Origin of the sequence: Kitasatospora sp. NPDC056800, from assembly GCF_042789775.1 — a bacterium.
In the GTDB taxonomy this organism is placed as follows: Bacteria; Actinomycetota; Actinomycetes; order Streptomycetales; family Streptomycetaceae; genus Kitasatospora.
On sequence record NZ_JBHUAL010000045.1, the window covers coordinates 1 to 47,517 of the forward strand.

Annotated in this window: 40 protein-coding genes; 17 read left to right on the plus strand and 23 right to left on the minus strand. The window is 74.4% G+C overall.

The features are described 5' to 3' along the window. Nucleotides 1-121: 121 nt before the first annotated feature. From ACFRQN_RS13045 to ACFRQN_RS13055, 3 genes are all read right to left on the minus strand, one after another. The gene (locus ACFRQN_RS13045; RefSeq protein ID WP_074005339.1) at nucleotides 122-850 is read right to left on the minus strand and encodes a heparin lyase I family protein; all 729 of its coding nucleotides are present in this window, start codon (nucleotides 848-850) and stop codon (nucleotides 122-124) included. A 153-nt stretch (nucleotides 851-1,003) separates the two neighbouring features. Then, nucleotides 1,004-2,434 carry a uracil-xanthine permease family protein gene (locus tag ACFRQN_RS13050; protein WP_074005340.1) on the minus strand — a complete coding sequence of 477 codons (1,431 nt, stop codon included), beginning with the start codon at nucleotides 2,432-2,434 and terminating at the stop codon, nucleotides 1,004-1,006. Nucleotides 2,435-2,631: 197 nt separating this feature from the next. Next, nucleotides 2,632-4,125 (minus strand): helix-turn-helix domain-containing protein, encoded by a 1,494-nt coding sequence (locus ACFRQN_RS13055; protein ID WP_380740254.1) that lies wholly within the window; start codon nucleotides 4,123-4,125, stop codon nucleotides 2,632-2,634. Between the two features lie 181 nt (nucleotides 4,126-4,306). Here ACFRQN_RS13055 and ACFRQN_RS13060 point away from each other — a divergent pair, with 181 nt between their 5' ends. From ACFRQN_RS13060 to ACFRQN_RS13075, 4 genes are all read left to right on the plus strand, one after another. Continuing rightward, entirely contained in the window at nucleotides 4,307-5,059 is a 753-nt protein-coding gene (locus tag ACFRQN_RS13060; RefSeq protein WP_380740256.1) for a DUF4232 domain-containing protein, read from the plus strand. Between the two features lie 148 nt (nucleotides 5,060-5,207). Then, a complete protein-coding gene (locus ACFRQN_RS13065) occupies nucleotides 5,208-8,219 on the plus strand; it encodes a BTAD domain-containing putative transcriptional regulator (RefSeq protein WP_380740258.1) in 3,012 nt (1,003 codons plus the stop codon). Nucleotides 8,220-8,382: 163 nt separating this feature from the next. Then, entirely contained in the window at nucleotides 8,383-8,868 is a 486-nt protein-coding gene (locus ACFRQN_RS13070) for a hypothetical protein (protein WP_053112619.1), read from the plus strand. Then, nucleotides 8,865-9,167, plus strand: coding sequence for a hypothetical protein (locus tag ACFRQN_RS13075; protein ID WP_074005344.1), 303 nt, complete (start codon nucleotides 8,865-8,867; stop codon nucleotides 9,165-9,167). Before ACFRQN_RS13070 ends, ACFRQN_RS13075 begins: the two co-directional genes overlap by 4 nt. Nucleotides 9,168-9,264: 97 nt before the next feature. On the opposite strand, the gene ACFRQN_RS13080 is transcribed toward ACFRQN_RS13075, so the two are convergent. Beyond that, nucleotides 9,265-9,915 carry a CatB-related O-acetyltransferase gene (locus tag ACFRQN_RS13080; protein ID WP_075983691.1) on the minus strand — a complete coding sequence of 217 codons (651 nt, stop codon included), beginning with the start codon at nucleotides 9,913-9,915 and terminating at the stop codon, nucleotides 9,265-9,267. A 280-nt stretch (nucleotides 9,916-10,195) separates the two neighbouring features. Here ACFRQN_RS13080 and ACFRQN_RS13085 point away from each other — a divergent pair, with 280 nt between their 5' ends. Further along, complete coding sequence (locus ACFRQN_RS13085) at nucleotides 10,196-13,315, plus strand: phosphocholine-specific phospholipase C (RefSeq protein WP_380740261.1); 3,120 nt, start codon at nucleotides 10,196-10,198, stop codon at nucleotides 13,313-13,315. Between the two features lie 135 nt (nucleotides 13,316-13,450). Beyond that, a complete protein-coding gene (locus ACFRQN_RS13090; protein WP_380740264.1) occupies nucleotides 13,451-14,785 on the plus strand; it encodes a M14 family zinc carboxypeptidase in 1,335 nt (444 codons plus the stop codon). Here the strand turns inward: ACFRQN_RS13090 and ACFRQN_RS13095 are convergent. The 8 genes from ACFRQN_RS13095 to ACFRQN_RS13130 all read right to left on the minus strand — a co-directional run bounded on the left by ACFRQN_RS13095 (nucleotide 14,782) and on the right by ACFRQN_RS13130 (nucleotide 24,062). After that, the gene (locus ACFRQN_RS13095; protein ID WP_380740266.1) at nucleotides 14,782-17,016 is read right to left on the minus strand and encodes an MMPL family transporter; all 2,235 of its coding nucleotides are present in this window, start codon (nucleotides 17,014-17,016) and stop codon (nucleotides 14,782-14,784) included. The two genes, ACFRQN_RS13090 and ACFRQN_RS13095, sit on opposite strands and share 4 nt — an antisense overlap. A 229-nt stretch (nucleotides 17,017-17,245) precedes the next feature. Next, complete coding sequence (locus tag ACFRQN_RS13100) at nucleotides 17,246-19,234, minus strand: NHL repeat-containing protein (RefSeq protein ID WP_380740268.1); 1,989 nt, start codon at nucleotides 19,232-19,234, stop codon at nucleotides 17,246-17,248. Between the two features lie 144 nt (nucleotides 19,235-19,378). Next, on the minus strand, nucleotides 19,379-20,392 hold the full coding sequence (locus ACFRQN_RS13105; protein WP_380740270.1) for a TIGR03571 family LLM class oxidoreductase: 1,014 nt from the start codon (nucleotides 20,390-20,392) through the stop codon (nucleotides 19,379-19,381). A gap of 71 nt (nucleotides 20,393-20,463) precedes the next feature. After that, the gene (locus tag ACFRQN_RS13110; RefSeq protein ID WP_375876210.1) at nucleotides 20,464-21,300 is read right to left on the minus strand and encodes an aldo/keto reductase; all 837 of its coding nucleotides are present in this window, start codon (nucleotides 21,298-21,300) and stop codon (nucleotides 20,464-20,466) included. A gap of 12 nt (nucleotides 21,301-21,312) precedes the next feature. Next, entirely contained in the window at nucleotides 21,313-21,669 is a 357-nt protein-coding gene (locus tag ACFRQN_RS13115) for a nuclear transport factor 2 family protein (RefSeq protein ID WP_380740273.1), read from the minus strand. Next, complete coding sequence (locus ACFRQN_RS13120) at nucleotides 21,666-22,100, minus strand: heme-binding protein (protein ID WP_375876209.1); 435 nt, start codon at nucleotides 22,098-22,100, stop codon at nucleotides 21,666-21,668. Before ACFRQN_RS13120 ends, ACFRQN_RS13115 begins: the two co-directional genes overlap by 4 nt. A gap of 73 nt (nucleotides 22,101-22,173) precedes the next feature. Next, nucleotides 22,174-23,376, minus strand: a complete 1,203-nt coding sequence (locus ACFRQN_RS13125; RefSeq protein WP_049659333.1) for an MFS transporter — start codon at nucleotides 23,374-23,376, stop codon at nucleotides 22,174-22,176. A 218-nt stretch (nucleotides 23,377-23,594) separates the two neighbouring features. Continuing rightward, nucleotides 23,595-24,062, minus strand: coding sequence for a MarR family winged helix-turn-helix transcriptional regulator (locus ACFRQN_RS13130; RefSeq protein WP_049659084.1), 468 nt, complete (start codon nucleotides 24,060-24,062; stop codon nucleotides 23,595-23,597). Between the two features lie 327 nt (nucleotides 24,063-24,389). Here ACFRQN_RS13130 and ACFRQN_RS13135 point away from each other — a divergent pair, with 327 nt between their 5' ends. The 3 genes from ACFRQN_RS13135 (at nucleotide 24,390) to ACFRQN_RS13145 (ending at nucleotide 28,472) form a co-directional block, all read left to right on the plus strand. Then, a complete protein-coding gene (locus tag ACFRQN_RS13135; RefSeq protein ID WP_117485023.1) occupies nucleotides 24,390-24,980 on the plus strand; it encodes a lytic polysaccharide monooxygenase in 591 nt (196 codons plus the stop codon). 227 nt (nucleotides 24,981-25,207) lie between these two features. Further along, the gene (locus ACFRQN_RS13140; RefSeq protein WP_049659082.1) at nucleotides 25,208-26,305 is read left to right on the plus strand and encodes a hypothetical protein; all 1,098 of its coding nucleotides are present in this window, start codon (nucleotides 25,208-25,210) and stop codon (nucleotides 26,303-26,305) included. Between the two features lie 205 nt (nucleotides 26,306-26,510). Further along, nucleotides 26,511-28,472: a glycerophosphodiester phosphodiesterase gene (locus tag ACFRQN_RS13145; RefSeq protein ID WP_380740277.1), complete on the plus strand. Its 1,962-nt coding sequence runs from the start codon at nucleotides 26,511-26,513 to the stop codon at nucleotides 28,470-28,472. Nucleotides 28,473-28,631: 159 nt separating this feature from the next. Here ACFRQN_RS13145 and ACFRQN_RS13150 read toward each other — a convergent pair whose 3' ends face one another. After that, entirely contained in the window at nucleotides 28,632-30,935 is a 2,304-nt protein-coding gene (locus ACFRQN_RS13150; RefSeq protein WP_380740279.1) for an LPXTG cell wall anchor domain-containing protein, read from the minus strand. Between the two features lie 274 nt (nucleotides 30,936-31,209). Here ACFRQN_RS13150 and ACFRQN_RS13155 point away from each other — a divergent pair, with 274 nt between their 5' ends. Next, nucleotides 31,210-31,383 (plus strand): hypothetical protein, encoded by a 174-nt coding sequence (locus tag ACFRQN_RS13155; RefSeq protein WP_158077773.1) that lies wholly within the window; start codon nucleotides 31,210-31,212, stop codon nucleotides 31,381-31,383. Nucleotides 31,384-31,496: 113 nt separating this feature from the next. Here the strand turns inward: ACFRQN_RS13155 and ACFRQN_RS13160 are convergent, their stop codons facing one another. After that, nucleotides 31,497-34,343: an ATP-binding protein gene (locus ACFRQN_RS13160; protein ID WP_380740281.1), complete on the minus strand. Its 2,847-nt coding sequence runs from the start codon at nucleotides 34,341-34,343 to the stop codon at nucleotides 31,497-31,499. Nucleotides 34,344-34,684: 341 nt separating this feature from the next. On the opposite strand from ACFRQN_RS13160, the gene ACFRQN_RS13165 reads away from it, so the two are divergent. Next, entirely contained in the window at nucleotides 34,685-35,734 is a 1,050-nt protein-coding gene (locus tag ACFRQN_RS13165) for an alpha/beta fold hydrolase (RefSeq protein ID WP_380740283.1), read from the plus strand. 123 nt (nucleotides 35,735-35,857) lie between these two features. Here ACFRQN_RS13165 and ACFRQN_RS13170 read toward each other — a convergent pair whose 3' ends face one another. Further along, on the minus strand, nucleotides 35,858-36,457 hold the full coding sequence (locus ACFRQN_RS13170) for an RICIN domain-containing protein (RefSeq protein ID WP_380740285.1): 600 nt from the start codon (nucleotides 36,455-36,457) through the stop codon (nucleotides 35,858-35,860). A gap of 23 nt (nucleotides 36,458-36,480) precedes the next feature. After that, nucleotides 36,481-37,098: a ricin-type beta-trefoil lectin domain protein gene (locus ACFRQN_RS13175; RefSeq protein WP_380740287.1), complete on the minus strand. Its 618-nt coding sequence runs from the start codon at nucleotides 37,096-37,098 to the stop codon at nucleotides 36,481-36,483. Between the two features lie 114 nt (nucleotides 37,099-37,212). On the opposite strand from ACFRQN_RS13175, the gene ACFRQN_RS13180 reads away from it, so the two are divergent. Next, entirely contained in the window at nucleotides 37,213-38,193 is a 981-nt protein-coding gene (locus ACFRQN_RS13180) for a helix-turn-helix domain-containing protein (RefSeq protein WP_380740289.1), read from the plus strand. Nucleotides 38,194-38,290: 97 nt separating this feature from the next. Here ACFRQN_RS13180 and ACFRQN_RS13185 read toward each other — a convergent pair whose 3' ends face one another. From ACFRQN_RS13185 to ACFRQN_RS13200, 4 genes are all read right to left on the minus strand, one after another. Beyond that, entirely contained in the window at nucleotides 38,291-39,463 is a 1,173-nt protein-coding gene (locus ACFRQN_RS13185) for a methyltransferase domain-containing protein (RefSeq protein WP_380740291.1), read from the minus strand. Between the two features lie 3 nt (nucleotides 39,464-39,466). Continuing rightward, nucleotides 39,467-39,625, minus strand: a complete 159-nt coding sequence (locus ACFRQN_RS13190) for a hypothetical protein (protein WP_181970350.1) — start codon at nucleotides 39,623-39,625, stop codon at nucleotides 39,467-39,469. Between the two features lie 138 nt (nucleotides 39,626-39,763). Then, nucleotides 39,764-40,606, minus strand: a complete 843-nt coding sequence (locus ACFRQN_RS13195; protein WP_380740293.1) for a helix-turn-helix domain-containing protein — start codon at nucleotides 40,604-40,606, stop codon at nucleotides 39,764-39,766. Beyond that, entirely contained in the window at nucleotides 40,603-41,355 is a 753-nt protein-coding gene (locus ACFRQN_RS13200; protein ID WP_380740295.1) for a DUF6879 family protein, read from the minus strand. The genes ACFRQN_RS13195 and ACFRQN_RS13200 overlap by 4 nt, the downstream gene beginning before the upstream one ends. Before the next feature lie 193 nt (nucleotides 41,356-41,548). On the opposite strand from ACFRQN_RS13200, the gene ACFRQN_RS13205 reads away from it, so the two are divergent. Beyond that, nucleotides 41,549-42,394 carry a helix-turn-helix domain-containing protein gene (locus ACFRQN_RS13205; RefSeq protein WP_380740297.1) on the plus strand — a complete coding sequence of 282 codons (846 nt, stop codon included), beginning with the start codon at nucleotides 41,549-41,551 and terminating at the stop codon, nucleotides 42,392-42,394. Between the two features lie 119 nt (nucleotides 42,395-42,513). Here ACFRQN_RS13205 and ACFRQN_RS13210 read toward each other — a convergent pair whose 3' ends face one another. The 3 genes from ACFRQN_RS13210 to ACFRQN_RS13220 all read right to left on the minus strand — a co-directional run bounded on the left by ACFRQN_RS13210 (nucleotide 42,514) and on the right by ACFRQN_RS13220 (nucleotide 43,844). After that, on the minus strand, nucleotides 42,514-42,705 hold the full coding sequence (locus tag ACFRQN_RS13210) for a DUF397 domain-containing protein (protein WP_380740299.1): 192 nt from the start codon (nucleotides 42,703-42,705) through the stop codon (nucleotides 42,514-42,516). 91 nt (nucleotides 42,706-42,796) lie between these two features. After that, nucleotides 42,797-42,988 (minus strand): DUF397 domain-containing protein, encoded by a 192-nt coding sequence (locus ACFRQN_RS13215; protein ID WP_380740300.1) that lies wholly within the window; start codon nucleotides 42,986-42,988, stop codon nucleotides 42,797-42,799. Continuing rightward, nucleotides 42,981-43,844, minus strand: coding sequence for a helix-turn-helix domain-containing protein (locus tag ACFRQN_RS13220; RefSeq protein WP_380740302.1), 864 nt, complete (start codon nucleotides 43,842-43,844; stop codon nucleotides 42,981-42,983). Before ACFRQN_RS13220 ends, ACFRQN_RS13215 begins: the two co-directional genes overlap by 8 nt. Before the next feature lie 264 nt (nucleotides 43,845-44,108). On the opposite strand from ACFRQN_RS13220, the gene ACFRQN_RS13225 reads away from it, so the two are divergent. The 4 genes from ACFRQN_RS13225 (at nucleotide 44,109) to ACFRQN_RS13240 (ending at nucleotide 47,427) form a co-directional block, all read left to right on the plus strand. Continuing rightward, nucleotides 44,109-44,474 carry an ATP-binding protein gene (locus tag ACFRQN_RS13225; protein ID WP_117484996.1) on the plus strand — a complete coding sequence of 122 codons (366 nt, stop codon included), beginning with the start codon at nucleotides 44,109-44,111 and terminating at the stop codon, nucleotides 44,472-44,474. Further along, nucleotides 44,474-44,734 carry a hypothetical protein gene (locus tag ACFRQN_RS13230; RefSeq protein ID WP_375873987.1) on the plus strand — a complete coding sequence of 87 codons (261 nt, stop codon included), beginning with the start codon at nucleotides 44,474-44,476 and terminating at the stop codon, nucleotides 44,732-44,734. The genes ACFRQN_RS13225 and ACFRQN_RS13230 overlap by 1 nt, the downstream gene beginning before the upstream one ends. 960 nt (nucleotides 44,735-45,694) lie before the next feature. Continuing rightward, the gene (locus ACFRQN_RS13235) at nucleotides 45,695-46,255 is read left to right on the plus strand and encodes a hypothetical protein (RefSeq protein WP_380740304.1); all 561 of its coding nucleotides are present in this window, start codon (nucleotides 45,695-45,697) and stop codon (nucleotides 46,253-46,255) included. A 467-nt stretch (nucleotides 46,256-46,722) separates the two neighbouring features. Next, the gene (locus ACFRQN_RS13240; RefSeq protein WP_380740306.1) at nucleotides 46,723-47,427 is read left to right on the plus strand and encodes a DUF1062 domain-containing protein; all 705 of its coding nucleotides are present in this window, start codon (nucleotides 46,723-46,725) and stop codon (nucleotides 47,425-47,427) included. The last annotated feature ends 90 nt before the right edge of the window (nucleotides 47,428-47,517 follow it).

The following is a 47,517-nucleotide window of genomic DNA, read 5'->3' on the forward strand; positions in this document are numbered from 1 at the left end:
TTTTTGTTTCTCCCCCCCCGGGCGGGGCGGGGGGCGCCCCCCGGGGGGGGGGGGGGGGCCCCCCCCCCCCGCGGGCGGGGGCCCCCGCCCGCGGCCGGGCGCGCCCCCCCCCCACGGCTGTTCACGAGCCGGCGGTGGCCGCCTCCAGGGTGGTGGCCATCACCGGGCTGGTGAAGGTGTTCGTCGCGTCGCCCGTGGAGGGGTGGTACGAGCCCCACTTGAGGTAGTTGCGGTCGCCGTCCCAGGTGGTGCCCTTGAACGTGCCCGAGCCCGTGGTGAACGTCTGCTTCACGCCGTCGAACCAGAAGTCGATGGTGCCGTCCGTGCGGCCCAGGCGGATCTTCAGCGCGTACGAGTGCCAGGTGTTGTTGGTGGTCTGCGCGGTCCACAGGGAGTGCGCCACGTGGGCGGTGTCCCACTCCTGGAGGCGGACGCGCCCGTTGACGATGTCGATCTCGATCGGGTGGTTGGCGGTGTCGGTGCTCGGCGAGCACTTCAGCTGGAAGACGTACCGGCTGTTGGTGTCCTTGATGTCCACCTTGGACGACCAGCCCAGGTAGAAGGTGTCGCCCTCCTTCAGGTCCGGGCTGAGCGTCTCGCAGCGCTCCTCACCGGCGGCCTGGAAGGCCCGCCACACGCTGCCCTTCACGGAGTCCTTCACCACGCCGAAGTTGTTCGCCGCGCACTGGACGGCCTTGAACGAGGACGGGCCCGTGCTGGTGCTCGGCGTCCACAGGACCTTGCCCGCGGCGGCGGGGCTGCTGGCGGAGGCCTGGCCGCAGGTGAGCGCCAGCGTGGCGAGGGCGGCGGCCGCGGCGGCGGCCTTGCGGCGGTGCGTCAGAACGGACATGCCTCTCCCGGGGGGATGAGTGGCCGATACGAGCGAGCAGTGATTCGACCAGCAAACCGCCCCGCCCGACCAGACGAAACGGCCGACGGAAGGTCCTTTTCGGACACTTCCGCCGGCCGTCCTCCGGGGTGAACCCGGCCCCGCTCCCGTCCGTTACGGGGTGCGCGGTGCCCCGGTTCCCCCGGTGCCCCCGGCGCCCCCGGCGCCTTCCGCGTTCTCGTCGTACGAGGAGGTGCCCTCGTCCAGCAGCGGCTCCTGTGTCTTGAGGTGCGCCGGCGCCAGCGCCCGCAGCGCGTGGTAGCCGGTGATGACGACCAGCGTGCCGAGCGCGATGCCGCTGATGCTGAAGGTGTCGGTGAACTTCAGCGACACGTTGCCGATGCCGATGATGATGCCCGCCGCGGCCGGCACCAGGTTCAGCGGGTTGCGCAGGTCGACCTGGGCCCTGGTCCAGATCTGCGCGCCGAGCAGGCCGATCATGCCGTAGAGGATCACGGTGATGCCGCCGAGCACCCCGCCGGGGATCGCGGCGACGATCGCGCCGAACTTCGGGCACAGGCCGAACAGCAGGGCGAAGCCGGCGGCGCACCAGTAGGCGGCCGTCGAGTAGACCCGGGTGGCGGCCATGACGCCGATGTTCTCCGAGTACGTGGTGTTCGGCGGGCCGCCGACGGCGGTGGAGAGCATGGAGCCGATGCCGTCCGCCGAGATCGCGGTGCCGAGCTTGTCGTCCAGGTTGGAGCCGGTCATCTCGCCGACCGCCTTGACGTGCCCGGCGTTCTCGGCGACCAGCGCGATCACCACGGGCAGCGCCACCAGGATCGCCGACCACTGGAAGGACGGGCCGTGGAAGGTCGGCAGGCCGATCCAGTCCGCCTTGCCGACACCCGACAGGTCCAGGCGCCAGTGGTCGGTCATGTGCCCGCCGCCGTCCACCGAGTGGATCTTCCCGAAGACCCGGTCGAACAGCCAGGAGATCCCGTACCCGAACAGCAGCCCCAGGAAGATCGCCACCCGCGACCAGAAGCCGCGCAGGCACACCACGGCCAGACCGGTGAACAGCATCACCAGCAGCGCCGTCCACTGGTCCTGCGGCCAGTACGTCGAGGCGGTCACCGGGGCGAGGTTGAAGCCGATCAGCATGACCACCGCGCCGGTGACGATCGGCGGCATCGTGGCGTGGATGATCCGCGCCCCGAACCGCTGGACCGCCACCCCGACCAGGAACAGCACCACGCCCACCACGAACACCGCGCCGGTCACCGTCGCGCTGGTGCCGCCCTGCGCCCGGATCACCGCCGCCACGCCCACGAAGGACAGCGAGCAGCCCAGGTAGCTGGGCACCCGGCCCTTGGTGGCCAGCAGGAAGATCACGGTCGCCACGCCGGACATCATGATCGCGAGGTTCGGGTCGAGCCCCATCAGCACGGGCGCCACGAAGCTCGCCCCGAACATCGCCACCACGTGCTGGGCGCCCAGGCCTACCGTGCGGGGCCAGGAGAGCCGTTCGTCGGGACGGACCACCGCCCCCGGCGCGGGCGTACGCCCGTCGCCGTGCAGCTTCCAGCGCACGCCGAGATCCATGGTGTTTCGCTTTCTCTGTACTTCCGAGGAACTGTCCGCACCATTGTGGTGGCCGCCGGGTGCCCTGGCGATCACCCGGCCCGCGCGTGAGCTGCGCGGACGTGTGGTAACAGCCGTCGGAGTCGGTTCCTCCGCTTGGTCCCGGCCCGCCCGGCGCGGGCGGTTCGTCCGGTTCGCCGGGCTCGGCTTCCGAGGGCTCAGCGCGGCCGGCGCTCCCACTCGCTGCCGCCCAGCGGGTAGTCGTAGCCCGGCCGCCCGGTGGCCCCGCTGGTACGGAACGGCGTGTTGCCCGCGGCGACGCGCATCGTGCCCCTGCGCCCGCCGCTGGACCAGTCCAGGGTCAGCTCCCAGCGCACGTCGTGCGCCCGGGTGTGCGCGGTGACGTAGAAGACCTCGGGATCGGACTCGCTGACCTTGCGCGGGAAGGAGCGCTGCCCGCCCCGGGCGGTGACCGTCGGACTGCCGCTGTCCAGGTCGATGTCGAAGGAGGCGCTCTCCACCCCGCCGCCGCAGCCCACCCCCATCGCGTAGTCGTTCCAGGGGAGCGGCGCGCCCTTGGTCACGACCCGTACGTGCAGCGCCTCCAGGACGACCGTGTCCTTCCCGGTGCCCTGGACGGTCAGCGCGACCCGCTGCTCCCCGGAGGCGACGGCGCCGTACGCGGCGGCCCAGCGCGGCGCCTCCGGCTCGTTGGCGGGCGGGCCGACCTGCTGGGGCGGGCTGTCGACGAGGAAGTGCTGGTAGCACGGGTTCTCGTAGACGTAGGGGCGGGTCGCGATCCTCAGCGGCGCCGGGTCGGTGGTGGCGGTGGCGGTGGGCGAGGCGCTCGCGGAGACGCCCGGGCCGGCCTCACCGGCCCCGCCCGGGTCGGAGCTGGTGAGGCCGGAACCGGCCGCGGTGCCGGGAACGGAGTCGGAGGACGAGGGGGAGGCGGAGGGCGCCTGGCCCGCGCCGCCCGGGGAAGTGGACGCGGAGGCGCCCGGCGTCGAGGGCCCGGCACTGCCCGGCTGCCCGGTGTCGGTGGCGGCCGCCTCGGCGGCGCCGGCCGGGCGCTGGTCGGCGGCCGCCTCCGCGCTCCCACCGTTGGCCCCGTTCCCGTGCCCGCCGGAGGGGACGAGGCTGAACGCCACCGCCCCCAGCACGGCCGCCGCGGTGACGGCGGCCAGCAGCACTCGGCGCCGGCCCCGCCCCGGCGCGGGGCCCCCGGACGGCACGCCGACGGCGACCGGCTCGTCCTCCTCGCCGTCCGGCGGCCCGTCCGGCGCCGGTTCGGACGGCGCCGGCTCGGACGGCGCCGGGCCGGACGGCGCCGGGCCGGTGTCCGCCTCCCGTACGGGCTCCGGGACGGGAGCGGGTACGGCCGCAGGTACGGCGGCGGCGGCAGCAGCGGGAGCGGAAGCCCCCGCCTCCTGCCCCGGCCGGGCCCGGCGCGCCCCGTCGGCCAGGATCCAGCGCCGGTGCAGTTCCATCAGCTCCTGCGGCGTCGCCCGGCAGAGCCGCGCCAGGCGGTCCAGCGGCGCGAACTCGGGCGGCACCACGGCGCCGATGCAGTAGCGGTGCAGCGTCGAGGTGCTCAGGTGCAGGCGCTTGGCGAGCGTCCCGTAGCTGAGCCCCGAACGCTCCTTCAGTTCCCCCAGCAGTGCCGCGAGATCGTCCGCCGCCGGGCTCCCCGTCGCGTGCGGCATTCCCATCGTCCAACCCCCATGTCTCATCCCCGTGTTCCAGGGCCCCGGCATCCCCCCTGCTCAGGGCCCCTCCCAGTGTCCCAGCGTCCCTGACCGGCCGTCGACCGTGGCGGCTGGGACGGGCCACCGGGCAGGCTCCGGTCATCCAAGCACCACACCGAACGATCTTCGAAGAGGCCACGCCCACATGCTCGGCATCCGCACCGCCCGCACCTCCCGCACCCGCCTCCTGGCCGCCGTCGCGACCGCCGCGCTCGCCGCGCTCACCCTGACGGCGTGCAACGACGACGCGGGGGACGCGGGCGGCAAGGGGACCTCCGCGAACTCCCCGGCGCCCACCGCCCCGCCCGCCGCGAGCGCCCCCGCCCTGGCGGCCCCCGCCCCGGCCCCCGCACCCGCCACCGGTGCCCCCGCCGCGACCGGCGCCCCGGCCCAGACCGGCTCGCCCGCCTCCGCCAAGCCCTCCGCGAAGGCCCCCGCCGCCCCGAAGCCCCCGAGCCCCGCGGACGGCAAGGCCGTCACCTGCGAGGGTTCCGTCACCAAGACCGTCGCGGCCCCGCTGACCCGCCCGGTCAACCACCTGCTGCTGACCGTCACCAACACCGGCAGCGTCCCCTGCTACCTCTACGGCTACCCGGCCGTGCGCTTCGGCGAGGCCCAGTCGGTGCCGCCGGTCATCGAGGACTCCAAGCCGCAGGCCGTCGTCACGCTCAAGCCCGGCGAGTCCGGCTACGCCTCGGTGAACCTGTCCGCCACCGACGGCAGCGGCGGCCACGGCCACACCGAGACCTCGCTGGCCGTCTACTTCCACGGCCCCTCCGGCAACGAGAGCGTCGGCGCGGGAAGCAACCCTTCGCTGCCCGCCAAGGGTCTGTACATCGACGACTCGCTCAAGGTGGGCTACTGGCAGCAGTCCATGGACGACGCCGTCACCTCGTAGTCCCCGGACCATGCGGGGCGGCGGGGCCGGTGCCCGCCGCCCCGCCGCCCGCGGTGCGCCGCCCCGCCCGTTCGTGGGCGACGCTCCGCGACCGACGGATCGCGTGCTGTCATATGCTTGTCATATACATCTGATCCAAGGGGGGTGCGTGGAGTTCCGACTGCTGGGCTCGGTGGCCGTGGTGGCCGCGGACGGCCGCGAGCTTCCGGCCGGATCGGCCAAGCGCCGCAGCCTGCTGGCCATGCTCCTGCTGAACCCCGGAGCACCGGTCACCGTCGAACGGCTCACCGAGACCCTCTGGGACGAGGAACCGCCCCGGCACTCGCGCACCGTCATCCACAACCACGTCTCCGGGCTGCGCTCCCTGCTCACCGCCCACGACGCCCCCGCCGCCGGCGTCGAACTCGTCACCGACAACGGCGCCTACCGGCTGCGGACACCCGACCAGGCCGTGGACACCGTACGGTTCGACCGCCTGGTGGCCCGCGCCCGCTCCCTGGACGACGACGCCCGGGCCGCCGCCGACCTGCGCGAGGCACTCGCCCTGTGGCGGGGCCCCGCCCTGGCCGGCACCACCGCCGGCCTGCCGCTGCAGTCCGCCGCCCGGGCCCTGGAGGAACGGCGGCTGGCCGCCGTCGAGGACCTGGCCCGCGCCCACGGCCGGCTCGGCGACCACTGCGCGGCCGCCGGCCTGCTGCACACCGAGGCCACCGCCGACCCGCTGCGCGAACCGCTGGTCGCCCACCTCATGCACGCGCTCGGCCGCGCGGGGCGCCGCTCCGAGGCCCTCGACTGGTTCCACCGCACCCGCCGGGCCCTGGCCGAGGAACTCGGCATCGACCCCGGACCGGAACTCACCGACGCCTACGCCCGCCTGCTGCGCACCGACACCCCGCCGAGCCGCCCCGACGCCGCCCCGCGCCCCGCCCTGCCGCCGGGCCGCTCCGACCGGGTGCCGCCCGCCCGCCACCCGAGCGACCAGGAACCGCCGGACCGCCTGGCCTTCGACCGCCCGGCCTTCGACCCCGTGCCGCCCACGCGGGTCCCCACCGTCGGCGGCCTGGCCTCCGTCCCCGACCAGCGGCCCGCACCCGCACCCGTACCCGCGCTCGCACCGGCCACCGCCCGCCCCCCGGCAGCACCCGCCGCCACCGCCGCGCAGCACACCCCCTGGCCCTTCCCCCGCCGCCCGCGCGGCTTCGCCGGCCGGGAGGACGAACTGGCCGCGCTCGACCGGGCCACCGCCGCCCCCGGCGCCGTCGCCCTGCTCACCGGCGGCGCCGGCGTCGGCAAGACCACCCTCGCCCTGTCCTGGGCGCACCGCCGCCACCAGGACTTCCCCGACGGCCGGCTCTTCGTCGACCTGTGCGGCCACAGCCCGCTGCCCGAGCGCGACACCGCCGCCGTCCTGCGCGAACTGCTGCTCGCCCTGGGCCTGCCCGTCGAGCGGATGCCCGCCACCGCCGAGGCGATGGGCGCCCGCTACCGCGAACTGACCGCCGGGCGCCGGATGCTGATCGTCCTGGACAACGCCCGCCGCTCCGACCAGGTGCGCCCGCTGCTGCCCGACGGCGACGACTGCGTCACCCTGGTCACCAGCCGCGACCGGCTCGGCGGCCTGGTCGCCTCCGACGCCGCCCGCCCCGTGCCGCTCGCCGAACTCTCCTCCCCGCAGGCCGTCACCCTGCTCGCCGCGACCCTCGGCCCCGACCTGGTCGCCGCCGAACCCGAGGCCGCCGCCCGCCTGGCCGACCTGTGCGACGGCCTGCCGCTGGCCCTGCGGCTGGCCGCCGCCCGCCTGGCCACCGGCCCGGCCCGCGCGCTGGCCGCCCTCGCCGACGAACTCGCCGACGAGCAGGACCGCCTGGACCTCCTCGACGTCGAGGACACCAGCGTCGCCGCCGCGCTCGCCCTGACCGTCCAGCACCTGGGCGAACCCGCCCGCCGGACGTTCCGCAGCCTCGGCGCCCACACCGGCGCCACCCTCGACAGCCGCACCGCCGCCGCCCTGGCCGGCTGCCGCCCCGACGAGGCCGCCGCCGCCCTGGCCCAACTGGCCACCGCCCACCTGATCGTGCAGATCGGCCGGGACGCCTACACCCTGCACGACCTGGTCCGCCTCTACGCCCGCAGCCTGCCCGGCGACACCGACACCCAGGTGCTGCCCCGCCTGCTCGACCACCTGCTCAACACCCTCCTCACCGCCTGCGCCGCCGCCGAACCGGGCAGCGAACCGTGCTGCGCCCTGCCGCCCGGCACCCGCCGCCCCGCCGAGGTCCGCCCCTTCCCCGACCGGGCGAGCGCCCTCGCCTGGTACGCCGCCGAACGCGACACCCTGCGCGGCGCCGTCGAGGCGGCCGTCGCCGCCGGACTGCACGACCGCGCCTGGCGCCTGGTGCTGCTCCAGTGGCCGCTGATCGTCTGGCAGGTCCGGGACGGCTGGGCGCCGCTGCTCGAACACGGCCTGGCCGCCGCCGAGGCCGACCGCGACCCCGGCGCCCAGTCCCGCGCCCGGGCCCTGCTCGGCTGGGTCCTGCTGGAGGAGGGCCGCCCCGACCAGGCCCTCGACCACCTGGAACGCGCCCCCGACCTCGCCGCCCGGGCCGGCGACGGCTGCGCCCAGGCCGTCGCCCTGGTCAACCACGCCGTCGCGCTCGCCCGCCACGGCGACCACGCCGGCCGGTCCCGGGTGCACGGCCTGCTGCTGAAGGCCCTGTCCCTGGCCGAACGGGCCGGCCGCGCCGACCTCGTCGGCCTCGCCCGCCAGCACCTGGCCCACGAGTGCCTGGCCGCCGGCGCCCACGAGGAGGCCGCCCAGCACGCCGCCCGCGGCCTGGCCGTCGCCGAACCGCCCTTCCCGGTCACCCGCCGGGTGGTCCTGCAGACCCTCTACGGCCGCGCCCTGGCCGCCACCGGCCACCCCGAGGAGGCCGCCCGCCACCTCGGCGCCGCGCTGCGCACCGCCCGCGCGCACCAGTACGGGGAGGGCGAGGCGGAGGCGGGCGCCGCGCTGCGCGCCCTGTCGGACGGCGGCGCCGCCGTGGCCGGCGCCATCGCGCCCGCCGTCGCGCCGCCGGGCACCGCGGCGCCCGGCACGGCCGTGTCCGCCGCCGCCCCCGGCGGCCCGGCGTACGCGCGGCCGTCGACCTACCCGCGCTGACCGGACCCTCGCCGACCGGACCCGCGCTGACCGGATCCACCGCCGGCGGCCGGGCACCCCCGCGCAGCACTGGCGGGCCCGCCCGAAGGGAAGGATGGACACAACGGGGGAAGCCCGGGCAGCGGGCGAAGCCGGCACACCACCTGCCCGAGGGGGATGCGCGATGACCACGCCGCCGGAGCCGAACCGTCGGTCCGAACTGCTGGAGCTGTACCTGCTCGCCGTGGAGATGGCCGACCGGGTCTCGGCCCGCCGGGGCAGCGCCAACACCTTCTTCCTGTCCGTGCAGACCGCGCTGGTCACCCTGATCGGCTTCGGCATACCGAAGTTGTCCGAGTCCCCGTGGTGGGTGCCGACCGCCGTCGCGCTGGCCGGCATCACCCTCTCCGGCGCCTGGTGGATGCAGCTGCGCAGCTACCGGGACCTCAACGGCGCCAAGTTCCAGGTCATCAACAGCCTGGAGGAGAAGCTGTCCGCGCGGATCTACACCGACGAGTGGGACGCCCTCAGGAACACCGCGGCGGCCGGCCGGCGCCACCGGCACTACACCGAACTCGGCACCACGGAACGGCTCGTGCCGATGATATTCGCGGCGGCCCATCTGATCCTGCTCACCGGCACGCTCGTCAGCGGCACACTGGCCGTATGAGCCACCTCGACCCCATCGCCGACCTGATCCGCTCCTGCCTGCCCACGGAGGCCAGACCCCCCGAGGGCGCCGACGACCTGTTCCGCCTCTACGCCGTGCTGCTGCAGGCCAAGGGCGAGCAGGTCACCGACGAGGACGTCCACAACGCCTGGACGGCCTGGACCCAGACCACCGACGACACCCACCGGGCCCTGGTGCCCTTCCACGACCTCGACGCCCGCACCCGCGCCCTGGACGCCCCGTACACCCTCGCCATCCGCACCGCCGCCCGCCGGCTCCACCGCCCCGCCACGGCCTGAGGACGGCCGCGGCCCGGGGACGGCCGCAGCCGGGGGACGGCGACGGGCCCGCGGCGGGGGAGCGGCCCCGGCCGCGGGCCCGGCACCGTACGCGGGATCAGGCGCCGGCTGCACCGGGGGCGGCGGCCGCCAGCTCGTCGACGGTGCCGGACATGACGGTGCGCAGGTGGCGGGTGAGGTGCTCGGCGGGCCAGTGCCACCAGGCGAGGTCCAGCAGGCGGGCGATGTCGGCCTCGTCGTACCGCAGCCGGATCACCTTGGCCGGGTTGCCGCCGGCGACGGCGTAGTCGGGGATGTCGGAGGTGACGACGGATCCGGCGGCGACGACGGCGCCGTGGCCGATGCGCACCCCGGGCATGACGGTGACGCGGTAGCCGAGCCACACGTCGTGGCCGACGACGGTGTCGCCGCGCCCGGGCAGGCCGGTGATCAGGTCGAGGTGCTCGGCCCAGGAGCCGCCCATGATGGGGAAGGGGAAGGTGGAGGGCCCGTCCATCCGGTGGTTGGCGCCGTTCATGACGAACCGCACCCCGGTGGCGAAGGCGCAGAACCTCCCGATGACGAGCTTCTCCGGCCCGTAGTGGTAGAGCACGTTGCGGGTCTGGAAGGCCGTCGGGTCGTCCGGGTCGTCGTAGTACGAGTACTCGCCGACCTCGATCAGCGGCGAGGTGAGCAGCGGCTTGAGGAGCACCACCCGCGGCTGTTCGGGGAAGGGGTGCAGCACGGTCGGGTCGGGCACGGCGGGGATCACCAGGGGGCACCGCTCTCGTGTTGACGGGACATCAGGGGTTCCATGATCCATCGGACGGCGCGGCGGTCCGGCGGTTTTCCCCGCACCGGCCGCCTTCCTTGATCAAATGACGTCAAGTTGTCTGTACAGCTCGGAGCCTCCTGACGGTCATCGGCCGGTCATCGGACACCACGGCCGCGTCCACCTCGGTCTCGTACACATAACGGGTCCGGTCCGAACCGCGCGGCCGGCCCCCGTACCGAAGACCCGCGGTCCGTCAGCAAGGAGCCCCACCCCCATGAGTCCGAAGCCCGAACTGTCGCGCCGCAGCGTCCTCGGCGGCGCGGCGGCGGCCGCGGTGCTGTCCGCCCTCCCCATCAGCGTCCAGCAGGCCCTCGCCGCACCGGCCCGGCCCGGACGGCTGGCGGACATCCAGCACGTCGTGGTGTTCATGCAGGAGAACCGCGCCTTCGACCACTACTTCGGCACCCTGGCGGGCGTGCGCGGCTTCGGCGACCGCACCGCCGTACGCGGCGTCGACGGCCGCTCGGTGTTCCACCAGCCCGACCCCGGCCGCAAGGAGGGCTACCTGCTGCCCTTCGCGATGAACGCCGCCCACACCAGCGCCTACCAGCAGGGCGCGCCGTCCTTCGGCTACGGCGACTCGATGAGCGCCTGGAACGACGGGCGCGCCGACGGCTCCGTCACCCGCCGCTCCTCCGGCTGGCTCGGCCAGGGCTACTACGAGTCCGCCGACATGCCCTTCTACCACGCCCTCGCCTCGGTGTTCACGGTCTGCGACGCCTACTACTCCTCGACGCAGTGCAACACCAACACCAACCGCGACCACGCGATGACCGGCACCAGCGGCGGCACCGTGCGGGACACCCCGGTGACCGACAACACCGAGATCCCCGGCGGCTACGAGTGGACCACCTACGCCGAGCGCCTGGAAAAGGCCGGCGTCAGCTGGAGGACCTACCAGGCCCTCGACAACTTCGACGACAACGCCCTCGCCTGGTTCACCCCCTTCGTCAAGGCCAAGCCCGGCGAGCCGCTGTACGAGCGCGGCATGCGCGCCGTCGGCGACCCGGCCAAGGCGAAGGACCCGTTCGCCATGGGCGACGCCCTCGTCGAGGCCTTCACCGCCGACGTCCAGGCCGACCGCCTCCCGCAGGTCTCCTGGATCGTCGCCCCCGCCGCCCTGTCCGAGCACGCCAACTACGCGCCGCCGAACGGCGAACACCTCACCGCCCGGCTGCTCTCCGCGCTCGCCGCCAAGCCCGAGGTGTTCCAGAAGACCGTCTTCATCCTCAACTACGACGAGCACGGCGGCTTCTTCGACCACCAGCTGCCGCCCGTCCCGCCGCTGGCCGACGGCCGCGGCAAGTCCAACGTCCCGGTCGACGGCGAGGTCGTCGTCCGCGTCGCCAAGGGCGGCTCCACCTACCACCGGGTGGTGGGCCAGGACGGGAAGTACCGGGTCAAGGCCGCCGACGGCACCCTCGGCTGGTCCGCCACCCTCCCCGCCGGCGAGACCCTGGTCTCCGGCCCCTACCCGATGGGCCTGGGCGTCCGGGTGCCGATGGTCGTCGTCTCCCCGTGGACCCGCGGCGGCGTCGTCGACTCCACCGTCTACGACCACACCTCCGTCCTGCGCTTCCTGGAACAGCGCTTCGGCGTCCAGGAACCCAACATCAGCCCCTGGCGGCGCGCCGTCTGCGGCGACCTCACCAACGTCTTCGACTTCTCCGGCCGCAACCCCGCCTGGCCGCAGCTGCCCGACACCAGCGGCAACCGCCGCAAGGTCGACGACACCGGCAAGCTCCCCGCCCCCACCGTGCCCAGCCCGCAGACCTTCCCCCAACAGCAGCGCGGCACCCGCTCCTCCCGCCCCGCCCCCTACAACCTGCTGGTCAAGCCCCGCCTCAAGGGCGACGAACTCACCCTCGACTTCGTCAACCAGGGCCGCCAGGGCGCCGTCTTCGCCGTCTACCCCGCCCCCGGCGAGGCCCCCAAGCACTACACCGTCGCCGCCAGGAGCCGCCTGTCCGACGTCTGGAAGGTCGGCCCGGCCGGCTACGACCTGCGCGTCCACGGCCCCGACGGCGCCCTGTGGCACCTGCGCGGCGACACCGCCTCCGGCTACGAGGTCTCCCTCTCCGAGGAGGGCGGCGGCAAGGTGCTGGAGGTCGACGTCATCAACCGCTCGCGCACCGCCCAGACCTTCCTCGTCGGCGACCTCGCCTACGGCGACGGCCTGCGCGAGGTACGGGTCGCGGCCGGCGACGACCGCACCGTCAACCTCAAGGTCGGCCCCGAGGGCTGGTACGACGTCGCCGTCGCCGTCCAGGGCGACCTCGCCTTCCGCCGCCGCATCGCCGGCCGCTTCCCCTGGGACGACCGCACCGTCACCGACCCCGCCCTCGGCCTGGCCGACCCCCTCACCGTCGACCTCGCCCTCGGCGCCGCCTCCACCACCATCGACGAACCCGTCCTGCTGCCCGGCCGCCCCGCCACCGTCACCGCCACCCTCACCGCCACCACCGCCCTCACCCGCCTGGAGACCCAGCCGCTGCTCCCGCCCGGCTGGACGGCCACCACCGTCACCGCCGCACCCGACAAGCTCGCCGCCGGCGCCACCGCCACCGCCGTCTGGCAGGTCACCCCGCCCGCCCAACTGCCCGCCGGCGCCACCCACCGCCTGCTGGTCACCGCCCGCGCCCAGGCCGACGGCCGCCTCGCCCTCGCCGACGGCGAACTCGCCGCCCGCCCCGCCCCGGCGATGACCGGCCACCTCCTCGACGAGGACTTCGAATCCCTCGCCGGCGCCCTCAAGCCGGAGTCCGGCCTGCTCGGCTGGACCGCCCAGGCCCCCAAGGGCTGGACGGTCGTCAACGCCCCCGCCATGCCCCAGGGCACCGTCCGCCTCCAGGGCTGGACCTTCCACACCAAGCGCGAATGGGCCGCCCTCGGCGCCCAGGACCGCGGCAACTTCACCCGCGCCCTGGGCGTCGTCGCCGTCGCCGACCCCGACGACTGGGACGACACCGGCTCGCCCTCCCGCAAGGGCGTCTTCGACTCCACCCTGGTCTCGCCCGCCGTCGCCATCCCGGCCGGCACCGACACCCTCCACCTCGCCTTCGACTCCCACTACCGCCAGGAGGCCCCGCAGAAGGCCTCCGTCACCGCCGTCTTCGACAACGGCACCGAGACCCGCCTGCTCGCCTACAGCTCCGACGCCACCGGCAACGACAACGCCGGCAAGGACGTCCAGAACACCCGGATCACCCGCAGCCTCGCCGTCCCCGCCGGAGCCCGCTCGGTGACCCTCAGGTTCCGCATGTACGACGCCGGCAACAACTGGTACTGGGCCGTCGACCACATCCGCCTCGACACCCGCCCCGTCACCGACTGACCCCTCCAGCCCCTCCAGTCCCTCCAGCCCTACCGGGCCCGCCCGAGCCACCGCGCCCGGGCGGGCCCGACCCGTACCGGCGGCCCCGCGTGCCAGGTAGAACTACTGCCACGACCACAGGGGAGGAAACCGAAGGTGACCGACACGACGACCCCGGCCGGCCGGGCCGCCAAGCTCCACGACCGCTACCCGAGCCTCGACGAACTCACCGCCACCGCCCACCAGTTGGCCGCCCACCGGCCCGACCGCTGCCGGGTGCGCACCGTCGGCACCTCCCGCGCCGGACGCCCCCTGACCCTGCTGACCGTCGGCCCCGCCCCGCACGGAACCGGCCGCGCCCCGCACAACCTCCTCGTCGTCGCCGGCGCCCACGCCGACGAGTTCGCCGCCCGCGCCGCCGTCGACGACCTCGCCCACCACGCCCTCACGGCCCAACGCCCCGACCTCGCCTGGCACTTCCTGCTCTGCCTCGACCCCGACGGCGCCCACCTCGCCGACGGCAGCCGCCACGCCCGCACCCTGCCCGACTACTTCGACCACTACTACCGCCCCGCCGCCGAGGAACAGCCCGAATGGGCCCCCGCCGCCGGCGCCGACCTCCCCGAGAGCCGCACCCTCCTCGACCTCATCGACGAACTGCGCCCCACCCTCCAGTTCTCCCTCCACAGCACCGATGTCGGCGGCACCTTCGTCCAGGCCACCAGCGACCCCGCCGCCCTCGCCCACCCCTTCGCCCGCTCCGCCGCCCACCACGGCATCCCCGTCGAGACCGGCAACTTCGACACCTTCCGCCTGCACGAATCCGGCCCCGGCGTCTACCTCATGACCCCCCACCACATCGACCGGCAGGAGACCACCACCGGCGTCCTCACCCCCCACCACGGCGCCGACGAAGCCCGCGCCGGCACCTGGTTCGCCCCCCAGCGCCACGGCGGCCAGACCGTCCTCGTCGAAGTCCCCGCCTTCACCAGCGCCCACCTCGGCGACAACCGCCCCGCCACCGCCGTCCGCCTGTACCTGCGCACCTGCGCCGACCGCCTGCGCCACCGCGGCACACTCCTCACCGCACTCCTCGACGCCGCCCTGCCCTACGTGCGAAACCCCGACACCCCCCTGCTGCGCGCCGCCCGCACCCCGCTCACCGCCCTGCACCAACTCGCCGACGCATGGGACCCGGACGGCCACGGACAGGAGCTCCTGCAGACCCCGATCACCCGCGCCCGCCTCACCGGCATCGACCTGTGGGCCCACCGCGTCCCGGTCCGCGCCGCCGCCCTGCTGCGCCGCGCCGTCCGCGTCGCCGGCGCCCCCGCCGCACCCCAGGCCGCCCGCCTCGACCACCTGCTGCGCGACTGGTGCGCCCAGTACCAGCGGACCTTCCAGCCCGTCTGGCTCCCCGTCGCCCGCCAGGCCGCCCACCAGGCCGCCACCGTCCGCGCCGCCGTCGCCCTGCGCCACCCGGCGAGTTAGGAGTTCACGCCCTCGGTGTCGATGTGCGGCAGCACCCGGTCCAGGAACCGCGGCGTCCACCAGGCCGCCGAGCCCAGCAGCGTCATCACCGCCGGCACCAGCAGCAGCCGCACCACCGTCGCGTCCACCAGCACGCTCACCGCCAGGCCCAGACCCATCATCTTGATGACCACGTTGTCGCTGACGACGAACGCCGCGAACACGCTCACCATGATCAGCGCCGCGCAGGTGATCACCCGCGCGGTGATCTCCAGCGCGTGCGCCACCGCGTCCCGGCTGCGCCCGGTGCGCAGCCAGGCCTCGTGCACCCGGGAGAGCAGGAAGATCTCGTAGTCCATGCTCAGCCCGAAGACGATCGCGAACATCATCATCGGCACGTAGCTCTCGATCGGGACCTTCCCCGCCACCCCCAGCGCCGGCCCGCCCCAGCCCCACTGGAACACCGCCACCACCACCCCGTACGAGGCCGCGATCGACAGCAGGTTGAGCACCGCCGCCTTGACCGCGACCAGCACGCCGCGGAAGACCAGCAGGATGATCAGGAAGGCCAGCCCGACCACCACCGCGATGATCGGCACCAGCCGGCTCGACACGATGTCCAGGAAGTCGACCTGCGCCGCGGTGTTGCCGGTCACGTACGTCCGCGCGCCGCTGCCGGCCACCGCGCCGGGCAGCACCGTGTCCGCCAGCCGGTTCACCAGGTCGGTGGTGGCCCGGTCCTGCGGGGCGCCCGCCGGGACGACGGTGGCGAACAGCACCGCCCCGTCCGGGCTGGTCTGCGGAGGGGTGCTGCTCGCGGCGCCGGGCAGGCCGGTGAGCGCCCGCTGCACCGAGGCCTGCACCCCGGCCCGCGCGTCGGCGGGCACCGCGCCCTGGTCGACCACCACCGTCAGCGGCGCGTTCGAACCCGGCCCGAAGGCCTGGGACATCAGGTCGTAGGCCCGCCGGTCGGTGAAGTCCGTGGAGTCCGCGCCGTCGCCGATGTGGCCCAGCTGGATGGAGAACAGCGGGACGGACAGCACCGCCAGCACCACCACCCCGGCCACCAGGTACCACCACGGCCGCGCCTCCACCCGCCGGGCGTAGCGGTGCCACGCCCCGCCCCGCCCGTCCCCGCCCTGCCCGTCCCCGCCCGCCTCGGCGACCGGACGGCGCACCGCGAACCGGTCCATCCGGCGCCCGATCAGCCCCATCAGCGCCGGCAGCAGGGTCAGCGCCCCCAGCACCGCCGACACCACCGTGACGGCCGCCGCCGCCCCCAGCTTGGCGATGAAGGAGATCCCCGACACCGACAGCCCGGACAGCGCGATGACCACCGTGCAGCCGGAGACCAGCACCGCCCGCCCACTGGTGGCCACCGCCTGCCCGGCCGAGGCCACCGGGTCCACCCCGTCCATCAGGTTCTGCCGGTGACGGGTCAGCAGGAACAGCGCGTAGTCGATCCCCACCCCGATGCCGATCATCGTCGCCAGCGTCGGCGCCACGGTCGCGAACGTCGACAGCGCCGCCACCAGCCCCAGCACCCCCAGCCCGACCACCACCGCGACCAGCGCCGTCAGCAGCGGCAGCCCCGCCGCGATCGCACTGCCGAACCCCACCAGCAGCACCACCACCGCCACCGCGAAACCGATCACCTCGCTGGACCGGTCGTCCGCCGCCGGCCGGGCCAGCTCGCCCAGCGGACCCCCGTACTCCACCTGCACCCCGGCCGCCCGCAGCGGCGCCACCGCCGCGTCCACCCCCGGCAGGTAGTCCTTGCCCAGCAGCGTCGGATTGGTGTCGAACCGCACGGTCAGGTACCCGGTCAGCCCGTCGGCGGACAGCGGCCCGCCCGGCACCGGGCCCTGCCCCGGCGGCGGCAGCGGACTCTGCACCGACAGCACGTGCGGCAGCTGCTGCAGCGCCGCCACCGCCCCGGCGATCTGCGGCTGGAAGCCCGTCAGCTGCGCCGCGTCGTGCAGCACCACCTGGGAACTGGTGCCCGCCGCGGCCGGCTCGTGCGCCTGCAACACGCTCCGGCCCTGCTGCGCCTGGGTGCCGGGCAGCGAGAAGTCGTCCGAGTAGGAGCCGCCGACGGCCCGGTTGGCGGCCTGGACGCCGGCCAGGGCGACGAGCCACAGCAGGATGACGGTCAGCCAGTGGCGCGCGCACCACTCGCCCAGGCGGCGCAGCGCCGAGCGCCGGGCCGGTGGCGCGGTGGCCGAGGGGGCGGGGCGGGCGGACGGCGGCATGGAAGGCTCCCGGGTCTCCTGCACGGCGGTGCGCCGATTCGGCGCAGTGTCCCCGACGGCCCGCGGCCCGCCACCGGTACCGGCGGGTAGTCGCCCCTACGGCCCCGGGGGCCCGGGGCCGACGGCCCGACGGCCCCGCGACCTGCGGCCCCAACCCGACGCCCCCGACGTCCCCGGCGGCACCGGCCCGTAGGCCCGCGCCGCCGCACAAGGGACGGCCGGCCCCCGGTCAGGGCCGGGCGGCGGCCCCGCCGAGCCCCGGGGCCGGCACGGGCGCGGCGGCGCCGACCAGGACGACGAGTTCGTGGCCGCCCGGGTTGGTCTGCAGGGGCAGGGTGCGCCAGTTGTTGGCGAGCCATACGTTGCCGGACGGGTCGATCCGCAGGCCGGTGTTGCGCTCCAGCCCGTCGCTCGGGTAGCCGGTGTCGGGCGGGGACAGCGGCTGGCCGGTGGTGAAGCCGGGCGGGCAGGCGGCGAGGTCGACGCCGCACAGCCGGGCGACGCGGTGGCCGCCGAAGTTGGCGATCCAGACGGTGTCCTCGCCGTCGACGGCGACGCCCCAGGGCAGGAACAGGCCGCCGCCGGTGAAGGGTTCGGGGGCCGGGGTGCCGTCGGAGCGGATCAGGGTGACGGAGGCGCCCGGGCGCGGGCCCGCGTCGCCCGCGACGGCGGCGTCCGCGAGGTCCCCGGCGGTGGTGTCGCCGCAGGGCACCGGCAGGATGCCGCTGTTGGCGACCCAGGCGTTGCCCCGGCTGTCGGTGGCGATGCCGAGCGGGCGGCGCAGCCCGCCGCCGGTCACCGCCCGCTCCAGGGTGCCGTCGGGGCCCAGGACCTGCACGCTGTCGCTGCCGTTGCCGCTGACCCACAGCCGCCCCGCCGGGTCGACGGCGGCGCCGAAGGGCTTGTGCAGCGCGGGGGTGGGGACCTCCCGGGCGCGGGTGGCGTCGCCGTCGGGGACGCGGGTCACGCTGTCCGCGCCGCAGCCGGCCGCCCATACGGTGCCGGAGCGGTCGGCGGCCAGGCCCTGGGGCTGGACGATGCCGTCGGCGCGCCACCCCTCGGGCGGGGAGAGCGGGGTGCCGTCCGGGGCGAACTGCGAGAGGCTGCGCTCCAGCGGGGCCGGGTCGATCGGGCAACCATGGCCCTGGAAGCCGAAGTTGGCGACCCAGACGGAGCCCCGGGCGTCGACGGTGACGCCGAACCCGGCGCCGTACAGGCCGCCGCCCCGGTAGGGGGCGCCGGGGGCGTCCCGGCCGTCCGGGGTGAACTTCAGGACGGTGTCGCCGCCGCAGACCGGCACGGTGGGGTCGGCGCCGTAGCGGTAGTTGTTGCTGACCCAGGCGTTGCCGTCGGCGTCGAAGGCGATGTTGCCGGGGCCGTCGAGCTCGTGGCCGTTGCCGTCGTAGCGCAGGGCCACGGTCCAGGCCTCGGGGGCGGCGGGCAGGGCGGGCCGGTAGCGGGGGGCGGTGGCGGCGAGGGCGAACAGCTCGGCGGCGTTGTGGCCCGGGTCGTGGGCGATGTCCACGGCGGCCCGCAGAGTGTCGCGGGGCCGCTCCCGCCCGGGGCGCCGGGCCAGGTCCAGCAGCCGGTCGCAGGAGTCGCCGCCGGCGCCGTCGACGCAGGCGGCGAGCAGGTTGGCGAGGGTGTTGAACTCGGCCAGGGTCGAGGTGAGCGCGCCGTTGGGCGGGGCGGCGAGCGGGGCGGCGATGCCGCCGGTGCCGGTGTCGGCCAGGTTGTGGGCGACGGCGGCGGCGTTGCGCAGCCCGGGGTCGGGGCCGGCCACGCCGTCGGGGCCGGTGAAGCGGGCCAGGGCGTAGGCGACGGCCACGGTGGTGCGCTCGTTGACGACGAGTTCGGGCGGCGCCCCGGCCCCGCTCAGGACGGCGGCGAGCACCGCCGGCCCGCCGGCGCCGCGCGCGCCCCCGGGCCCGGGCAGGCCGGCCAGCACGTACAGCACGGCGCGCGGGTCCTCGGGGCGGCGGTAGTCCAGGACGAAGCGCCCGTCCCGCGCGCTGCGGGTGCGGGCCAGCACCCGGGGCGCGGCGCCCGCGCCGTCCCCGGCCTGGTAGAGGGTCACCTCGGCGCCGCCCAGCGGGGTGTCGCCGCTGCGCACCACCCCGCACTGGCCGGTGGGGGCGGCGGCCGTGGCGTGGGAGGGTCCGGCGGCGAGCTGGGCCAGGAGGGCGGCGGTCAGCAGGACGCCGCGGCGTCGGCGCATGGGGGCTCCGTTTCGGCGGTAGGGGGACGAACGGCGGTTCGTCCCCCTACCTGCCACACCGGCCGGCCGCCCGGGCGCATCCGGCCGCGGGACGCGGCGGAAATTGCCCGGTACGGGCGAGCCGGCGCGGGGCCCGTCCCCGGCTCAGCCGCGCTGCCCGGCCGCCGCGGCGGAGGGGGCGGGGGCGGCGAAGCGGGGCAGCACCTCCTCGGCGAGCTCCTGGAGCAGCTCGTCGACGGGGCGGTCGTTGGGGCGCAGGTTGAAGGAGACGTGGGCGACGCCGAGTTCGGCCATCAGCTCCAGGTGCTCGATCAGGGCGGTGCGCCCGGTGCTGAGGCCGAGCCGGATGGGGCGCGGCGCGGCGGCCGGGTCCTCGGCGAGGGTGAGGACCATCGGTGTCAGGTAGGGCTTGTCGCCGGCGAGGTCGCGCCACTGGCGCAGCCGCGTGCGCAGCGCGTCCGGGTCGCGGGGGTAGTTGAGGGAGGCGTCGGCGTGCTCGGCGATCCACTCGGGGCTCTGCTGGGCGCCGCCGGCGACGGCGATCGGGATGCCCCCGGGGTGGACGGGCCGGGGCAGGACCTCCAGCTGCTGCTCGGCGCCGAGGCCGGCGGCGGGCAGTTCCAGCGGGCCGGGGCGCCAGGCGGCGCGCAGGGTCTCGACGCCGGTGCGGAAGGCGGCGCCGCGGCCGTGGAAGTCGCGGTCGAACAGCGGGTACTCGACGGGGCGGTCGCCGCTGGCCAGGCCGAGCAGCAGGCGCCCGCCGGAGAGCACGTCGACGGTGGCGGCGGCCTTGGCGACGAGCAGCGGCTCGCGCAGCGGCAGGACGACCGCGCCGGTGGCGAGGACCGCGTCGCGGGTGAGGGCGGCGAGGTGGCCGAGGTGGGTGAAGGTCTCGAAGACGCTGCCGGCGTCGCCGAACCGGACGGGGTCGTAGAGCGGGACGTCGCGCACCCACAGGGCGGCGAAGCCGAGGCGGTCGGCGAGGGCGGCGAGGCGGGCGTGCCCGGCGAGGTCGGGGACGCCGAAGGGGCGGCCGGCCGCGCGGTCGGCCCGGCCGCGGTCCTGGCCCCAGTCGTTGTCCAGGGGCAGTTCCAGGCCGATGGTCAGCCGGCCGTCGGCGGGGGCCAGTCGGGCGAGTGCGGGGTGGGACGGGGCCATGGCGGGTCCTTCACAAAAGATCCCGCCCCGGGCGGCGGTGCGACCGCCCGGGACGGGAGAGTGGGGCGGGGTCAGCTCGCGTTGAACTGGTCCGGGTGCGGGCCGGTGCGCAGGTCGCGGTCGCCGGCGGCGATCGCGGCCATGTCCTGCGCGGTCAGCTCGAAGTCGAAGACGTCGAGGTTCTGCCGGATGCGGGCCGGGGTGACCGACTTGGGGATGACGATGTTGCCGAGCTGCAGGTGCCAGCGCAGGACGACCTGGGCGGGGGACTTGCCGGTGCGGGCGGCGATCGCGGTGATCGCCGGGTCGTCCAGGACGGCGCCCTGGGCGAGCGGGCTCCAGGCCTCAGTGGCGATGCCGTGCTCGGCGTGGAAGGCGCGCAGCTCGGCCTGCTGGAGGCCGGGGTGCAGCTCGACCTGGTTGACGGCGGGCACCAGCGCGCTGGTGTCCAGCAGGCGCTGGAGGTGGGCGGGCTGGAAGTTGGACACGCCGGCGGCGCGGACGCGGCCCTCCTCGACGAGGCGCTCCAGGGCGCGCCAGGTGTCGAGGTAGAGGTCGCGGGCCGGGGTGGGCCAGTGGATGAGGTAGAGGTCGACGTGGTCCAGGCCGAGCTTGGCGAGGCTGGCGTCGAAGGCGCGCAGGGTGGCGTCGTAGCCCTGGTCGGCGTTCCACAGCTTGGTGGTGACGAACAGGTCCTCGCGGGCCACGCCGGAGGCGGCCAGGGCGCGGCCGACGCCGGTCTCGTTGCCGTAGATGGCGGCGGTGTCGATGCTGCGGTAGCCGGCCTCCAGGGCGGCGGCGACGGCGGCGGTGGTCTGGTCGTCGGGGACCTGGAAGACGCCGAAGCCGAGCTGGGGGATCTCGACGCCGTTGTTCAGCTTCACGGTGGGGACGGTGGGGGTGGTCATGTGCTGTCTCCTTCAGGCGGTGCGGTCGGTGAGGGTGTAGTGGACGGTCTGGGCGCTGATGAGGCCGTCGCGGAAGACGAAGGTGTCGACGCCGTCGGCGACCTCGTGCTCGGCGGTGCGGGCGCTCCAGCGCAGGAGCAGGACCTCGCCGGCGAAGCTCGGGGTGAGCTGCCAGTCGGCGTCCGGCAGGTCGGCCAGCAGGCGGCCGATGGCCTGGCGGACGCCGGCCCGGCCGTGGAAGGTCCCGGCCGGGGTGATGGCGACGGCGTCCTCGGTGTAGTTGCCGCTGACCAGGTCGAGGTCGCCGGTGCCCAGGCGTTCGCCGTGGTCGGCGAAGACCTCCCGGGGGCTGCGGGCGGCGGTGCTCACCGGGCGAGCTGGGCGAGCCGGTCGAGGGCGGCGGCGGCGAAGGAGTGGTCCTGCGCGGGGGCGCCGCCGCCGACGCCGAGGGCGCCGACCAGCCGGCCGTCGCGGTGGACGGGGATGCCGCCGGCGATGAACAGCAGCGGGCGGTCCAGCGCGGTGGGCAGGGTGTGGAACGGCCCGTCGGGCTTGACCAGGTCGACCAGGTCGGCGGTGGGGGCGTTCAGCTGGAGGGCGGTGTAGGCCTTGCGGGTGCTGGTCTCGCCGGAGATCAGCACGGCGCGGTCGTCGCGGCGGAAGGCGAGCAGGTGGCCGCCGGCGTCCAGGACGGTGACGCTGACCGGCACGCCCGCGGCCTCGGCGGCGCTGCGGGCCGCGTCGACCAGGAGCTCGGCGTCGGCGGTGGTCAGCGGGGCGACTGCGGTGGTGGTGCTCATGGTGGTGCTTCTCCCGGGGTGGGGTGGGTTCCGGTCGGGGCGGTGGCCGGTGGTGTGCCGGTGGTGTCGATGGTCAGTGCTGCAGGGCCGCGTGGCGGGGAGCCGCGCTCGTGGTGGCGGCCTCCCGGGTGCGGTCGCGGCGCTCCAGGGCGGCGGACCAGAAGGCCAGCAGCAGGGCGGCCGCGGCGAGGACGGCGCCGACCCAGTTCGGGGCGGTGTAGCCGAGGCCGGCGCTGATCACCATGCCGCCGAGCCAGGCGGCCAGCGCGTTGCCGAGGTTGAAGGCGCCGATGTTGACGGCGGAGGCCAGGGTGGGGGCGCCGTGGGCCTGGTCCAGGACCCGCTTCTGCAGCGGGGGGACGGTGGCGAAGCCGAGGGCGCCGACCAGCAGGACGGTGACGGCGGCGGCGACCTTGTTGTGGGCGGTGAGGGTGAACAGGGCGAGCACCACGGCGAGGCCGCCGAGGGTGGTGTAGAGCATCGGCATCAGCTTGCGGTCGGCGTAGCGCCCGCCGAGCAGGTTGCCGAGGAACATGCCGACGCCGAACAGGACCAGCAGCCAGGTGACGGAGCCGTCGGCGTAGCCGGCGACGTTGGTCATCATCGGGGCGATGTAGGTGATCGCGGCGAAGACCCCGCCGAAGCCGAGCACGGTCATCGCCATGGCGAGCAGCACCTGGGGGTTGCGGAAGGCGGTCAGCTCCCGGCGCAGGTGGGCGCCCTCGGCGCGGGGCATGGCGGGGACGAGCTTGGCGATGCCGAGCAGGCCGACCACGCCGAGCGCGGCGACGCCGGCGAAGGTGGTGCGCCAGCCGACGGCCTGGCCGATGTAGGTGCCCAGCGGGACGCCGACGATGTTGGCGACGGTCAGCCCGGTGAACATGGTGGCGATGGCGCCGGCCTTCTTCTGCGGGGCGACGAGGTCGGCGGCGACGACGGAGCCGATGCCGAAGAAGGCGCCGTGGGCGAGCGAGGTCACGATGCGCCCGGCGAGCATCACGGGGAAGGACGGGGCGAACGCGGAGAGGAGGTTGCCGGCCACGAACAGGCCCATCAGCAGCATGAGCATGGTCTTGCGGCTGATCCTGGTGCCGAGGACGGTCATCAGCGGCGCGCCGATGACGACGCCGAGGGCGTAGCCGGTGACCAGCAGGCCCGCGTTGGGGATGGAGACGCCGTAGTCGCCGGCGATCTGGGGCAGGAGTCCCATGATCACGAACTCGGTGGTCCCGATCCCGAATGCGCCGATGGCCAGGGCGATGAGAGCGAGAGGCATGGGCCCGAACCCTTCTGTGATTGCTTGAGCTAGCGCCTTGCGTGCCCTAACAATAGTTGCAGACGCGCGATAAGTGCAAACGCGGATAGGTGGCACGCGCCATAGGGTCGGGGTCGGGAGGCCGGAAACGCGGCCGGGCCCGGCCCGTCCGGACCGCGTGTGCGGTTCGGACGGGCCGGGCCCGGGGGAGTGGTGTGGCGGCGCGGGGCCGGCCGGGGTCAGCGGGTGGGCGCGGCGGCGTCCACGGCCTCGACCGCCTGGACCAGCGAGGCCAGCGCGGGGGTGCGGGCGGCCTCGTCGAGCGCCTCGCGCAGCGCGGCGTCGTTGGTCGGCCGGGCCTGCTCCAGGAGCCTCAGGCCGTCCTCGCTCACGTTGGTGTAGATGCCGCGGCGGTCGGTCGGACACAGGTAGCGCGACAGCAGCCCGCGGTCCTCCAGTCGGGTGACCAGGCGGGTGGTGGCGCTCTGGCTGAGCACGACCGCGTCGGCGACCTGCTTCATCTGCAGGTGCCCGCCCTCGTCGTCGTGCTGGCGGCTGAGCACGTCGAGCAGCGAGTACTCGCGCACGCTCAGGTCGTGCTTCGCCTGCAGGGCGCGTTCGATGTGGGACTCGATCCTGCCGTGCAGGAGGGACAGGGCGCCCCAGCCGTTGGCGAGCGCGGTGAGCGCGGGGTCCGTGGCGGTCATGGGCCCCTCCTTCCGGGTATGGCTGGGTCCAGGATAAGCCATGAACAGAAATATCGGCCAGAGCTTGTATAGCGCTTGTGCAAATAATCTCCCGTGCGATTCGGGAGCGGGTGGGGCTGCGGGATGCCGGTCGGAGCCCAGTCATCACGCGGCTTTGGCGCAAATGGTTCAGACCATTGACGCGGAGGGAAGGCAGATCCTACGGTGTCGGGCAACCGGTCTGGCGCGGGCATGCCATGTCTCGGGCAGGCCGCCGTGCGCACCCCCACGCGCACGCGCACGCCCCGCGCCGGGCGCACACTCCATCCACCCCCACGGAGGAGCACCATGCGCAAGCGCCACCTGATCGCCGCCGCCGCGGCCGCGATCGCCCTGCCGATCGCGGCGGCCCTGCCGGCCCAGTCGCACGGCTTCATCAACCTGCCGCCGAGCCGCTCCGCGCTCTGCGGGGCCAACGCCGTCCCGTGGGACTGCGGCGACATCCAGTGGGAGCCGCAGAGCGTCGAGGGCCCCAAGGGCTTCCCGACCCGCGGCCCGGCGGACGGCACCATCTGCGCCGGCGCGGACGCCCGCTGGGCCCCGCTGGACAACCCCCGGGGCGGCAGCTGGCCCACCACCAAGGTGACGGCGGGCCAGCAGCTCACCTTCACCTGGGAGATCGAGGCCCGGCACTCCACCAGCAGCTTCAGGTACTTCCTGACCAAGCCCGGCTACGACGCCAGCCAGCCGATCACCCGGGCCGCCCTGGACCTGACCCCGTTCCTGACCGTCCCCTACAACGGCCGCCAGCCCGCCGCCACCACCACCCACACCGCGACCCTGCCCACCGGCCGCACCGGCCACCAGGTGGTCGTCGCCGTCTGGGACGTCGCCGACACCGGCAATGCCTTCTACTCCTGCACCGACGTCCAGTTCTGACCGCTCCCCGCCCGCCCCGACGGCCCCGGCCGTCGCGTGCCCGCCGTCGCCGCCGCCCGAACCCGGACGGCGCCGGCGGGCCGCCCGCCCCCCGTGCTGAAGGCCCCTCCCCGTCCGTGCTCGCGCGCCGCAGAAGCCGCAAATAGGTACATTGGCGACATTTGGCAGCAGTGCCAAGGCTCCGCGCGTCCACGCAAGAAGGCCGACCGCCTTCGGAAAGGGTCTCCATGCGCCCCGACCTCAGCCCCGCCGTCCTCGCCGAGCTGCGCCGGCCGCGGCCCTACCCGGCGGTGTCGATCCTGATGCCCACCCACCGCCGCGAGCCGGACAACACCCAGGACCCGGTCCGGCTGCGCAACCTGCTGGCCGAGGCGAAGGAACGCGTCCAGGCCGACCCGGAGGTCTCCCGCGCCGACCGGATCGACGTGCTGGAGCAGCTCGACCGGGCCCTGACGGAGGTCGACCTGGTGCACGCCGAGGACGGCCTGGCGGTCTTCGCCGCGCCCGGCGAGCACCAGGTCTGGTCACTCGGGCGCACCGCCCCCGCCCGGGTGGTCCTGTCCGACACCTTCCTCACCCGCAACCTGGTCGCCTCGCACGCCGCCGAGCGCCCGCACTGGGTGCTCGCGGTCGCCGCCGACAAGGTGGTGCTGTGGGGCGGCACCGAGGAGCGGGTCACCGAGGACAAGGGGCACGGCTTCCCGCTGACGCGCGTCTTCGACAACCCCGACCCCGAGCGGCAGGAGCAGATCGGCGACACCCCCAGCACCTTCCGCGACGAGGCGACCAAGACCTTCCTGCGCCAGGCCGACACCGAGGTCGGCAGGCTGCTGGCCGCCGCCCCCCGCCCGCTGTACGTGGTCGGCGAGGCCGCCGCGCTCGCCCTGCTGGACGCCGTCGGCCCGATCGCCAAGGAGGCCGCCGCCCAGCTGCCGCACGGCGGCCTGGCCCAGGCCGACGCGGAGACCGTCCGCAAGGTGGTCGAGCCCGCCGTGCGCGCCCACGCCGACCAGGAGGTCGCCGAGCACCTCGCCCAGCTCGACAAGGCCCGCGGCGCCCAGCAGTTCGCGGCCGGACTGGACGAGGTCTGGCAGGCCGTCGGCCAGGGCCGGATCGCCCGCCTGGTGGTCGAGGAGAACTTCCGCGCCACCGTCCGCGACGACGGCGAGCACCTCGTGCCCGCCGAGGCCGGCGAGAGCGGGGCCCGCGAGGACATCGTCGACGAGGTGATCGAGCGCGCCCTGGACACCGGCGGAAAGGTCGGCTTCGTCCCCGACGACACCCTCGCCGACGCCGGCCGGATCGCCGCCGTCCTGCGCTACTGACCCGCCCCCCGACCCACCCCGCAGCCGCCCCGACGGGCGGCTGCGGCGCACCCGGCCCCGCCGCGCACCCGCCGCGCTCGTACGGAAACGAACCGGCCAACCGGCGCACGGAATCCGCCATCTTCGCGCACCGCACGTGCAACGGCCACGAACGGTTCCCGGAATCGTGGCGCCCGGTTCGGCAATCGCCCCTAACCTGCGGCGCATGACACAGAGTCACCGCCCCCGCTCGGCCCGCCGCACCGGCCTGCTCGCCGCCGCCATCGCCGCCTCGCTCGGCCTCGCCGCCGTCGCCCTGAACGTCCCCAGCGCCGTCTCCGCCGAAGCCGCCCCCGCGGCCCCCGCGGCCCCCGCGGCCGCCGCGGCCGGCGCCGCCCCGGCCCCCGGCGAGGTCGTCCTCGACGAGCACTTCTCCGGCCCCGCCCTGCCGGCCGGCTTCACCGCCGTCGAGGGCGACTGGAAGGTCGAGGGCGGCCGCCTGGTCGGCACCTCCGCCAACTCCGGGCAGCAGAGCCGGATCACCTTCGGCCGCCACCTGGACGACTTCCGCATCGAGGCCACCGCCCGCTTCGAGAGCGTCCAGGACAACGCCCGCTGGACCGCCCTCGGCCTGGACGTCCCCGCGTCCGGCGTCACCCCCTGGTCGATCGCCACCATGCGCACCGGCACCACCGCCGCCAACGGCCTGGAATTCGCCCAGCGCACCCCCGCCAACGTCTGGAACGTCACCAACACCGCCGCGGCCCCCACCGCCGCCGGCACCGGCCGCGACGTGCGCATCGCCGTCGAGGTCCACGGCACCACCGCCCTCTGGATATTCGACGGCAAGGAGGCCCTGCGCACCACCCAGGTCGCCCGCAGCGCCGACGGCGGCCAGGCCCTGGTGGTCAACGGCTCCACCGTCTCCTTCGACGACCTCAAGGTCACCGCGCTCGCCCCCGGCGGCTGGCTGCGCCCGGCCGGCGCGCCGCTGACCGTCTTCGCCCACCGCGGCGCCTCCTCCGCCGCCCCCGAGAACACCCTGCTCTCCGACGAGATCGCCCGCCGCGGCGGCGCCGAGTGGATCGAGAACGACGTCCAGCCCAGCAAGGACGGCGTCCCCTACGTCCTGCACGACGACACCGTCGACCGCACCACCAACGGCAAGGGCCGCATCCGCGACCTGACCGCCGCCCAGATCGACTCCCTGGACGCCGGCTCCTGGTTCGGCCCCGCCTACGCCGGCGCCCGCGTCCCCACCCTGGCCGCCCAGCTGGAGGACCTGCGCACCCGCGGCGGCAACCTGCTGCTGGAGATCAAGGGCCAGCACAGCCGCGACGAGGTCGCCCGGATCGTCAAGGAGGTCCGCGACCACGGCATGACCGGCCGGGTCTTCGTCCAGAGCTTCGAGGTCGACGCCCTGCGCTACACCCGCGAGCTGGCCCCCGAGCTGCCGCTCGGACTGCTGCGCGGCGACTTCGACGCCGACCCGGTGGCGGTCGCCAGGGACCTCGGCCTGTCCGCCTACAACCCGTCCGACGCCGGCCTCGCCGCGCGCCCGAACGTGGTGAAGGACCTGCACGCGGCCGGCGTCGCGGTCAACGTCTGGACGGTCGACTCGGCCGCCCGCTGGAAGGCCCTGGACGCCGCCGGCGTCGACGGCGTCATCACCAACCGCCCGGCGGAGCTCGCCGGTTGGAACAGCGCCTGGCTCCAGGGCGGCACCCCCGTCCGGCCCGCCGCGCCCACCGTGGCGATCACCTCCCCGGCCGCCGGCGCCACCCTGGACCGCGCCGCGCGGCCGGTGACCGCCGTCCAGTCCACCGGCGCCGACACCGTCCGCCTCACCCTGGACGGCAAGGAGCTGGCGCCCGGCACCGCCCTGGACGCCACCGCCCTCCCGCTCGGCGGGCACACCCTGCGCGCCGAGGCCACCGGCCCCGGCGGCCGCGCCGAGACCACCACCGGGTTCACCGTCGCCGCCACCCCCACCGGCCTGGCCTCCCTGGTGCTGACCTCCGGCGCCGACCCCAACGCCGTCGCCACCCTGACCACGATGCTCGGCCAGGGCCAGTACCGGCCGCTCGCCGCCTGGGCCGAGGACCAGGCCGGCCGCGGCGTCGTCGCCGACCGGGCCGGCCTGATCGCCGCCGACGCCCGCGCCCTGGACACCGCCCCGCGCGGCTGACCGGCGCCCCGGCCCCGTACCGCCCCGGCCCCGCAGCGCCCCCGTCGGCGGTGCGGGGCCGCGGCGTGCCCGGTGGCGGACGACAGCACGGGGCCGCGCCCACGCGGGGGGCGTGGGCGCGGCCGTGGGGTCGTGCGGGTGCGGGTGCGGGTGCGGGGCTCAGCGGGTGCGGCGGCTCCTGCGCAGCAGGAGCAGGCCCGTCGCGACGGCGCCGAGCGCGGCGAGGCCGACGAAGGGCAGGACCGTGGCCGCGTTGCTCCCGGTCTCGGGCAGCTGGCCGCCGTGGCCGGGCGGCGGAGCGTGGGTCGGGCTCGGGCTCGGCTGCGGCGAGGTCGTCGGGCCGGGGCTCGGCGAGGACGTCGGGCTCGGGCTGGGCGACGGGCTCGGCGACGGGCTCGGGCTGGGCACGGTGACCGGGACCTCGGTGCGGCAGCGCGCGTCGGTCGAGCCCTGCGCGCAGTTGTTCGCGTAGGTGGTGGAGGTGACGGCGTTGCGCAGCACCGCGTCGGCGGTCAGCGTGGAGCGCACGGTGACGGAGTAGGTGATGGTCGCGGTGGCCCCGACCGGCAGGTCCCCGCTCCAGGTCAGCGTGGTCCCGGTGACCTGGACCTGGCCGCGGTCGGCGGCGGCGTCGTTGTCGTAGGCGGCGGAGTTCAGCACGCCGGCCAGGTCGTCGGTGAGGGTGACGCCGGGGGCGTCGACCTGGCTGGTGTTGGTGACCTGGATCCGGTAGCGGACGGTGTCACCGGGCTTGGCGGTGGTGGGGGTGGCCGTCTTGAGGACGGTGTAGCCGGGCACCGCGGCCACGGTGTTGCGCACGGTGTTGCTGGTGCGCTCCTGGGCCCGCCGGGTCTGGCTGCCCTCGAAGCGCAGGGTGGCGGTGTCGTCGAGGTGGGTGCCGACGGCGGTCGAGGCGTCGACGGTGACCTGGAAGGCGACGTTGGCCTCGGCGCCCGGGGGCAGGTCGGGGACGGTGCAGGTGACGGTCTGCCCACTGGCCTGGCAGGCCGGGTTGGAGGCGGGGACGAAGGTGGTGCCGGCCGGGATCGTGTCGGTCAGGGTGACGCCGGTCGCGGTGTCGAGGTCCGTGCTGCTGCCGTCCTGGCGGCGGTTGGCCACCGAGAAGGTGTAGGTGATGGTCTCGCCGGGGCCGACCAGGCCGGGCGGGTTGTCGTCGGGGCTGCCCGGCGGGGTGTTGGCCTTGGTGATCCGCAGGTCGGGTTCGAGGGCGTCGAGGGCCAGCCAGGCGGCCTGCGGCTCCAGGGCGTCGCCGGCGCCGCTGATCCGGACCAGGGCCTGCTCGCTGCCGGCCGGGATCTTGCCGGTGACGTCGATCATCCGGGCGTCGTAGCCGTAGTTGTTGACCGGGTCGGGGTCGCGGGTGGTGATGTTGGTGCCGGTGCCGTCCGCGGCGACGTGGTCGATCCGGCTGGTGAACGCGTTGTCGGTGCCGACCCCGTTGGGGCCGGGCATCGGCAGGAGGGTCAGGTTCTCCGGCGTGGAGCCGACCGCCAGGGTGTCCCCGGCGATCGGCGCGTCGCCGTCGCCGACGGTGATCCCCATGGTGGCCCGCGGGGCCGTGGTGGCGGGGGTGCGGATGCCGCCGAGCGTCAGCGTGGTCGAGTTGTCGGGGTCGCGCAGCAGCTGGTAGCCGTCCCAGACCTGGAGGTAGCGCAGCGGCTCGGCCTGGTCCTCGTACGCGACGACCAGCGACCAGCCGCCCCAGCAGCCGACGTTGTTGCCGCCGTAGTTCTGCGCGGAGGAGCGGCCGGCGCACGCCTGGATGTCGGCGACGGTGTAGCTGCCCGGGCCGGCGGCCCGGACCTCGGCCGTCACGTCCTTGACCGCCCCGCCGGCCAGCAGGGGCTCCGGCGGGTTCCCGCCGACCTTCTGGTCGAACCAGTCGTAGGTGTCCGCGGTCACCTGCTGGTAGCCGCTCGCGCCCGGGACCTTCCAGGACACCTGGTTGCCCTTGTTGATGTCCCCGGAGGTGCCGCCCGCGGTGCTGGTGTTGGTCGGGTTGAACTGCCAGTACAGCCGGGCGGACAGCACGTTCGCCCCGGCCGGCAGCAGCAGCTGCGCGGAGGCGGCGTTGGGGCCCGGGGCGTTCGGGTCGACCTTGATGAACTTGGTCCGGCCGTTGTTCGAGCCCTCGGTGTCCGAGCAGACCGTGCCGTCGCTGTCGTCGCAGGTCAGCACCGAGTTGGAGGCCATCGTGAGGTTGCCGTGCGCCAGCAGGTCGACCACCGGGTCCGGGCCGATCGGACGCTGCGTCCCGGCCCCGCGCGGCTTCGGCGCGGCGGCCTTGACCGCCGGTTTCGCGGCCGCCCGGGCGTGCCCGGTGTGCGGCGCCCCCGCGGCGAGCGGCGGCGCCAGGGCCGCGGCGCCCGCACCGAGCACCACCGCCAGCAGCGCGGACAGGACGTGCGGTGGACGCGGCCGCAGCCGTCGGACAGGTGACACGGGAACCTCGCTGTCGGGAGGCGACACGGACAGCAGAACCTCGTACCTGCGCCGGCGGGAATCGAAGCCTGACGGGTGGTTTCTTCACCCGCCCGGGTCAGCACCGGTGGCCGGACGGCCCGGGGTGTGCCGTCCGCCGCTCCGGGGGAGCGGTGGGTACCCAGGATTCGGTACGGGGGATTGGGTAGCGGTACGCATTGTTCCCGCCCCGGCCCAGCCGGTTTCCTGGAACCCGCCCAAGCCGACGACCCCTCACCCCCCGGAGGTCGCCCCCATGACCCGTCGCGAACGCCTGCGGCTCTACGCCGACGCGCACTTCACCGCCCCGGACCCCGGACTGGTCCTGCCCGCCCGCCGCAGCGGCAGCGGCCTGCGCCGCCCGGGCCTGGCCCGCCTCGCCCGGCTCTCCCGACTCGTCGAGCGCGCCGGCCACCACCGGCACGGCTGACCGGCCACCCACCCACCACCGGCACGGCCGACCGTCCACCCACCCACCGGCACGGCCGACACCACGGACAGGGTCCCGCCTCTTGAGGGAGCGGGCGGGACCCCCCTTTTTCCTCAGGAGGCCCCGTCCTCCGCCGCCAGCGCCTCGCCCAGCCCCGCCCGGCCCACCCCCAACTTGCGCAGCGCGCTCGCCACGTGGTGCTCGACCGTACGGGTCGACAGGAACAGCGCCCGGGCGATGTCCTGGTTCGCCGCACCCTGCGCCGCCAGCGCCGCGACCTGCCGCTCGCGCGGCGACAGCCGCTCGCCGTAGCCGCGCCGCCCCGGCGAGGCCGCCCGCCCCAGGCCCAGCTCGCGCCGCAGCCGCTGGCAGCGGGCCGCGTCCCAGGCCGCGCCCAGCGCCAGGTAGGCCCGCTCGGCGGCGCCGATCAGCTCCCCGGCCGCCACCCGGTCGACCCCCGCCGACACCGAGGCGGCCCGCTCCTCGGCCCGCGCCGCCTCGTACGGGCGCCCGATCTCCCGCCACAGCCCGGCGCAGCGCACGAACTCCGCGCCCGCGCCCGCCGGGTCGCCCCCGTCGGCCAGCAGCAGGCCCCGGGCGAAGGCCAGCGCCGCCACGGGGGCCGGCGCGTCCCGGCCCTCCAGGCCCGCCCCCGCCTGCCCGGCCAGCTCCGCCGCGCCCGCCCGGTCGCCCCCGGCCAGCAGCACCTCCACCGCCACCGGCAGCAGCTCCGCCGCCCGCGGCCAGGCCCCCGCCGCGCGCAGGGTGTCCAACGCCGGCGCGACCACCGCCGCCGCCCGCGCGACGTCGCCCTCCGCCAGCAGCAGCGCCGCCGGCCCGGCCGCCACCCGCAGCGCCCCGGTCACCTGCGACTCCCGCTCCCCGTACGGCTCCGCCTCCGCGAACCGGGCGTACGCCACCGCGAGCTGCCCGCGCGCCGCCGCCAGCCGGCCCAGCAGCAACGCCTGCTCGATGCCGGCCATCGCGAGGTCCGGGAACTCGGCGCCCAGCGCCGCCAGCCGCTCCTCCAGCCCCTCCCACCGCCCGGCCAGCCCGTCCAGCCGCGCCAGCGCGATCCGGCTGTAGCACTCCAGGTACGGGATCGCCGCCTGCCGGGCCAGCCGCCGGCTCTCCTCCAACAGCCGCGCGGCCCGCCGGTCGTGGCCCAGCTCGACGGCGATCTCGCCCACGTTGTACAGCGCCCGGGTGGTCTGCCGGACGATCTCCGGCCGCTCCGAGCTGCGCGGCAGCGCCTCCAGCCGCTCCCACACCGACGGGTCGCCCTCGCGGGCCAGGAAGGTCAGCCGGGTGGCCCGTACGGCCGCCGCGACCTCCTCGTCCGGGCTCGCCGCCAGGACCCGCTCGGCCCGCTCCAGCCACTGCCAGGCGCGCTCCCCGGCGCCGTCGCGCTCGTTCATGGCCAGCGCCACCATCGCCCGGGCCGCCCGGTCCGGGCGCTGCTCCAGCTCCTCCAAGGACTCCTCGATCCGGTCGAAACCGGCCCGGTCCCCGCCGTGCACGGCCATCAGGAAGCCCAGCGACAGCCGGATCTCGCCCCGGTCGGGCACCGGCAGCCGCGGATCGGCGATGATCGCGGTCAGCGTCGCGGCGCTCGCCAGCGAGTCCACCCCGTCGGCGGCGATCCGCGCCAGCGCCAGCGCCGCCCGCCCGCGCCGGCGCGGGTCCAGGTCCGGCTCGTCCAGCAGCCGGCGCAGCAGCGGCCCGGCACTGCCGCTGTCCCCGAGCGCCACCGCCTGGTCGGCGGCGGCCTCCGCCACCTCCTGCCAGGCCGCCCGGTCGCCCAGCGCCAGGGTGTGATGGGCGATCTGCACCAGCGGCCTCGGCTCGCGCGCGCCCAGCGCCGCCACCGCGCGCCGGTGCAGGGCGCCGCGCCGCGGCCCCGGCAGCCGCCGGTAGGCCACCTGCTGCGCCAGGACGTGCCGGAAGCCGTACCGGGCCAGCGGCTTCTCGCTGAGCACCGCCGCCCGCAGCGCCTCGGTCAGGCCGTCCGCCGCGGCCTGCGCGTCGAGGCCGGCCACGGCGGCGAGCAGCTCCTCCCCGGCCGGCACGCCGAGCACCGCGGCCGCGCAGGCGATCGCGGCCGCGTCCGGGGACAGCACGGCCAGCCGCTCGGTGACGGCGTCGCGCAGGCCGCGCGGCACCTCGGACTGCTCCAGGTCGGCGGCCAGGTCCGCGGCGGTGGTCAGCGCGTCCGCGCCGCGCCGCTCGCCCAGCGTGATCAGGTCCTCCTCGGCGACCAGCGGCAGGCCCTCGCTGCGCTCGAACAGCACCCGGGTGAGGGCCGCGGTCGCGCGCGGGCCGAGCGCGGCCCGCGCCAGCTCGTGCACCTCGGCCTCGGCGAGCGGGGACAGCCGCAGCAGCGCGCCGCCCACCCCGGCCGGGCGCCGGTAGGCGGCGCCGAGCACGGGGGTGTCCGGCGGCAGGTCCTCGGCCCGGTAGGTGAGCACCAGGGCCAGGCCGGGCGGCACGTCCCGGGCCAGCAGCAGGAGCAGCTCGCGGGTCGCGTCGTCCACCCAGTGCAGGTCCTCGACGACCAGGACGGTCTCGCCGAGCGCGCCCAGCAGCGCCCGCACCGCCTGGACCAGCAGCCGCAGCCCCGGCGGGCCCTCGCCGGGGGCGCCCGGGGGAGGGGGCGGGAGCCGGTCGGCGAGGTCCGGCAGTAGCGGGCGCAGCGCCCCGGCACTGGCCGGGATGCGGTCCGCGGGCGGCAGGAACGGGCCGACGCCGCGCAGCGCGTCCACCACCGGGCCGAAGGGCAGCGGCTCGCGCAGCGGGTGGCAGAAGCCGGTCAGCACCCGGCGGCCCGCGGCGGCGGCCCGGGCCGCGGCCTCGGCCACCAGGCGGGACTTGCCCAGGCCGGCCTCGCCCTCGATCAGGACGACGGCGGGCGGGCGGAGCATGGAGTCGGTGAGACGGTCCAGTTCAGGTTGACGTCCCACGAACGCGAATCCGGCGCCGGGCGATCCCGGCTCGACCGGCCGGCTCACGGCCGTCCGGCGAGTTCACGTGCGCGGCGCTCGCCGAGGAGGGGTGCGAAGGCCATGGGCACATCATGCCGTGGCCGCGCCCGGGGCTCGCCGCCGGGGCGCCGTCGCCGCCGCCTGCCTCCCACCCCGGCCCCCACCCGCAACCCAGGCCCCCTCACCCCCACCCGGTCCCGTCCGGCCCGCTCCGGCGGGGCCCCGGGCGCCACCCACGGCAGCCGGAGGCGGTCCGGTACGTTGACGAACCGTCAGTTCGTGCTCCCGGACGGCACGTTCGCGAAGGCGGAGGAACCGGAATGATCGACAGGCGCACCTTCACCAGGGCCGTCGGACTCGGCGCGGGCACCACCGCGCTGTCCCTGGCCGCCCCGCCGCCGGCCGCCGGGGTTGCCGGGGTTGCCGCCCCCGCTGGTCCGGCCGGGTCCCCCGTGCCCGGCCGGACCGGTTTCTCCCGCCTGGCCCGGGTCCGGGCAGGCGTGCTCGATGTCGGCTACGCCGAGGACGGACCGGCCGACGGCCCCGCCGTGATCTGCCTGCACGGCTGGCCGTACGACATCCACAGCTACGTCGACGTCGCCCCGCTGCTCGCCGCCCGGGGCTACCGCGTGATCGTCCCCTACCTGCGCGGCCACGGCAGCACCCGCTTCCTGTCCGACCGCACGGTGCGCAACGCCCAGCAGTCCGCCGTCGCCCTCGACGTGCTCGCCCTGATGGACGCGCTGGGCGTCCGGCGGGCCGTGCTGGCCGGCTTCGACTGGGGCTCGCGCACCGCCGACATCATCGCCGCGCTGTGGCCCGAGCGGGTCAGGGCCCTGGTCTCGGTCGGCGGCTACCTGATCACCGACGTCGAGGCGCAGAAGGAGCCGCTGGCACCCGCCGCCGAGCACACCTGGTGGTACCAGTTCTACTTCGCCACCGAACGCGGGCGCCTCGCCATGGAGGACCGGGACAGGCGCCGCGAGCTGTGCCGCCTGGTGTGGCGGCAGGTCTCGCCGACCTGGGCCTTCGACGACGCCGTCTTCGAGCGCACCGCCGCCGCCTTCGACAACCCCGACTACGCGGCGATCGTCATCCACAACTACCGCTGGCGCCTGGGCCTGGCCGACGGCGAGCGCCGCTACGACGAGCTGGAGCACCGGCTCGCCGCCCGCCCCCGGATCGCCGTGCCCACCGTCACCCTCGACCCCGGCCGCGACCCCTTCACCGCCCCCGGCGACGGCGCCTCCTACCGCGACCTCTTCACCGGGCCGTACCTCCATCGCACCCTGCCCGAGGCCGGCCACAACGTTCCCCAGGAGGCACCCGAGGCCTTCGCCCGGGCCGTCCTGGACGCCGACCGCCTCTGACGGCGAATGGACAGGCGGCCGTCCGGGCTACGTCAGGCCGGGCCGCGTCGGGCAGGGTCTCGCGGCTTCGTGGGGGAGAAGCCGCGAGACCCGGTCACCGGCGGCCGTCCGGTCGTCCGGCCGTCAACCGGCCGTCGTCCACCGCTGCTCGGAGCCGCCGGTGCAGGGCCACTGGACGACCGGGGCGCCCGGCGTCGTGCTCGAACCGCCGACCGCGGCGCACAGGCCGCTCGCCCGGTTGCTGATCTGCGCGAAGCCCGTGTCCGGGTTCGAGCCGAAGTACCAGGTCTGCTCCGGCCCCTTGTCGCAGCCGTACTGGATCAGCTGGACGCCGGCGTTCGGCGAACTCGCCGGATCGGCCAGGCACTTGCCGCTGTTCTTGTTCACGATCTCGTAGCCGCCACCGGAGTTCGGCATCGGGTAGAGGCCCCAGTACTGCTCGGCGCCGCCGTAACAGGACCACTGGATGATCCCGGCCCCGCCCGCCGTGCTCCCGGCCCCGACCGACAGGCAGTGCTGGCTGTTGTAGTTCCAGAGCTCCACGATCTCCCCGTCCCTGACCGAGGGGGACGAGGCTGCGCCGCCCTGCCCCGTCGCGGTCGGCGCCGACGCCGAGGCCGGCGTCGCCCCGACGGCGAACGCGAGCGCGGCGAGGAGCCCGAGGGCCCCCGTGCCGAGCCTCGTCCGGGGGCGGGCCGCTGTGCTGTGGCCACTGGTTGCCATGGGTGGTCTCCTCCGGGTCGGCGTCACGCGGTGCGGATGTCCCACCACTGCTGGGACTGGAAGTTCTTGACCCACAGCTGGGTCTGGGCGCCGTCGCCGGCGACGTTGATGTCGCGGTCCAGCACGGTGTTGTTGCCGTTGTTGTAGCGGACGTTGTAGATGGCCAGGTCCCCGGACGGGTGGTACCACTTCTGCTGGGTGGTGCCGTTGCACTGCCACAGCTGCACCCGGGTGCCGTTGGCGCCGCCGCCGTTGGTGTCGGCGTCCAGGCACATGCCCGGGAACCGCACGTTCTCCAGGCTGCCGTCGGTGGACAGGAACCACTCCTGCTGGGCGGTGCCGTTGCACCCCCACACCTGCACCCGGGTGCCGTTGCCGCCGTTGGTGGCGTCGGCGTCCAGGCACTGGCCGGTGGTCCCCCGGTACAGGCTGTAGATCCGGACGTACAGGCCCGCGGTGAGCGCGCCCGCCTGGGTGCCGGCCTGGGTGCCGGGCGCCTGGCCCTGGCTCCAGACCACGTGACCGGCACCACCGGTACCACCGGTGGACTCGGCGCCCTGGGCGGACGCCGCGCCCGTGGCGCCGACGACGAGGGCCGCCGTGGCGACGGCGACGGCGGCCAGCTTCTTGTGAACGATCACGGGTCCTGTTTCCTCTCGGGGCTGGACTGTGCGGTGAATCCAGCAAACGCCAAGCCGATCGACCGATCGAATGATTCGATTTCTTTCGAAGGGGCTGGCGAAGGGGGAGCGCTCGTGATCCGGATCCGCCTGGGGGCCCGGGGGTTGGGGGGCGTCAGGTTCGCGGTCTCACCGGTGGGCGCGGCGAAGGACCTGCTGCGCCTCGTCGGCTTCAGCCCGGGCACGCTCACCCCGCAGTGGCGGGCCAGGGCGACGGAGGCGCTGTCCCGCAACCGGCTGGGGCTGCTGGCCGTGGTCGGCGGCGGCGGTCCGCTCGGGTACGCGCCGGACTTCATCCGGCCGGAGCCCCCGGCGTTCCTGACCGACATCGACACGGCGCTGCACCAGATCGCGACGACCCCGCGGGAACGGGTCCACTACGAACTGGCGGGAGCCGTCAACGGGCACGCGTGGGACCGGGGTTCCGGCCACCCGCCGCCGCGGCAGCTGCTGCGGGCCCTGGAGCGGGGGGAGGAGTACGTCGCGCGCCGCCTCGCCGACGAGATGGCGCGGTTCTGGCACGGGGCACTGGCGACGTCGTGGCCGGGGATCCGGGCCAGACTGGAGGCCGACGTCACCGCGCGGGCGTCGGAGATCGCCCGGTCCGGGCTCGCCGAGGCGCTCAACCACCTGGCGCCGAACCTGGAGTGGCGCGAGGGCGAGCTGATCGTGCACCTGCGGACGGGCAGCATCCACCGGCTGACGGTGGACGCGGACGGGGTGATCCTGACGCCGAGCGTCTTCGTCGACTGGGCGCTGTTCTGCGCGGGCGAGCCGCCCGGTGTGCCGGCGCCGCGCACCCCGCTGATCGTCTACCCGGCCGGGCCGGCGGACTGCCTGGCACCGGAGCGGGACCACCCGCTGATCGGCGCGATGCGGCGCAGGCTGCTGGCGGAGCTGAGCCAGCCGCGTTCCACGACGGAGCTCGCGCAGCGGCTGTACCTGAGCCCGGCCACGGCCTCGTACCACTTACAGATCCTCCACCGGGCCGGCCTCGTGACCCGGACGCGGCAGTCCCGGCACGTCCTCTACCAGCGGTTGGGGGGAGCCGTGTAGACGTACGCCCGGTCGCGCCCCCGCCCGGTCGCGCCCCGCCCGGGGGAGGGCGAGGGGTGCGGAGTGGGAAGTCGGCCGGGCCGACTTCCCACTCCGGTCAGTGCGGCGCCGGTACGGGGTTGTCCGGCCTGTCCAGCCACACCGTCTGCCCCTCGGGCGTGGCGGTGAGCCCGAACCGCTCGAAGCCGGGCTGCCCCCGGCGACGCCACCAGCGCCAGGCCGCCTCCACCTCGTCCCACAGGCCGCGGGGGCCGGACTGCACCACCTCGTAGGCGGTCCGGCCGGGCTCCCAGTCGGCGGTGGCCCAGGACGTGACGGCCGTGTCGTGGAGCCACAGCGTGTACGTGCCGTCGGCGTACCGCTCGGTCAGCGGGAACGCGCCGGGCACCTGCACGCCGATGGCGAACATGGCCGGCCACCCGCCGACGGCGTCGGGGGAGAGGGCCGTCGATGAGACCGCCCCGTCGGCCGGCCACGGCCTGGACAGGTACTCCAGGCTGCCGGGCCGAACGGTCCGCTGCCGGCGCAGCCGCATGAAGGCGGACGACCTGACGAACCGGCCGCTCGCCGTGCCGTCGTCGCCGACCGTGAGCCGGACGACGGCCTCCCCGCCGTACTCGGGCGCCCACGGGGCGACGATCACGGCGCCGGGCCGGGACTGCTCGATCCAGGCGTACGGAATCCGGTGGACCGAACAGGTGGCGATCACCCGGTCGAACGGCGGGCCGTCGGCGAAGCCCTCCGAGCCGTCGCCCACCACGAGCCGGGGCCGGTACCCGGCGCGGGCGAGCCGGTGCCGTGCGGCGGCCGCGCTGTCCTCGTCCACCTCCACCGAGACGACGTTCCCGGCCCCCGCGCGGTGGGAGAGCAGAGCGGCGTTCCACCCGGTGCCGGTGCCGATCTCCAGCACCCGGTCGCCGTCCGCCACGCCCAGGGCGGCGAGCATGGAGAACACCATGGTCGGCATGGAGCTGGACGAGGTGGGCACGGTGCCGCGGTCGAACCCGCTGTGCTCGCCGTCGTCCCACTGCGTGGTGAGCGGCGCGTCGGAGTAGACGGCGCCCAACCACCCGTCCGGATCGGCGAAGCGGTGCACGGACTCGCCCTGGCGCACCCCGTCGGCCCGGCCCGGCCAGATCAGGTCAGGGACGAACCAGTGGCGCGGAACGGCGTGGTACGACGCCAGCCAGTCGGGGGCGAGGGATCCGTTCGCGATGAGCGCGGAGGCCAGCCTGGCCCGGCCGGCCTCCGCTTCGTGCCGGTCGCTCACGCGTCAGTGCCCGGACGCCGGGCCGCTGCCGTCCGAGGTGTTCCCGCCCTCGTCGCTGCCGCCGCCACCGTGCTTGTTGCCGCTGCTGGAGTCGTCCTGCTGACCGCCGCCCTGGCCGTTGCCCTGGCCGCCACCGTGCTTGCCACCGTCGAACTCGGGCATGCGCTTCCCCTTTTTGCTGTCGGTCGACTCCCGTGCCGCTCACGGGTGTCAGTGAGCACGTTAGGCGTGTCCGATTCGAGGGCGGGCGCGTGATTCTCGGGTATTCGAGCCGCTGGGAGCGGAGTTCGCGGGGATTCCTCACACGTCCCCGAGAGCCCGGCGGCACCGCGCGATGACCCGGTGGGCGTCGGCGCCGTAGACGGCGGAGCCGGCCAGCGTGTCCCAGACGCGCCGGTACAGCGCCACGTTGTCCGGCTGGTCGAGCCAGAGTTCGGCGTGCCAGTCCTCGACGATGACGAGCCGGTCGTCGTGGATCCAGAAGCCGTTGGCCGGCGGCAAGGTGAGCGAGGCCTCGAACGGGACGATGCCCAGGGAGACGGTGTCCAGCCCGATCACGCCGCTGAGCCGGTCGAGTTGGGCGGCCATCACGGCCGGGGGGCAGATCAGACCGCGCAGCGCGGATTCCCACATGACGATGTGGTACTTCCGGCCCGGCCGGTACAGGCTCTCCTGCCTCTGGACGCGGGCGCGTACGGCTTCCTCGACGTCGCGCGGTGACCGGTGGAGGTCGACGTACGCGCTGAAGACGTGCCGGGCGTAGTCGGGCGTCTGGAGCATGCCGGCGACCATGGCGCCCTCCCACGCGCGCATGACCGTCGAGCGGTCGTGCTCGGCGGTCAGCGTGTCCTGCACCGGCTTGTGCCCGGCGGCCAACTGCCGCCGCCAGGAGCGGGTTCCTGACTCGAAGGCGCGCAGCCTCGCCGACAGCTCGGCCGCCGCCCCGGGCTGCCCGACGCCTTCGGCCCACGCCTTGAGGTCGTCGTGGGTGGCCGTCTGCCGGCCGGTCTCCAGCTTGCTGACCTTGGACTGCGTCCAGCCCAGCCGGTCGGCCAGTTGCCGGCCAGTGAGACCGCCCTCGGCGCGCAGCTCACGGAGCCGCAGGCCGAGGGCGGTTCTGGCGTGCTGGAAGTCGGTGCTCACATGCCGGACGGTACCCCAGCGGCGAACTCGCGGTGCGGGGTGGCGTAGTGCCAGGCGGCGTCCCGCTCCTGGCAGGCGCGGGCCACCTTCACCGGGTCGGTGATCACCTCGATCTCGGTGATGTCGTCCTCGGCGTCGAAGTGCAGCAGGGCAAGGTAGCGCGAGTCGAACAGCCAGGCGTCCTCCGCCGGGAGGCCGAGCCGCTCGGCGTCGGCACGCCAGAGGTAGCGGATGTCCTCGCCGACCAGGCCGTTCCGCTCGGAGTTGTTGAGCAGGTACCGCTGCCCGACGGTGGGCGGGTTGTCCATGATGCGCACCCGCTCGAACCGCTTGCCCAGGTCCGTCTGCTCGCGGCGCGTGCGGCACCAGGGGTGGTCCAGGTCCCACGCGGGGGCCTGTCCGGCCACGAACTGCCGGTAGGTTTCGGACTCCTCGTCCGACCGGTAGCGGCGGCGGGTCTCCAGCCGGAAGGCCGTGTGCCGGCAGCTCGTGAACATCTCCTCGAACTCGTCGTAACTGACCAGCACGCGTTCGCGGTCCACGTCGCGCGGCGCGAAGTCGGCGAGCAGGGTGCGGGGCACGGTCACGAACCCCTCGCCGGGCTTGACGGCGCGGAACTGGGCGATCTCGTCGGGATCGGTCACCAGGTCTCCCTGCACGATCACCTCCCCGGTCTCCGCGTCCTCGTAGAGCGTGGGGCATCCACTGTTGCCCGAGGTGCTCCCGATGTACCGCAGTCGTCGGCTCATGGCCACTCCCCTCGAAGTCGATCAGGCTGACTCAGGATGCCCGGAGGATCACGTGGAGTGAGTGAGGATTCTCGAATATTCTCCTGCGGTGGGCGGTTGGTGTGGTGCTCCCTCGCGCCTGCCGGGCCCGTGACGCCACCTGGCACCACGCGGTGCGCTACGCGGAGTTCCGGGCTCAGGTAGTTTCCGTTATGTGAGCACCGACTTTCAGCAGGCACGGGTTGCTCTCGGTGCCCGGATGCGTGAACTCCGCACCGAGAGCGGCTTGTCCGGCCGCGCCCTGGCCGCGCTGTTGGGTTGGCCGCAGTCCAAGGTCAGCACGTTGGAGAATGGAAGGCAGTCGCCCGGCACAGCGGATCTGGTCGCGTGGGCGGAGGCCGTCGGCAGGCCTGACGCCGCTGCCGAACTCGTGGGCCGACTACGGACGCTGGAGACGCAGTACCGGTCATGGAGGCGCCAGCTCGCGGGTGGCGCGCGACCGGTGCAGGAGGCGCATGCCGCACTGGGAAAGAAGACCGGGCATCGTCAGTCGTTCGATCCGACTCTCATTCCCGGCCTGCTGCAGACGGCTGAGTACGCTCGGGCGGTCCTCGCCCGGTACACCAGGGTTCATCCCTCGATCCGTGATGTCGAGGCGGCGGTGGCGGCTCGGATGGAGCGCCAGAGGGTGCTCGCCGATCGCTCGCGTTCGTTCCACTTCCTGGTATGGGAAGGGGCGCTCCTGTCCCGTCTCTGCTCGCCGGCCGTGATGGCCGCCCAGATGAGGGCTTTGACGCCGTGGCTGGCGGGTGGGAACGTCCGGTTGGGTATCGTTCCTTTTGAGGCCGATCTGCAAGTGCCTGCGGGAGTCGGGTTCTCGATCCATGACGGCACGTTGGTGATCACCGAGTCCTGGCACGCGGAGATGTGGCTGGACGATCCGGCGGACGTCGCGCTCCACACCCGGGCATGGGACGCGCTGGCGGAGAGCGCCGTGTACGGTCCGGCGGCACATCGGGTGATCGTCAGGTCCTGGCGGGTGCCGCGTGATGATCACTGAGGAAGCAGGTCCCTCTGTCGGCGAACAACGGTCCCCGGCGCCGGGGACGACGGCGTCGGAGCGGTTCGGTGGGGTGTCTGCGCAGGAAGTCGGGCGGGCCGACTTCCTGCGCACAGGGTTCAGGCGTGGTGGTCGAACTCGCCGGCTTTGAGGGCGTGGAGGAGGGCGGCGAAGGTGGTGGGGGTGGTGCGGAGGGTGAGGTGGCCCTCGTCGGACTCGCGGAGTTCGACCATCTCGTTTGCGGCCCGCAGTTCGACACAGTTGTCGCTTGCGCCGGAGTAGCTGGACTTCTGCCAGTTGGACTCTCGCATCGGTGTCTTCCGGTTCCTTCCTGGCAGATCGGATGGGGTGTTCTGTTGCGCCCCTCGCCCTGGGGAGGGCGAGGGGCGCGGAGCGGAACCGTCAGGCGTGGTGGTCGAACTCGCCGGCCTTGGCGCCGTGGAGGAGGGCGGCGAGGGCGGTGGGGGTGGTGCGGAGGATGAGGCGGCCTTCGTCGGACTCGCGGAGTTCGACCGCGCCGCTCACCGTGCGGACTTCGACGCACGCGTTGTTCGCGCCGGAGTAGCTGGACTTCTGCCACACGGGGCTATCCATGCTTGCTCTCTATCTCCTTTTTGATCTGCCGGATGAAGTCTCGGGACTCCTCCTCCGAGAGTGCGACGGACGCCATCCGGGCGAGCATCTCGCGGTAGCTTGCGAGTGGTGCAGGAGAGTCGAGAATCAGGCTGTTGTGGGTGGTGTCGATCTGAACCGAGTCCAGCTCGGGTACAGCGCCTTCCGCGTAGATGAGGTTCTCGCTCGGGCCGGGAAGGGACTCGATGTCGAACGGTACTGCGCGGATCGAGACTTCCGAGGTCTCGGAGTGCTTGATGAGCGCTTCGAGCTGCTCAGTGAGGACTTTCGGGCCACTGAACTGCATACGGAGAGCGGCTTCGTGGATGAATGCGGCGTAAGGCGCCCGGCCTGCGCGGATGACCTGCTGCCGCTTCATCCGGAAGTCCAATCGGACGTCGACTTCATGGTGGGGCAAGGGTGGGATTGCTCTGGCGAAGACCGAGGCGGCGTAGGCATCAGTTTGCAGCAGCCCAGGTACGAACGTGATCGTGTAGGTAATGAGCCTCGCAGCGGAGTCCTCAAGCTCTGCGATATCGAGCAGGTGTGAGGAGACCGACCCGCGGTACTCCTCCCACCAACCTTGCCCACGCTCACCGATCGTCTCGGCGAGAGCGTTGATCAGCGGGGGATTGGCGCAGTGGCATGCAGCGGCGATGGTGCGGAGGCGGTTGACACTGATGCCGATCCGTCCTGATTCCATCTGCGTGACCTGAGCCGGACTTATTCCGACAATACGGCCCAGCTCTGAGCCACCGTAGCCAGCCCGTTCGCGCATCCTCCGTAGCTCAGTGCCAAGTCTGCGCTGACGGAGTGTTGGGTTTGATCGCGGCGGCATGGCTTCCTTCCAGGCGTGCGTGTGGCCAGTGTGCCGCGCGTGTCGATCGGCGGTCCACCAGTTGCCACCCTAGGGTGAACTTCCCCAAGGAGTGGAAAATTGGATACTGGCCTGCGCTAGGGTCGATCTCACATCGATCCGACGGATCGTCAGTAACGCCTGCTAGCAAGCACCGCAGAGCAGCCATGTCCTTCTCCACCGGCCTGGCTCACGGCGACACATGTTCCGCCGGTTCCCCCTCACTCACGCCTCGGGAGAACTCCCATGCGTCACATCAACACCCCCACCATCGCGGTCGCGCGGCAGACGCTCCGCAACACCATGACCCGCGTCGGCTGGCCTGCCTCCCCGATCTTCGACGCGCAGCTCGCGCTCTGCGAGCTCCTCGTCAACGCGTGGCGGCACACCGAGACCCCCGCGCCGCTGGTCGAGATCATCTCCGAGGGGGACGTCCTCCGGGTCTCCGTCACGGACGAGAGCCCGGTCCTGCCCTCCAGCCCGCCGCTGTCCCTGCTCGCCGAGTCCGGCCGGGGCCTCCAGCTCGTCGCCGCCCTCACCCACGGCTGGGGCGTCGACCCGCACGAGCGTGCCAAATCCGTCTGGTTTGAGCTGCGGAAGGGCGCCGTCTGATGATCTACCGTCCCGGCCGTCACCCGATGCTGCCGACCGACCCCCGGATCCGCTACTACACCGAGGACCACATCAGCGCCCTCCTGGACGAAGTCGTGGAGCGGGGGCGTGAGTTCGGCCTGATCTTCCCCTCGATCGGCACCGACCGGACCATGGACGGCCGCGTCCTCGTCCGCTTCAACACGGCGCCGGCGTCAACGCTCCTGAACCTCCTCACCCTGCTCCTCGACGCCGAGCGCAGGACCGCGTGCGATACCTGATCGGGACGGCCTTCGCCGTCCTCCTCGCCCTCGCGACCGCCATCGTCGCCCTGGGCATCGTCACCATCCTCCGCGCGGCCCCGCCGCCCGACGAGGACGCCTGACCCCGCCAGCCCCCGCCGCCCACGCGCCGGGGGCTCCGGCACTGCTTCATTCAGGCCCTTGACGGCCCTTCACCGGCGGGGCCATGGTCCAGTTCATCCCCGGTCGGACAGTGAGGTCAACGACGGTGGCAACGGCGGTCGGCCCTGACCAGTAGGGGTCTGAGCGGACGAGATGGGGCGGGGAGCTGGGCGAGCGCGTTCGCTTGCCCAGCTCCCCGCTGGATTACTTGGTTGCTGGCACCAACACCCTTACCAGTGCGATCACTTGTCGATTGCTCGCCAGGACGAACTTCCTCGTCGTTGCCGAGGGGATGAACATGGCGATCAAGAGCATGAGGCTCATCACCACCACCGCGACGGTCACCGGCACTGCGAGCGCGAGCCGGGCCCACACGCTGAAAGGAACCGTCACCGGCACCCCCCGGACAGCGAGGTCCGGGCGTCAAGTACATTGCCGGATATGGCCCTTTGAGCTATGGTCAATACCAAGCGAACCTTCCCTGTCAAGCTCGGCGGGGTGAAGGAACGGACGGCTCCCGCTGGAACGGGGGCCGTCGGCATTTTGGGCCGACGGTTGTGCTGTCCGCTCGCTGCTGAGCCTAGAACACGCTCTCCCGCATCAAGGTTCCTCGGCTTCATAGCCGCAACCGCGGATTTGACAAGGGGGGGATCGAAACCCGCCAGCCGAGGTTTAGTTCTGCCCGGCCGTGACGGCGCATGCGAAGGTATCGTGAACTGCGGTGTCGTCCCAGGTTTTCGCAGCTCCATCGAGCTATTTACGAGGTCAAGTCGGACCCGGTATTTGTCCGGTTCCAGCCTCTCCCGTGCGAGCACTTGTCAGCTAGAACTGACACTCATGGGGGAGCGATATCGCTGGAAGGGCCCGTCCCACTTCGACGCCACACCTGAGACCTTCGGTGACGGGCTCAAGCTGGCCCCTGCGGTCCGCGCACTGCGCGAGGCGGTCAACAAGCTCCGCGAACTCGTTCCCAGGCCCGTCGGTGGTCAGGTCGATGAGCTGCTGGATGCCCTGGCCCGACTGACGGCGATCGAGAAGGCCGTGGCCGCAGAGAGAACCCTTCTGCTGGCCGAAGCCAACTACCACGGGGCGACGTGGGAACAGATGGCCCATGCATGCGGCGTCCGGCGCCAATCGCTGCACAAGCGCTACGCGGAGCGTGTCACGCGTGTCATCGGCATCTGCTCGGACTCCAACTCGGAGAAGCCGCTACGGTTGATCATGGAGCTCTATCCGAAAACCTTCTACCGCCTCGTCGAAGTGGGCCTGATCAACCCCGAGCCCTCAAGGGCCGACGGTAGGCGCCGACTGGCCTTCCGCAGGCATACCCATGCCATTGATGTCGCTCTCGCCCAGCAGCAGGAAGCACCGAAGGGCAGTTCGGTAGACAGCGATTGATCACGGCGCTGGTCCTGGCGACGCACTGTGGCTGAGGAGTGGGTCATTGTCGGATCGATCCTGTACGAGCCGTCTACGCGTGGCGTCCCGCCGAAGGCATAGCCGACGAGACGCTGCGAGCCCGGGTCCTGGCCGCCCTGCAGTGCCCGCCGGCCCCGCCCGTACCCCGTGCGGGCGGGGACGCACACGCCGTCGAGGGGGCGCCTGCTCCAGCAGGTCCCGCGCGAGCGCCGGCCGAGGGCGGGGGGAAATCCGGTTGCCGCGGGGCGCCGTCCCGATCATGATCTCCCGCATGGACTTTTGATGACTGCCACGTAGTACGTACCTGTCGCGCGATCGACCTCGGAGCCTGACGAACCGGCCCCGGGGCGATGGGTCGCGCCCCTCGTGAGCATCCGTCAGAGAGCGGGAGCAGCCGAGTGAGTTCGGCATGCCCTCCTGCTGAGTCCTGAAAGCACCCCACACACATGAATACCGACCGCAAGGCCCTGTGGGCCGTGCGTCAGTCCGCCCTGCCCACCGTCGTCCGGCCCTGCCCGGACTGCCCCGGCACGCGGCACCGCGCCTCGGGGAAGATCCGCGTCAACGCGAACGGCAAGCTGCTCGACGTCTGGCTGCTGCTGAGCTGCGCGATGTGCGACCGGACCTCGAAGGCGCCCGTCCACGAGCGCGCCCACGTCTCGACGCTGGAGCCGGCCCGGCTGGTGGCGTACGAGACCAACGACCCGGCAGCGGTACGGGAGTTGGTGATGAGCGCGTCGCTCGCGGCGAAGAACCGGTACCGGCTCGACTGGACCGGGACGTGGGAGCTGGAGACCCGCATGCCGCTGTACGCGCTCGACGACCCGAACCCGCTCCCGGTGCGGGTGCGCTTCGAGCTGCCCGCGCCGGTCCGGGTGGAGCGGCTGCTCCAGCTCGGTCTCGGCCTGAGCCGGGCCGAGGTGCGCCGCCTGGTCGCGGACGGCCGGATCCGCCTGCCGTTCGCGCCGGACGCCAAGGCGCACCAGGACTTCGAACTCACCATCCACGGCCCCGGTTCCGTCGACGCGGCCAAACACGCGAAGTCCCCCGACGCGCCCGCCGCCGAACCCACCGCCCCGGCCCGGATCGGGCTGCCGCCCGCACCCGGCAGGGAGTTCCCACGCCGGGCCGCGGCGGCCGGCAGTATCTGATAGGTCGGGCGGACGGCCTGCTCGCGATGGACGAGGAGGCCGCCGACACCGTCCGCGTCCCCGATCCGGCCCGCCCGCGTCCCGCGCGGG

Coding starts and splice junctions, on each gene's coding strand:
- ACFRQN_RS13145 (WP_380740277.1), top strand. CDS start 26,511: ATGACACAGAGTCACCGCCCCCGCTCGGCCCGCCGCACCGGCCTGCTC.
- ACFRQN_RS13055 (WP_380740254.1), bottom strand. CDS start 4,125: ATGGGAATGCCGCACGCGACGGGGAGCCCGGCGGCGGACGATCTCGCG.
- ACFRQN_RS13095 (WP_380740266.1), bottom strand. CDS start 17,016: ATGCCGCCGTCCGCCCGCCCCGCCCCCTCGGCCACCGCGCCACCGGCC.
- ACFRQN_RS13235 (WP_380740304.1), top strand. CDS start 45,695: ATGGGGGAGCGATATCGCTGGAAGGGCCCGTCCCACTTCGACGCCACA.
- ACFRQN_RS13045 (WP_074005339.1), bottom strand. CDS start 850: ATGTCCGTTCTGACGCACCGCCGCAAGGCCGCCGCCGCGGCCGCCGCC.
- ACFRQN_RS13215 (WP_380740300.1), bottom strand. CDS start 42,988: ATGGATAGCCCCGTGTGGCAGAAGTCCAGCTACTCCGGCGCGAACAAC.
- ACFRQN_RS13190 (WP_181970350.1), bottom strand. CDS start 39,625: ATGCCCGAGTTCGACGGTGGCAAGCACGGTGGCGGCCAGGGCAACGGC.
- ACFRQN_RS13155 (WP_158077773.1), top strand. CDS start 31,210: ATGACCCGTCGCGAACGCCTGCGGCTCTACGCCGACGCGCACTTCACC.
- ACFRQN_RS13125 (WP_049659333.1), bottom strand. CDS start 23,376: ATGCCTCTCGCTCTCATCGCCCTGGCCATCGGCGCATTCGGGATCGGG.
- ACFRQN_RS13075 (WP_074005344.1), top strand. CDS start 8,865: ATGAGCCACCTCGACCCCATCGCCGACCTGATCCGCTCCTGCCTGCCC.
- ACFRQN_RS13135 (WP_117485023.1), top strand. CDS start 24,390: ATGCGCAAGCGCCACCTGATCGCCGCCGCCGCGGCCGCGATCGCCCTG.
- ACFRQN_RS13120 (WP_375876209.1), bottom strand. CDS start 22,100: ATGAGCACCACCACCGCAGTCGCCCCGCTGACCACCGCCGACGCCGAG.
- ACFRQN_RS13070 (WP_053112619.1), top strand. CDS start 8,383: ATGACCACGCCGCCGGAGCCGAACCGTCGGTCCGAACTGCTGGAGCTG.
- ACFRQN_RS13225 (WP_117484996.1), top strand. CDS start 44,109: ATGCGTCACATCAACACCCCCACCATCGCGGTCGCGCGGCAGACGCTC.
- ACFRQN_RS13105 (WP_380740270.1), bottom strand. CDS start 20,392: ATGGCCCCGTCCCACCCCGCACTCGCCCGACTGGCCCCCGCCGACGGC.
- ACFRQN_RS13050 (WP_074005340.1), bottom strand. CDS start 2,434: ATGGATCTCGGCGTGCGCTGGAAGCTGCACGGCGACGGGCGTACGCCC.
- ACFRQN_RS13240 (WP_380740306.1), top strand. CDS start 46,723: ATGAATACCGACCGCAAGGCCCTGTGGGCCGTGCGTCAGTCCGCCCTG.
- ACFRQN_RS13220 (WP_380740302.1), bottom strand. CDS start 43,844: ATGCCGCCGCGATCAAACCCAACACTCCGTCAGCGCAGACTTGGCACT.
- ACFRQN_RS13085 (WP_380740261.1), top strand. CDS start 10,196: ATGAGTCCGAAGCCCGAACTGTCGCGCCGCAGCGTCCTCGGCGGCGCG.
- ACFRQN_RS13110 (WP_375876210.1), bottom strand. CDS start 21,300: ATGACCACCCCCACCGTCCCCACCGTGAAGCTGAACAACGGCGTCGAG.
- ACFRQN_RS13210 (WP_380740299.1), bottom strand. CDS start 42,705: ATGCGAGAGTCCAACTGGCAGAAGTCCAGCTACTCCGGCGCAAGCGAC.
- ACFRQN_RS13100 (WP_380740268.1), bottom strand. CDS start 19,234: ATGCGCCGACGCCGCGGCGTCCTGCTGACCGCCGCCCTCCTGGCCCAG.
- ACFRQN_RS13200 (WP_380740295.1), bottom strand. CDS start 41,355: ATGAGCCGACGACTGCGGTACATCGGGAGCACCTCGGGCAACAGTGGA.
- ACFRQN_RS13130 (WP_049659084.1), bottom strand. CDS start 24,062: ATGACCGCCACGGACCCCGCGCTCACCGCGCTCGCCAACGGCTGGGGC.
- ACFRQN_RS13140 (WP_049659082.1), top strand. CDS start 25,208: ATGCGCCCCGACCTCAGCCCCGCCGTCCTCGCCGAGCTGCGCCGGCCG.
- ACFRQN_RS13170 (WP_380740285.1), bottom strand. CDS start 36,457: ATGGCAACCAGTGGCCACAGCACAGCGGCCCGCCCCCGGACGAGGCTC.
- ACFRQN_RS13060 (WP_380740256.1), top strand. CDS start 4,307: ATGCTCGGCATCCGCACCGCCCGCACCTCCCGCACCCGCCTCCTGGCC.
- ACFRQN_RS13230 (WP_375873987.1), top strand. CDS start 44,474: ATGATCTACCGTCCCGGCCGTCACCCGATGCTGCCGACCGACCCCCGG.
- ACFRQN_RS13165 (WP_380740283.1), top strand. CDS start 34,685: ATGATCGACAGGCGCACCTTCACCAGGGCCGTCGGACTCGGCGCGGGC.